The 57671-nt window shown below is 42.2% G+C and carries 58 protein-coding genes and 1 other RNA gene (2 of these 59 only partly in view); 14 read left to right on the top strand and 45 right to left on the bottom strand.

The annotated features are described in order from the left end of the window. The 4 genes from A391_RS0108555 to ppk2 all read left to right on the top strand — a co-directional run. Nucleotides 1-149, top strand: partial view of a CHASE2 domain-containing protein gene (locus tag A391_RS0108555; RefSeq protein ID WP_019898733.1) — the 3' portion only. The gene continues 1549 nt to the left of window position 1, outside the view; the window shows 149 of its 1698 coding nt (coding positions 1550-1698); the start codon falls outside the window, past its left edge; it ends in the stop codon at nt 147-149. Then, nucleotides 146-664, top strand: coding sequence for an SH3 domain-containing protein (locus tag A391_RS0108560; protein ID WP_019898734.1), 519 nt, complete (start codon nt 146-148; stop codon nt 662-664). The genes A391_RS0108555 and A391_RS0108560 overlap by 4 nt, the downstream gene beginning before the upstream one ends. Continuing rightward, nucleotides 661-1620: a M48 family metallopeptidase gene (locus tag A391_RS0108565; protein ID WP_019898735.1), complete on the top strand. Its 960-nt coding sequence runs from the start codon at nt 661-663 to the stop codon at nt 1618-1620. The genes A391_RS0108560 and A391_RS0108565 overlap by 4 nt, the downstream gene beginning before the upstream one ends. Before the next feature lie 280 nt (nt 1621-1900). Beyond that, nucleotides 1901-3076, top strand: coding sequence for a polyphosphate kinase 2 (gene ppk2 / locus A391_RS0108570; RefSeq protein WP_019898736.1), 1176 nt, complete (start codon nt 1901-1903; stop codon nt 3074-3076). 80 nt (nt 3077-3156) lie between these two features. On the opposite strand, the gene A391_RS0108575 is transcribed toward ppk2, so the two are convergent. The 5 genes from A391_RS0108575 to cysB all read right to left on the bottom strand — a co-directional run bounded on the left by A391_RS0108575 (nt 3157) and on the right by cysB (nt 7859). Then, a complete protein-coding gene (locus tag A391_RS0108575) occupies nt 3157-4191 on the bottom strand; it encodes an AI-2E family transporter (protein ID WP_019898738.1) in 1035 nt (344 codons plus the stop codon). A 55-nt stretch (nt 4192-4246) separates the two neighbouring features. Next, nucleotides 4247-4819 (bottom strand): IMPACT family protein, encoded by a 573-nt coding sequence (locus A391_RS0108580; protein ID WP_019898739.1) that lies wholly within the window; start codon nt 4817-4819, stop codon nt 4247-4249. Next, complete coding sequence (locus tag A391_RS0108585; RefSeq protein ID WP_019898740.1) at nt 4820-6274, bottom strand: helicase HerA-like domain-containing protein; 1455 nt, start codon at nt 6272-6274, stop codon at nt 4820-4822. A gap of 63 nt (nt 6275-6337) precedes the next feature. Next, nucleotides 6338-6913 (bottom strand): DUF302 domain-containing protein, encoded by a 576-nt coding sequence (locus A391_RS0108590; protein ID WP_019898742.1) that lies wholly within the window; start codon nt 6911-6913, stop codon nt 6338-6340. Nucleotides 6914-6932: 19 nt separating this feature from the next. Next, nucleotides 6933-7859 (bottom strand): HTH-type transcriptional regulator CysB, encoded by a 927-nt coding sequence (gene cysB, locus A391_RS0108595; protein ID WP_019898744.1) that lies wholly within the window; start codon nt 7857-7859, stop codon nt 6933-6935. A 187-nt stretch (nt 7860-8046) separates the two neighbouring features. Between cysB and A391_RS0108600 the strand changes: the two genes are divergently transcribed. From A391_RS0108600 to A391_RS0108635, 8 genes are all read left to right on the top strand, one after another. Then, the gene (locus tag A391_RS0108600) at nt 8047-8841 is read left to right on the top strand and encodes a sulfite exporter TauE/SafE family protein (RefSeq protein WP_019898745.1); all 795 of its coding nucleotides are present in this window, start codon (nt 8047-8049) and stop codon (nt 8839-8841) included. Between the two features lie 32 nt (nt 8842-8873). Then, nucleotides 8874-10541 carry a nitrite/sulfite reductase gene (locus A391_RS0108605; RefSeq protein ID WP_019898746.1) on the top strand — a complete coding sequence of 556 codons (1668 nt, stop codon included), beginning with the start codon at nt 8874-8876 and terminating at the stop codon, nt 10539-10541. Then, nucleotides 10538-11155 (top strand): DUF934 domain-containing protein, encoded by a 618-nt coding sequence (locus A391_RS0108610; RefSeq protein WP_019898747.1) that lies wholly within the window; start codon nt 10538-10540, stop codon nt 11153-11155. Before A391_RS0108605 ends, A391_RS0108610 begins: the two co-directional genes overlap by 4 nt. Then, a complete protein-coding gene (locus A391_RS0108615) occupies nt 11156-11935 on the top strand; it encodes a phosphoadenylyl-sulfate reductase (RefSeq protein ID WP_019898748.1) in 780 nt (259 codons plus the stop codon). It abuts the gene before it with no gap. A gap of 57 nt (nt 11936-11992) precedes the next feature. Beyond that, nucleotides 11993-12925 (top strand): sulfate adenylyltransferase subunit CysD, encoded by a 933-nt coding sequence (cysD, locus tag A391_RS0108620; protein WP_019898749.1) that lies wholly within the window; start codon nt 11993-11995, stop codon nt 12923-12925. A gap of 104 nt (nt 12926-13029) precedes the next feature. Beyond that, entirely contained in the window at nt 13030-14307 is a 1278-nt protein-coding gene (cysN, locus tag A391_RS0108625) for a sulfate adenylyltransferase subunit CysN (protein WP_019898751.1), read from the top strand. Nucleotides 14308-14423: 116 nt separating this feature from the next. Continuing rightward, the gene (gene fdxA, locus A391_RS0108630) at nt 14424-14747 is read left to right on the top strand and encodes a ferredoxin FdxA (RefSeq protein ID WP_019898753.1); all 324 of its coding nucleotides are present in this window, start codon (nt 14424-14426) and stop codon (nt 14745-14747) included. Nucleotides 14748-14873: 126 nt separating this feature from the next. Next, nucleotides 14874-15374, top strand: a complete 501-nt coding sequence (locus A391_RS0108635) for a M48 family metallopeptidase (protein ID WP_019898755.1) — start codon at nt 14874-14876, stop codon at nt 15372-15374. A gap of 40 nt (nt 15375-15414) precedes the next feature. Here the strand turns inward: A391_RS0108635 and A391_RS0108640 are convergent, their stop codons facing one another. The 39 genes from A391_RS0108640 to smpB all read right to left on the bottom strand — a co-directional run bounded on the left by A391_RS0108640 (nt 15415) and on the right by smpB (nt 56180). Next, nucleotides 15415-16881 (bottom strand): SPFH domain-containing protein, encoded by a 1467-nt coding sequence (locus A391_RS0108640; RefSeq protein ID WP_019898756.1) that lies wholly within the window; start codon nt 16879-16881, stop codon nt 15415-15417. Between the two features lie 51 nt (nt 16882-16932). Then, complete coding sequence (locus A391_RS0108645) at nt 16933-18114, bottom strand: multidrug effflux MFS transporter (RefSeq protein ID WP_036316736.1); 1182 nt, start codon at nt 18112-18114, stop codon at nt 16933-16935. Nucleotides 18115-18268: 154 nt separating this feature from the next. Then, nucleotides 18269-19504: a pyrroloquinoline quinone biosynthesis protein PqqE gene (pqqE, locus tag A391_RS0108655; protein ID WP_019898760.1), complete on the bottom strand. Its 1236-nt coding sequence runs from the start codon at nt 19502-19504 to the stop codon at nt 18269-18271. A gap of 20 nt (nt 19505-19524) precedes the next feature. Continuing rightward, the gene (pqqD, locus tag A391_RS0108660) at nt 19525-19809 is read right to left on the bottom strand and encodes a pyrroloquinoline quinone biosynthesis peptide chaperone PqqD (RefSeq protein ID WP_019898761.1); all 285 of its coding nucleotides are present in this window, start codon (nt 19807-19809) and stop codon (nt 19525-19527) included. Between the two features lie 8 nt (nt 19810-19817). Beyond that, the gene (gene pqqC, locus A391_RS0108665; RefSeq protein WP_019898762.1) at nt 19818-20582 is read right to left on the bottom strand and encodes a pyrroloquinoline-quinone synthase PqqC; all 765 of its coding nucleotides are present in this window, start codon (nt 20580-20582) and stop codon (nt 19818-19820) included. A 125-nt stretch (nt 20583-20707) separates the two neighbouring features. Then, nucleotides 20708-21625 carry a pyrroloquinoline quinone biosynthesis protein PqqB gene (pqqB, locus tag A391_RS0108670; protein WP_019898763.1) on the bottom strand — a complete coding sequence of 306 codons (918 nt, stop codon included), beginning with the start codon at nt 21623-21625 and terminating at the stop codon, nt 20708-20710. 169 nt (nt 21626-21794) lie between these two features. Continuing rightward, nucleotides 21795-21866, bottom strand: a complete 72-nt coding sequence (gene pqqA, locus A391_RS14705; RefSeq protein ID WP_012777389.1) for a pyrroloquinoline quinone precursor peptide PqqA — start codon at nt 21864-21866, stop codon at nt 21795-21797. A 149-nt stretch (nt 21867-22015) separates the two neighbouring features. After that, nucleotides 22016-23110, bottom strand: coding sequence for a histidinol-phosphate transaminase (gene hisC, locus A391_RS0108675; RefSeq protein ID WP_019898764.1), 1095 nt, complete (start codon nt 23108-23110; stop codon nt 22016-22018). A gap of 179 nt (nt 23111-23289) precedes the next feature. Then, the gene (gene pheA, locus A391_RS0108680; protein WP_019898765.1) at nt 23290-24387 is read right to left on the bottom strand and encodes a prephenate dehydratase; all 1098 of its coding nucleotides are present in this window, start codon (nt 24385-24387) and stop codon (nt 23290-23292) included. A gap of 1 nt (nt 24388) precedes the next feature. Then, on the bottom strand, nt 24389-25465 hold the full coding sequence (gene serC / locus A391_RS0108685; protein WP_019898766.1) for a 3-phosphoserine/phosphohydroxythreonine transaminase: 1077 nt from the start codon (nt 25463-25465) through the stop codon (nt 24389-24391). Nucleotides 25466-25582: 117 nt separating this feature from the next. Then, nucleotides 25583-28201, bottom strand: a complete 2619-nt coding sequence (gyrA, locus tag A391_RS0108690) for a DNA gyrase subunit A (RefSeq protein WP_019898767.1) — start codon at nt 28199-28201, stop codon at nt 25583-25585. A gap of 328 nt (nt 28202-28529) precedes the next feature. After that, entirely contained in the window at nt 28530-29303 is a 774-nt protein-coding gene (locus A391_RS0108695; RefSeq protein ID WP_019898769.1) for an MBL fold metallo-hydrolase, read from the bottom strand. A gap of 155 nt (nt 29304-29458) precedes the next feature. Beyond that, nucleotides 29459-30649, bottom strand: coding sequence for an O-succinylhomoserine sulfhydrylase (locus A391_RS0108700; RefSeq protein ID WP_019898771.1), 1191 nt, complete (start codon nt 30647-30649; stop codon nt 29459-29461). 221 nt (nt 30650-30870) lie between these two features. Next, nucleotides 30871-32415: an amidophosphoribosyltransferase gene (gene purF, locus A391_RS0108705; RefSeq protein ID WP_019898772.1), complete on the bottom strand. Its 1545-nt coding sequence runs from the start codon at nt 32413-32415 to the stop codon at nt 30871-30873. Between the two features lie 41 nt (nt 32416-32456). After that, complete coding sequence (locus tag A391_RS0108710) at nt 32457-32948, bottom strand: CvpA family protein (RefSeq protein WP_019898774.1); 492 nt, start codon at nt 32946-32948, stop codon at nt 32457-32459. 65 nt (nt 32949-33013) lie between these two features. Further along, nucleotides 33014-33775, bottom strand: a complete 762-nt coding sequence (locus tag A391_RS0108715; RefSeq protein WP_019898776.1) for an SPOR domain-containing protein — start codon at nt 33773-33775, stop codon at nt 33014-33016. Continuing rightward, on the bottom strand, nt 33775-35160 hold the full coding sequence (gene folC / locus A391_RS0108720; RefSeq protein WP_019898778.1) for a bifunctional tetrahydrofolate synthase/dihydrofolate synthase: 1386 nt from the start codon (nt 35158-35160) through the stop codon (nt 33775-33777). Before folC ends, A391_RS0108715 begins: the two co-directional genes overlap by 1 nt. A 75-nt stretch (nt 35161-35235) precedes the next feature. Then, nucleotides 35236-36099, bottom strand: coding sequence for an acetyl-CoA carboxylase, carboxyltransferase subunit beta (gene accD / locus A391_RS0108725; protein ID WP_019898780.1), 864 nt, complete (start codon nt 36097-36099; stop codon nt 35236-35238). 20 nt (nt 36100-36119) lie between these two features. Then, nucleotides 36120-36920, bottom strand: coding sequence for a tryptophan synthase subunit alpha (gene trpA / locus A391_RS0108730; protein WP_019898781.1), 801 nt, complete (start codon nt 36918-36920; stop codon nt 36120-36122). 163 nt (nt 36921-37083) lie between these two features. Then, nucleotides 37084-38286, bottom strand: coding sequence for a tryptophan synthase subunit beta (trpB, locus tag A391_RS0108735; RefSeq protein WP_019898782.1), 1203 nt, complete (start codon nt 38284-38286; stop codon nt 37084-37086). A 55-nt stretch (nt 38287-38341) separates the two neighbouring features. After that, on the bottom strand, nt 38342-38956 hold the full coding sequence (locus tag A391_RS0108740; RefSeq protein ID WP_019898783.1) for a phosphoribosylanthranilate isomerase: 615 nt from the start codon (nt 38954-38956) through the stop codon (nt 38342-38344). 76 nt (nt 38957-39032) lie between these two features. Continuing rightward, the gene (truA, locus tag A391_RS0108745; RefSeq protein ID WP_019898784.1) at nt 39033-39818 is read right to left on the bottom strand and encodes a tRNA pseudouridine(38-40) synthase TruA; all 786 of its coding nucleotides are present in this window, start codon (nt 39816-39818) and stop codon (nt 39033-39035) included. After that, the gene (locus A391_RS0108750) at nt 39815-40459 is read right to left on the bottom strand and encodes an energy-coupling factor transporter transmembrane protein EcfT (protein ID WP_232416166.1); all 645 of its coding nucleotides are present in this window, start codon (nt 40457-40459) and stop codon (nt 39815-39817) included. The genes truA and A391_RS0108750 overlap by 4 nt, the downstream gene beginning before the upstream one ends. Nucleotides 40460-40569: 110 nt before the next feature. Then, a complete protein-coding gene (locus A391_RS0108755; RefSeq protein ID WP_029144090.1) occupies nt 40570-43539 on the bottom strand; it encodes a FimV/HubP family polar landmark protein in 2970 nt (989 codons plus the stop codon). A 151-nt stretch (nt 43540-43690) separates the two neighbouring features. Next, nucleotides 43691-44803 carry an aspartate-semialdehyde dehydrogenase gene (asd, locus tag A391_RS0108760; RefSeq protein WP_019898787.1) on the bottom strand — a complete coding sequence of 371 codons (1113 nt, stop codon included), beginning with the start codon at nt 44801-44803 and terminating at the stop codon, nt 43691-43693. Nucleotides 44804-44923: 120 nt separating this feature from the next. Beyond that, complete coding sequence (leuB, locus tag A391_RS0108765) at nt 44924-45979, bottom strand: 3-isopropylmalate dehydrogenase (RefSeq protein ID WP_019898788.1); 1056 nt, start codon at nt 45977-45979, stop codon at nt 44924-44926. A gap of 111 nt (nt 45980-46090) precedes the next feature. Next, the gene (leuD, locus tag A391_RS0108770; protein WP_019898790.1) at nt 46091-46729 is read right to left on the bottom strand and encodes a 3-isopropylmalate dehydratase small subunit; all 639 of its coding nucleotides are present in this window, start codon (nt 46727-46729) and stop codon (nt 46091-46093) included. Nucleotides 46730-46813: 84 nt separating this feature from the next. Continuing rightward, nucleotides 46814-46933, bottom strand: a complete 120-nt coding sequence (locus tag A391_RS0108775) for an entericidin A/B family lipoprotein (protein ID WP_019898792.1) — start codon at nt 46931-46933, stop codon at nt 46814-46816. 20 nt (nt 46934-46953) lie between these two features. Continuing rightward, the gene (gene leuC / locus A391_RS0108780) at nt 46954-48366 is read right to left on the bottom strand and encodes a 3-isopropylmalate dehydratase large subunit (RefSeq protein WP_019898794.1); all 1413 of its coding nucleotides are present in this window, start codon (nt 48364-48366) and stop codon (nt 46954-46956) included. 44 nt (nt 48367-48410) lie between these two features. Continuing rightward, complete coding sequence (locus A391_RS0108785) at nt 48411-48905, bottom strand: YajQ family cyclic di-GMP-binding protein (RefSeq protein ID WP_019898795.1); 495 nt, start codon at nt 48903-48905, stop codon at nt 48411-48413. Nucleotides 48906-49005: 100 nt separating this feature from the next. Next, nucleotides 49006-49317 (bottom strand): pyrimidine/purine nucleoside phosphorylase, encoded by a 312-nt coding sequence (locus A391_RS0108790; protein WP_019898796.1) that lies wholly within the window; start codon nt 49315-49317, stop codon nt 49006-49008. A 134-nt stretch (nt 49318-49451) separates the two neighbouring features. After that, complete coding sequence (locus A391_RS0108795; RefSeq protein WP_019898798.1) at nt 49452-50687, bottom strand: RNA-guided endonuclease InsQ/TnpB family protein; 1236 nt, start codon at nt 50685-50687, stop codon at nt 49452-49454. 159 nt (nt 50688-50846) lie between these two features. After that, nucleotides 50847-51893 carry an ACR3 family arsenite efflux transporter gene (gene arsB / locus A391_RS0108800; protein WP_029144092.1) on the bottom strand — a complete coding sequence of 349 codons (1047 nt, stop codon included), beginning with the start codon at nt 51891-51893 and terminating at the stop codon, nt 50847-50849. A gap of 145 nt (nt 51894-52038) precedes the next feature. Further along, nucleotides 52039-53793: an arsenical pump-driving ATPase gene (gene arsA, locus A391_RS0108805; RefSeq protein WP_019898800.1), complete on the bottom strand. Its 1755-nt coding sequence runs from the start codon at nt 53791-53793 to the stop codon at nt 52039-52041. 40 nt (nt 53794-53833) lie between these two features. Further along, nucleotides 53834-54196 (bottom strand): arsenite efflux transporter metallochaperone ArsD, encoded by a 363-nt coding sequence (gene arsD / locus A391_RS0108810; protein WP_019898801.1) that lies wholly within the window; start codon nt 54194-54196, stop codon nt 53834-53836. Between the two features lie 9 nt (nt 54197-54205). Beyond that, complete coding sequence (locus A391_RS0108815) at nt 54206-54685, bottom strand: arsenate reductase ArsC (protein ID WP_019898802.1); 480 nt, start codon at nt 54683-54685, stop codon at nt 54206-54208. Between the two features lie 3 nt (nt 54686-54688). Then, nucleotides 54689-55060 carry an ArsR/SmtB family transcription factor gene (locus tag A391_RS0108820; RefSeq protein ID WP_019898804.1) on the bottom strand — a complete coding sequence of 124 codons (372 nt, stop codon included), beginning with the start codon at nt 55058-55060 and terminating at the stop codon, nt 54689-54691. A 192-nt stretch (nt 55061-55252) separates the two neighbouring features. Continuing rightward, nucleotides 55253-55618, bottom strand: a transfer-messenger RNA (tmRNA) gene (gene ssrA / locus A391_RS14340). A gap of 112 nt (nt 55619-55730) precedes the next feature. After that, the gene (gene smpB, locus A391_RS0108825; RefSeq protein ID WP_019898806.1) at nt 55731-56180 is read right to left on the bottom strand and encodes an SsrA-binding protein SmpB; all 450 of its coding nucleotides are present in this window, start codon (nt 56178-56180) and stop codon (nt 55731-55733) included. Nucleotides 56181-56336: 156 nt separating this feature from the next. Here smpB and A391_RS0108830 point away from each other — a divergent pair, with 156 nt between their 5' ends. Together A391_RS0108830 and A391_RS0108835 are read left to right on the top strand one after the other, a co-directional pair. Then, nucleotides 56337-56771: a type II toxin-antitoxin system RatA family toxin gene (locus A391_RS0108830; protein WP_019898808.1), complete on the top strand. Its 435-nt coding sequence runs from the start codon at nt 56337-56339 to the stop codon at nt 56769-56771. Between the two features lie 12 nt (nt 56772-56783). Beyond that, complete coding sequence (locus A391_RS0108835; RefSeq protein ID WP_019898810.1) at nt 56784-57107, top strand: RnfH family protein; 324 nt, start codon at nt 56784-56786, stop codon at nt 57105-57107. Between the two features lie 89 nt (nt 57108-57196). On the opposite strand, the gene A391_RS0108840 is transcribed toward A391_RS0108835, so the two are convergent. Next, nucleotides 57197-57671: the 3' portion of a DUF4124 domain-containing protein gene (locus A391_RS0108840; RefSeq protein ID WP_019898811.1), read on the bottom strand. Its footprint extends 68 nt past the window's final position; 475 of the gene's 543 nt are visible here — the last part of the coding sequence; the start codon falls outside the window, past its right edge — the gene reads right to left on this strand; it ends in the stop codon at nt 57197-57199.

Here is a 57671-nt window from a genome sequence, read left to right on the forward strand (position 1 = left end):
AGAGTACAGGTATTCCTGCTAATACAACTGCGCGTTATATTCTGCATACAGGTGCACTCAACACTGAAAAACCGATGGCAAACCAATGGCGAGGACTATTTGCACAAGCCATTATCAAATTAGATATTTTAGAAGGTGAAATCCAATGAAACATTACCTAAAGCAACTACTAATCGCGGGCAGTCTAATCCCTATACTTTACGTAGGCATGAGCTCAGCAGCCGAAAAAGCTAGTGCGCTCAAAAATGACAGCCTACGCACAGAACCATATGCCGATGCAAAAATTAGCGGTAGTTTTGTACGAGGTGAGAGCTTGGAAATCATCAAAAAACAAGGCGCTTGGTTACAAGTAAAAGCAAAAAAAGGCTCAGGCTGGGTACGTTTGCTTTCTGTAAAACGTGGCGTGACAGCAAGCAGTAATCAAGCAGCTGGTGTGTTAGCCGTGGCTAGTGGTCGCGCAGGTACTGGACAAGTCGTATCGACAACAGGTGTCCGCGGCTTAAGTGAACAAGAGTTAAAAGCCGCTAAATTTAATGAAGAAGAAGTAAAAACATTAGAAAGCTACACCTTAAGTGCTGAAAAAGGCCGTGCTTTCGCTAAAGCTGGAAACTTAAACAGCGTTGCTTTTAAAAACTTAAAAGAAGTGAAAGGTGGTGCTCAATGAGCGCGAATCAAACATCCCCAAGCAAGTCGTCTACACAGCAATTTCGTCTAATTTCAATCGTAGTTGCGGGCATGCTAGGTTTTACCAGCTCACAAAGTGTGGCTTTTGATTTTAAAGGTGCGCTAAAAGATGCTGTGGAAAAGGAAATCAGCCAACAATCAGAAGGCTCAACAGCCCCTACTAACGCTGTAAGTACAACTGAAAGTGCTAAATCCAACAATTCAACAGCTAGCTCCGAAGCTACGTTCAACTGGAAAAATCCGAGCACCGCAGAAGAAATTACACTGGGACGTGAAATTGCTGGAAATTTGCTAGGAGCTGCACCGCTGGTAAAAGACGCTGCACTACAAAAATATGTTAACTCTGTGGGACGTTGGGTTGCATCACAGTCTGAGCGCCCAGAGCTACCTTGGCGCTTTGGTGTGATTGAGAGTGAGGATTTAAACGCTTTCGCAGCGCCAGGCGGCTACATCATGCTGACTAAAGGCTTATACCGGAAACTTCAAAATGAAGCTCAACTCGCTGGTGTGTTAGGACATGAAATCGCCCATGTAGTTAAAAAACACCAACTCAAAGTATTACAAAAACAACAATTGTTAAATATTGGTGCTGGTCTCTTAAGTGACAAGTATGCCAAAGACAATGCCATGATTAGCAAAGCAATTGGCAGTGGCGCGGAAATCAGTGCCAGGAGTTTAGATAAATCAGCGGAATACGAAGCTGACCGATTAGGATTAAGTTATGCAACTCGTGCAGGTTACGAGCCATATGGCTTGACTGATGTATTGCAAACATTGGGACAATCAAACACCAGTGATGCTAGCGTTGCATTACTATTTAAAACTCACCCCCACCCAGATGAGAGACTTTCAGCATTAAGTGAATCTGTAGGTGGTCAACTCGATAAGATGACTAATGGCAAAACATTGGAAAAACGATTCTATCTACTCAAGTAATTGAGCTTAATGTAGGCATGCATAAAATGACGTAAAACTTTCTTATTTGATTAGAAATACTGATTAAAAATTTAACTAAATGAGCATTAATAATAAATAGAAATACAAGTTCAGATATCGTTTCTATAGTTAAGAATATCAATAAACAAGCCATATTTAAGTCTATGCAAAAGCGCTTTGTTTGATTATTCTCAAACAAAGCGCTTTTAATTGATTCAGCTGTTTGACATCTCAATGTATAGGGATAAAAATGTCCTTATACATTGTCGGAGATTGTTTTATGGCAACGAAGCAAAAAGAGAATAAACCTAGCCAAGTATTAAAAGAAGCCATTACCAAGCCTGCTAGTAGTACATCAAAAAAGCGTAAAGTGTCATTAGGTGATACTGCGCCAGATAGCACCCTAAACAGTATTGAAAACTTCGCAGTGAATGAAAATATAGCAGCAGCCCAAGAATCTAAATTCGAGGCAGTGCAAGATATTATCCAGCGTATTTCTAATAATGACCTATCAACACTTCCAGATGTATTGCATACGATTCTAAAAGGCGCCTCACCCGATGATGCCGCTGCATTGAGTAAAGCGCTCACTGTCATTAAAGATACAAAAACCATCAAATCGCGGTTACGCAATGATCAAGCATTAGCTAAAGACTGGCGAGAGGGTGGCTACCCTTACCAAAACCTACTTTCAAGAAAATCTTACGAAAAACAAAAATACCATCTACAAGTAGAGTTATTAAAATTACAAGCTTGGGTCAAAGAAACTGGGCAACGTGTTGTGATTTTATTTGAAGGCCGTGATGCAGCTGGTAAAGGCGGCACAATCAGGCGCTTTATGGAACATCTCAATCCACGTGGCGCACGTGTGGTTGCACTTGAAAAACCTAGTGAAGTCGAGCGTGGTCAATGGTACTTTCAACGTTATGTATCTCAGCTACCAACTGCGGGTGAGATTGTGTTGTTTGATCGCTCTTGGTACAACCGTGCAGGTGTAGAACGTGTAATGGGATTTTGCAACAATGATGAATACCTTGAGTTTATGCGCCAAGCGCCAGATTTTGAGCGTAACCTGACACGATGCGGGATACACGTGATTAAGTTCTGGTTTTCAGTCAGTCGCTCTGAACAACGCAGGCGTTTCAAAGAGCGTGAAATGCACCCACTTAAACAATGGAAGCTTAGTCCTATTGACCTAGCATCACTCGACAAATGGGATGACTACACGAAAGCAAAAGAAGCGATGTTTTTTCATACAGATACCGCGGACTCACCTTGGACCGTGATTAAATCTGATTGTAAGAAACGTGCGCGTCTAAATGCGATGCGTTACGTTTTACACAAGCTACCTTATAACAATAAAGAGATTGATGCGATTGGCCATTTAGATCCTCTGTTAGTAGGACGCGCGCATATTGTGTATGAACGTGGCGAGCATAATCATATAATTCTCTAACTCTACTCAGATTTAAAAGCCTTAATTTATCGCAATACAATCAGCGCAGGCGGTGCAAATCAGCACTACCTGCCGTTGTTTCAAATCAGGTCTCGCACCCTCAGTTCAGCCTTAATATAAGCATAATATATTGGTGCTGCTACAATCCCGATCAAACCAAAAGCAGCCTCCATACAGAGCATTGCAATCAATAACTCCCATGCGTTGGCACGTATCTGATTACCAACGATACGTGCATTCAAAAAGTACTCAAACTTATGAATAATCACCAAATAGAGCAATGAACCAAGTGCAACACCAAGAGATTGACTTAAACTCACCACGACAATCACTGCGTTTGAAATCAAATTACCAATCACTGGAATTAAACCAACCACAAAGGTAATCGCAATCATCGTTTTAACTAAAGGCAAATGCACACCCATCAGCGGTAGCACTACTGCCAAATAAATTGCCGTAAAAAATGTATTAATCGCTGAAATGCGTATCTGAGCAAATACCACACGCTTAAAAGCATCACTTAACAAAGCACAGCGCCCATAAAGTGCGCCGGCAAACGGTTTAAAATGTTCTACCGACACAGCCTCGCGCAAAGCCAGCATCCCACCAACAATCATGCCAATCAAAATATGTGCAGTCACTCGTCCTGCCTCCTTACCCACTACCTGCAGTTCATCGGCATGTGAACGCAACCAAGTCGTTAACATTTCTTTAAATGTTAGTGCATCAGCAGGTAGGTGCTCTAAGAGTGAGCTTGGCAATATCTTTCTTGAATCCTCTAATATTTGTGCCATTTTCGCCAACAAGACGGTTAAGCTACCAGCATCGGATCTCAAGAACGCCATTAAACCTGCACCGGCCAATGAAAGTAAGCTCACAATGATAAACACCAAAATACCCACTGCCCAAAGTTTAGAATAGTTGCTTGGGCGCTTACTAGGAAATTTACGTGAAATATACGGCGTAATCATGTGTACCAACTGGTACACCAGTAATCCGGCCATTAATGCGGGCAACAGGCTAAACTTCAGCACACAAAACAAGGCAAGCCCAGTCAATACCCATGCAGATATTTCATAACTACTTACCGCCTGCACCTGCTCTAATTTGGCCATATTTACCTTAATAATTCATGATAATTTGAAGCTGAACATCAGCAACGATAAGTAATTAATAATTTTTGAGTGAAAATCTATTGATGAAATCACCGGCATCATTTGCTGGTAACGAAACAATCAAATCTATATGCTCATTGAACGCTTTATCAACAATCGCACCATTACACTTTGCTAGCGCTCTCGTCACAAAATCCATTTGATTGTAAGCAATGGTTAGCTTGATTGTTTTCATCTCTACATAATCTGCGACTTTTGTCTCGTCCAACGCAAGTTTAGCTGTACCGCCATAAGCACGCGCCAAACCACCTGTGCCTAGGTTAATACCACCGTAATATCTAATCACACCAACACAGACATTAATCAGGTTGCGACCCTCCAACAGCTTTAACACTGGCATACCGGCAGTACCAGAAGGCTCCCCAGCGTCTGAAAAGCGCTGAACAATCCCTTCTTCTGTTTTTAGCCTAAAAGCATAAGCCAGATGATGTGCACTTTGGTGCTTGGCAGCAAAAGCACGCAACGCCTGCCCTACCTCTCGCTCAGAAGCACATGAAACAGCCATGGCAATAAAACGTGATTTTGTGATGGTTTGCTCAGCAAACCCTGCTTGTACAATAATCTGCAACTACTTACGCCCACCTAAAATACTACCTAATATGCCACGGATAATTTGCCTACCCAATTGCGAACCAATTGCACGTGCGGCACTTTTCGCAGCGGCCTCCAATATGCCATCAGAGCGGCTAGCGGGTTCTTTTTTACCTGAAGACTCAGCAAGCTCCGCATCTTCAGCTGCCGTAGCTGCAACTTGCGCCTTTAGAATCTCATAAGCTGACTCACGATCAACCTGTTTCTCATATACGTTATTTAGAATTGAAGTCCTGATAGACTCTGCCCGTTCTGCATCAGTAGCTGGACCAATACGACTGCCTGGTGGACAAACAAACGTGCGTTCCACAGGTGTTGGAATCCCTTTTTCATCCAAAAATGAAACAAGTGCCTCACCTACCCCTAGCTCTGTAATCACGCTTTCTACATCTAATTTAGGATTTACCCTAAAGGTCGTTGCGGCAGATTTAACCGCTTTCTGGTCCCGTGGCGTAAATGCACGCAAAGCATGTTGAACTCGATTACCTAATTGCCCCAAAACCGCATCAGGAATATCAAGCGGATTTTGGCTCACAAAATACACACCAACCCCTTTAGAGCGAATCAGGCGCACGACTTGCTCAATTTTTTCAAGTAACACAGCTGGGGCATCATTAAATAGCAAATGGGCTTCGTCAAAAAAGAACACTAATTTCGGTTTCTCTAAATCCCCTGCTTCTGGAAGCTTTTCAAATAACTCAGATAGTAGCCACAATAATAAGGTGGCATAGATACGCGGTGAGTTGAACAGCTTGTCACTCATCAAAATATTAACGACACCTCGCCCCTGCTCATCAGTCTGCATTAAATCATCTAAATTAAGGGCGGGCTCACCAAACAACATATCAGCGCCTTGCGTTTCAAGCTGTAACAATGCACGTTGCACTGCACCCACACTTGCCGCAGAAATATTGCCATACTCAGCTTGATACTGTGTTGAGTTCTCTGAAGCGTGCTGCATCATTGCACGCAAATCCTTCAAATCTAACAGCAACCAACCCTTATCATCAGCAATTTTAAAGATTGCGTTCAAAACACCAGCCTGCACATCATTCAAATTCAACAAACGTGCTAATAACAATGGCCCCATTTCTGCGATTGTTGTACGAACGGGATGCCCCTTCTCGCCAAACATATCCCAAAATGTAACGGGGCATTTAGCGTAGCTAAAATCAGAAATCGCTAACTGCTGAACTCTAGCTTCCACTCGTGCATTACCACCGCCCTGCTGTGACATACCAGACAAATCGCCTTTAACATCCGCCATAAATACTGGCACGCCATTTTTTGAGAACCCCTCAGCCAGCGTCTGTAGCGTAACGGTTTTACCTGTACCCGTTGCGCCAGCAATCAAGCCATGACGGTTCGCCATTCTAGGCAGAATCACACTAGATATTTCGTTATTTTTTGCAATTAAAATGGGGTTAGCCATGAAGTGATTACCTATCAATTAGTCATAAACATTAATAAATACTAGTACAAATACATTTAACGCTTAGAAATCACCTTTTCTTGCTCTGTCCATGATTTCTAGAAGCTTAGTTTCTAATTCCTGTGCGGATTTTTTTGCACGCACCGTTGGAGATTTAATGCTTTGCAAATCAAACGTTGGGCGGTCCATTGCAATATAAAGTTTGAGCTGCTTATGTTCATCTTGCTTTTCGTAAATCGCAATTCTACAAGGTGCAAATACCAAAAACTCAGGATGATCTAAAATGATTTCTGTCCCCATGCTCAAATTACAAAACGAGTGCACCTCTTTCACTCCTTGTGGGTCTAGTCCGCGCAATTTCATGTGCTCTCCAATAGGAAAGTTCGCTGGATTCACGAAGTTTAATCCTTCTGAAATGCTTTTCAGACTCTCAACGACATCTTGGTAACTTACCCCGGAATTAACTGGTAACTCATAAATCGCAGTATTAGGATCAATAGCAGGCATGCCTGGCCTGATTTGTCCAACAAGCATCTGCTCTTTTGAAGCTAAGATTGGTTTCGTCACGCTACAAGCCGCCATCGAAAATACGATTACGCATAAAAAAACAAGGTCAAATCTAATTTTCATCACATGCATAGCATTCACCCATTTAAATCTAGTCAGTGATTTTAAGTGCCTGATTCACAGCCTCACGATTGAAATGCGGTGCGATAAGCTCAATAAAACCATACATATAGCCACGTAAAAACGCATCTTTACGCACCCCTAAATAAGTCGTGCTATCCGCAAATAGATGATCGACATCAACTTTTGCCAAATGCGCGTCACGCTCAGGATCATAAGCCATATTTGCCAGCAAACCTACCCCCAAGCCCAATGTCACATAGGTTTTAATCACATCAGCATCAATCGCAGTAAGCACGACATTAGGCGTTAGGCCTGCATCGGAAAAAGTCTTAGAGACGAGCGTGCCTCCAGTAAATGCGAAGTCATAGGTAATGAGCGGGTAATTAGCTAGTTTTTCTAGCGTCAAAGGCAAATCGCTAAGCAAAGGATGATCGTGCGGCACAACAACACAGCGATTCCAATGATAACAAGGTAAGCATAACAAGCTTTCCCTATCACTGATAGACTCAGTGGCGATTCCAATATCAGCCTCTCCATTTTCAACCTGCTCAGCTACCTGGCTTGGATTACCCTGATGGATATTGAGCTTAACTCGCGGGTATTCTGTCATAAAGGCTTTAACAGCAGCAGGTAGCTTATAACGTGCTTGCGTATGCGTTGTAGCAATCGTTAACGTGCCAGCCTCTACATCACTAAACTCCTCCCCTACGCGCTTGATATTCTCAATATCACGCATGACTTTATCAGCCAAAGTAATAATTTGCTGGCCTGGCTCAGTCAAACCTGTCAAGCGCTTACCGTTACGTTTAAATATTTGTAATCCAAGCTCTTCTTCTATCAGCTGAATCTGCTTACTAACACCTGGTTGTGAAGTGTATAAAGCGTCAGCTGCATTGGTAATATTTAACCCTTGCTTCACTACTTCGTGTAAATAACGTAACTGATGTAATTTCATTAGGAATAATTTCTTTAATAGGATTTCTTAAATAAACTGCAAGTTAATGCTAATATTTTTTATGCTAAGGCATTAGCGCTTATATAACCAAATGATATATCCATAGAATAACATATTCTTAAAAAAATTAACTATTCACTGCTATAGTGCGCGACTAAATTAAGTTAGTGAATAACGGATACTCCACATGGAATTTGGTTATATTATTTCGGGCTTTGCAGTTGGCCTTCTTGTTGGCGTTACTGGCGTTGGCGGCGGCTCGCTCATGACACCTTTACTTGTGTTTTTATTTGGATTTAAAGCATCCGTAGCCGTAGGAACAGACTTGCTTTATGCAGCGATTACCAAGACTGGCGGGGTGTTTGTTCATCACAATACGCACAAATCAGTAGATTGGCGTGTTGTAGCATGGATGTCATTAGGTAGCTTACCATCTGCCGTAATTACTATCTTTGTGATTAAACATCTCATTCAAATCGAAAAAGATGTTTCAGGCATTATCACCTTCACATTAGGTGTCGCACTCATCCTAACATCCATTGCATTGATTATTCGTAGCTATATCACCAGAAAAAAAATACGCGAAATCGAAGATAGTGTGATTAGTAGTGGTCGTTTTAATAAAATTCAAATCCCAGCAACCATATTTACTGGCATAATACTGGGTGCGCTAGTGACAATCTCTTCAGTAGGCGCAGGTGCACTTGGCACACTAGCGATACTCTTCCTTTACCCTAAGATGAGCACGCTAAAGGTAGTTGGTACTGATTTAGCACATGCAATCCCGCTAACCGCGGTTGCTGGGTTTGGTCACTGGACGCTTGGACATGTCAACTTTGAACTGTTAGGCACACTGCTCATCGGATCCTTACCTGGAATATGGGTCGGTAGCCACTTAAGCGTAAAAATTCCAGAAAAAATATTACGTCTAGTTTTAGCCACGCTCTTATTGGTGATTGGTTTGAAATTCGTTTTAGTTTAATTTAAAAGTTAGTTTAAAAAGCACTATATATTATGTATAAATATGATGAAATAGATCAACAAATTGTTGATGAACGCGTTGCCCAATATCGAGATCAGACTCGCCGCTATTTGGCTGGTGAACTGTCTGAAGACGAATTCCGTCCGCTACGTCTTCAAAATGGCTTGTATATCCAACGTCAGGCACCAATGCTTCGCATTGCGGTGCCTTATGGCATGTTATCTAGCGCACAATTGCGCAAACTTGGTGATATTTCAAAAAAATACGACAAAGGCTACGGTCACTTCAGTACACGTCAGAACTTGCAATTAAACTGGCCAAAACTGGAAGATGTGCCTGAAATTTTGGCGGATTTAGCCACGGTTGAAATGCATGCGATTCAAACGTCAGGTAACTGCATTCGTAATATCACGACTGACCAATTTGTAGGCGTTGCGCCTGATGAAGTGATCGACCCACGTGCTATCGCTGAAATCATGCGTCAATGGAGCACATTTCACCCTGAGTTCGCTTTATTACCACGTAAATTTAAAATTGCAGTGTCTGGTACTAAAAATGACCGTGCATTAGTGCAAGCGCACGATATTGGTATGGAGTTTTACCGCGACAGCAACAATCAAGTTGCTATCAAAGTATGGGTTGGCGGTGGCTTAGGCCGCACACCAATTTTGGGTACCGTGATTCGCGAGCATTTAGAGTGGCAACACGCCCTCACTTACTGCGAAGCGATTATACGTGTCTATAACTTACATGGCCGTCGTGACAACATCTACAAAGCACGCATTAAGATTTTAGTAAAAGCTTTAGGTATAGATGAGTTCCGCAAACAAGTGGACGCTGAATGGGCGCACCTTAAAGATACAGACAACACGATTACCGAAGCTGAGCTAGCGCGCGTTGCACAACATTTTGACGCAATGCCTTATGAAAACGTACAAGCTCATGACGCAGGCTTTGATGCGGCAGTTGCTAGCAACCCAGCATTTGCTGCATGGGTGAGGCGTTGCGTACACCCTCACAAACAAGCAGGTTACCGCGCAGTTACGCTTTCACTTAAACCACATGGTCAAGCACCTGGTGACATTTCATCAGAGCAAATGTGGACAGTAGCAGACCTAGCCGATGAATATAGCTTTGGCGAACTACGCTCATCTCATGAGCAAAACCTAATATTAGCTGATGTTAAATTAAGCGATTTATTTGCGTTATGGGAAAAAGCGCGCGCCAATGGTTTAGCAAGCCCTAACATTGGCTTGCTCACAGATATCATTTGCTGCCCAGGTGGCGACTTCTGCTCACTTGCAAATGCAAAGAGCATTCCTATCGCTAAAGCGATTCAAATGCAGTTTGATAACTTGGATTATCTGCACGACATTGGTGAGATAGAACTGAATATTTCAGGTTGCATGAACGCCTGTGGCCACCATCATGTTGGTCACATTGGTATTCTTGGTGTGGATAAAGATGGCTCTGAATGGTATCAAGTCAGTATCGGTGGCAAACAAGGTAACGATGCAAGCCTTGGCACTGTGATTGGGCCTTCATTCTCTGCAGATGAAATGCCTGGTGTCGTGCAAAAGTTAATTGAGGTTTACATTCAAGAACGTACGCCTGAAGAAAGATTTATTGATACTGTGCGTCGCTTGGGCGTTGCCCCATTCAAAGCACATGTCTATGCAAAGAATGAGGTTGCAGCATGAGTAATTTAATTAAACTAAACAATGGCGTTGCTAGCTTAGTAGAAGATGATTGGGCACTCGTTCAGTTACCAGCCACACAAGTAGAAGAGCGTAAACAAGCTGGTAAAGTTGTTTTATTTAAACTGACTGGTGAAGCGACTGTAACTGAGGCTCAAATTGCCGATACAGTGATTCCAGCAACTGGCAAAATCATTCTGCCTTTAAGCGTATTTATTGCACGCAACAGCGAAATTAAAGATCGCATTGCACAAGGTGAAATCGGTGTTTGGTTAGCCACACACGAGCTTTTAGAGAATCTGACGCAGCAACAAACAGACTTAAATGCCCTACCTATTATCGCAATTTTTGTTGAGCGTTTTGCTGATGGCCGTATTTTCTCTTTAGGTAACTTGCTACGTACGCGTTTTGGCTTTAAAAATGAATTACGTGCATTTGGTGATGTATTACGGGATCAATTATATTTCTTGAAACGTAGTGGCTTTACTAGCTATTTAGTGCGTGCAGACCGCTCAGCACAAGAAGCAATTGCCAGCTTAGGTGACTTTACTAAACCATACCAAGGTGCGGTTGATGAGCCACGCCCTGTATTTAAGCGTTATAACAGAGGCGTATAAATGACTACGGATGTAGATTTAGGCCAAGTAGTCATGCTAAAGCCTAGCGCCAATAACCCGGCGACTAAACCTACGCTGACAGACGAACTGGTTGCCAGTGTAAATCAGAAAGCTGCAGAAGTACTCACATTGCTGAGCAATGCTGCGAAAGAGTTTGGCGCAAATGAAGTCACTTTTGCTAATAGTTTTGGTGCTGAAGATATGGTGTTAACAGACATCATTCAGCGTCAAAAAATTGCGATTGAGATTTTCTCACTGGACACTGGCCGTTTACCTGTTGAAACTTACGACTTAATTGCTAAAACAGAGCAAACTTACAATACAAAACTTAAAATCTTTTTCCCGCAATCAGATGCGGTAGAAAGCTATGTAAGAACCAATGGTATCAATGCATTCTACGAATCTATTGACTTGCGTAAAGCCTGCTGCTTTATGCGCAAGGTAGAGCCTTTACAACGTGCTTTAAAAGGTAAAAAAGCATGGGTCACAGGTATGCGTGCTGAGCAATCTACCACACGCGTTAACTTGCCATTCCGTGAGTTTGACAGTGGCAACCAGTTAGAAAAATTCAACCCGCTTAGTAATTGGACTGAAAAAGAAGTTTGGGCATATATTCGCATGTTTGATGTGCCGTACAACAAACTTCATGACCAGTTCTACCCAAGCATCGGTTGCGCACCATGCACACGTGCGATTGCGATGGGCGAAGATGTACGAGCTGGTCGCTGGTGGTGGGAAGACCCCAACAGTAAAGAGTGCGGATTACATGTAAAGAAATGATTTTATAGAATTCTGCTACGTATCAAGTAGTAATTTTGATTTTTGAAACCTAAGAATATGACAACGACTAAACAACCCTTATCTCATTTAGACTGGCTAGAGTCTGAGGCCATTTACATTCTGCGCGAGGTCGCGGGGCAATGTAGCAATCCTGTACTATTATTCTCAGGTGGTAAAGATTCTCTATGTATTTTGCGTTTAGCTGAAAAAGCTTTTCGCCCAGGTAAATTTCCATTTCCACTCATGCATATTGATACCGGCCACAACTATCAAGAAGTACTGGATTTCCGTGACCAACGTGCAGCAGAGTTAGGTGAGCGCTTAATCGTACGTTCAGTTGAAGATTCAATGAAACGTGGCACAGTGGTATTGAAATCACCTGATGAGCCGCGCAATAAGCATCAATCTGTGACACTGCTAGAGGCCATTGAAGAGTTTGGATTTGACTGCTGTATTGGTGGCGCACGCCGTGATGAAGAAAAAGCACGTGCAAAAGAACGCATTATGAGTTTCCGTGATGAGTTTGGTCAATGGGATCCGAAAAACCAACGCCCTGAATTATGGAACTTGTATAACGCACGTTCACATAAAGGTGAAAACATCCGTGCCTTCCCTATTTCTAACTGGACAGAAATGGACGTATGGCAATATATCGAGCGTGAAAAATTAGGTTTACCAAGCATCTATTTCTCTCACAATCGCGACATTATTATGCGCGGTGGAGCCATGATGCCAGCAAATGTTCCACTGGCTAACGGCGAAGTGATTAACCAACCTAAAGCAGGTGAAGAAGTCATTAATATGCAAGTTCGTTTTAGAACTGTAGGTGACATCACCTGCACTGCACCAGTATTGTCTGATGCAGATAACGTAAGCAAAATTGTCATTGAAACTGCGACTACCACCATTACAGAACGTGGTGCTACCCGCTTAGATGACCAAACCTCAGATGCTTCAATGGAACAACGCAAAAAAGAGGGATATTTCTAAAAAATACTATCAAGATATGCAGATTAAAGCGGTTGCTAGACGTTTCATCCAATCGCTTAATCAAACATCTTATCTAGCATTTTTGATATTTTGAAAATTTAATTATGACAAATACAACGCAAAACGACTCACTATTACGCTTTATGACATGCGGTAGCGTAGATGACGGCAAAAGTACCCTGATTGGCCGCTTACTTTACGATACCAAAACTATTCTGGCTGATACGCTGACGCAAATTTCAAATACCTCTAAAAAACGTGGCATGGAAGCTGTGGATTTATCACTGCTGACCGACGGTTTACAAGCTGAGCGTGAGCAAGGCATTACTATTGACGTTGCTTACCGCTATTTCAGCACTGGTACACGTAAATACATTATTGCCGATGCACCAGGTCATGAGCAATACACACGCAATATGGTAACCGCAGCGTCAACAGCAAACCTTGCGATTATTTTGATTGATGCACGTAGAGGCGTACTCACGCAAACACGCCGCCATAGCTATTTAGCACACCTTGTGGGAATTCCACACATTGTGGTAGCTGTTAACAAAATGGACTTGGTTAATTATGACCAAGCTGTTTATGACAAGATTTGTGCAGATTATGCAACCTTCGCGGCAGAAATTGGCCTAGCTGCAGCGAGAGATATTCGTTTTATTCCAATGTCTGCATTGAACGGCGACATGTTAGTTGATCGTCTGGAAAACATGCCTTGGTACACTGGCGAGACATTGCTTGAAATGTTAGAAAAAGCGCCAGCTGCGCATACAGAACAATCTGAGGCATTCCGCTTCCCTGTTCAATTTGTATGCCGTCCACACGCGTCTGACGACCCTGAGTTACATGATTTCCGCGGATTTATGGGGCGTATCGAGTCTGGTGAAATTGCCGTAGGTGACGCAGTCACTGTTTTGCCAAATGGTTACCAATCAAAAGTTAAAGCTATTCAACTCGGTGCTGAGCAATTGCAGTCTGCATCAACAGAACAAAGCGTTACTTTGCTATTAGATGATGAAATCGACACATCTCGTGGCGATATGATTGTGAAAAGTGCTGAAGCAATTGAACCTGTAAAACAAGTAGAAGCGTTCGTGTGCTGGCTATCAGAAACTCCTTTGTCTACAGCCAGAACTTACATCATTCGTCACACCACGCGCGAGTCTAAAGCTAAAGTAGGCACGATCAGCTATAAAGTAGATGTCAACACATTAGAGCAACAAGCGACTAGCGACTTGAAAATGAATGACATTGCACGTATTAGCTTTAAGCTTGCGCAACCGCTGATGATAGACAGCTATAAAAATAACCGAGCTACTGGTGCCTTCATCATTATTGATGAATCAACAAATAACACGGTTGGTGCAGGGATGATTGTGTAAATTCCAACAAAGTTACTATGTACATATACGGTAACTTTATAGAATTATTCATCGCAAACTAATAGAATTTCTAATAAAATAACGTTTTAGCTTTTAAGCTGTAAAGGACTTTAAAAATGACTTATGTCGTTACCGAAAATTGTATTCAATGTAAATACACTGACTGCGTAGATGTTTGCCCTGTTGATTGTTTTGTAGAAGGTCCTAACTTCCTTGCAATTAATCCAGATGAATGTATTGATTGCACATTATGCGTTGCAGAGTGCCCCGCTGAAGCAATTTTTGCCGAAGATGATGTCCCTGCAGACCAACAAGAATATATTGCATTAAATGCTAGACTTGCTCAATTGTGGCCGGTCATTACTTCTCGTAAAGAAGCACTTGAAGATGCTGATGCTATGAACGGCGTACCTGGCAAACGTGATTTATTGATTGAATAGTCTTAATAATCATTATAGGTATCAATCAATAACAAAGGGGGCATGTGCCTCCTTTTGTATATTTACTAATTGTATATACACTAAGACATTTAATTATTTGTCTGTCAAACATACCAACTTGTTGTTATGACTAAGCCGCTAAGATTTCTTCAACACTACTCTCCTACCCTGCAAGATAAAATCAGGCAATTACAGGCACAAGACTTGTTGGGCGACTATATTACACAGCGCTATCCCCAGTATCACAGTATTCAAACAGACAAAGCACTTTACCAATACAGTAACGAGATTAAACAAGCATTCTTACGAAATGCTCCTGTGCTAGACAGAGTGCAATATGACAATAAATTAGGCATAGAGCATCATGCGCTCGGCCTGAACACTGCCATTTCACGTGTTCAAGGTGGAAAGCTTAAAGCAAAAAAAGAAATCCGAATTTCTTCATTCTTTAAAGAGTCACCTATTGAGTTCTTACGCATGATTGTAGTTCATGAGCTGGCTCATTTAAAAGAACGCGATCATGACAAAGCCTTCTATCAACTCTGCCAACACATGGAACCACATTATCATCAGCTAGAATTCGATTGCCGTGTTTATTTAACTTGGAAAAGTGAAGCTAAGATTTAAGCTCTAAAATTAATGATTCAACATTAGCTTCATCCTTTAACTAGCTATCTTTCTTATCTCTGCTAGTAGTTGAAGTAACTTTATCTATAATTGCTTTACCAGTATCAGTTTGAACCAAACCTTCTAACATTGCACCAAGTTGCGTACCACCATTAGCACTAAATAAATCTGTCAGATTATTAAGCCCAGCGTTAACACTTGCGCCATTAGCAATTACTTTGACATTAGCTTTTTCTAACGCTTTAGCTTGCTCCACACCAACAGAACCCATCACCTCTACTTGCTTAAGTGAAACTAAATATTTTTGGTAAGATTCATTATTACCAATTTTCTCGGCCAACGTAATTTCGGCTTCTACTGAGGCTAGTTGCATCAATTTTTCAGCATTTGCTTTTGCAGCTCCCTCTGCATCAATACCTTTAGCTTCAAATGTTTTAGATTGGAAATTACCATCAGCGATCATCACCGTTGAAGCTTTCTCACCTTCGGCTTTAATGAGGGCTGATTGCTTTTGTGCCTCCGCATCAATCACCGTAGTTTGTTTTTTGGCTTCGGCATTAATTACAGTTGTTGCTTTCTCTTTCTCTGCTTCAACAATTTTGACTTGTTTATCAATTTCAGCCTGATTTACTTGAGCTACTTGAAGAATACTCATTTCTTTTTCTTTTGTGATTTTTTGTTGTTCAGCAATCACTTGTGTCGCCTGTTCATTGGCAATACCAACTTCACGCTCTTTCTCGGCAGTTCTTAGCCCAACCTGCTGCAAGGCTTCTTGTTTCTTCACATCTGTTTCACGCTGCGCCTCGATCTCTGCAATCTGCGCCTTTTTGTTGTTCTGAGCGACCTCAGTACGACTTTCCATCTCAATTTGAGATTTCTTTTTGTCCATAATATTTTTGATGACATGCGAGTCTCTAGCATCTCGAATATCCATCAGCTCAACACTCTTTACTGTACTAACACCCCAAGACCTTAAATTATCATCAACTTCCTTTGTAAATGCTTCACCAAATTTAGCACGGTCTTGCATAATTGATTCAATGCTATTTGTTGCCAAAATACTACGAATACACCCCTGAAGAATTGCATTCAACTGGCTACGCATCTCACTAAATGATGAAACTCTTCTAGCCGCTATCTCACTATCACTAATACGAAAAAATGCTTTCACATCAATAACAAATGGTAACCGTCCTTGGTCATAAGCTTCGTAATCAATAAGCTCTTCAGCAAATACAGACACTGGGTATTTTGATACCAACACACCAATCACAGGGATCCATGAAGGAAATTCATAGTAAGTATTCCCATTTAAACCTTTAGCACTAATCTGGTCGCCATTTTCTTTGATATTACTTGATTCGATACCAACTCCATAAGAAATTGAGCGCTTACCTGATTGCACAATATGCACTTCATTAGTGGGTACCACGCGACGTAGTAAGACAATCCAAAAAGTGAACAATGCAACAAGAGCAACTAAAACAGAAACATAAATAACGTCCATAAATACCCCTTATTAATTTTTTTATTATTTACAGCCAATACAAATAACATTTCATTTGAGAATCTTACTTCTCAATATCATAACCCAACTAATTATTAAATATACAGCCATAGCAATCGCCAAACCTGATGGCGCATACCAAACAAGTGGCACCACCAGACCTGCTGATACCGTAGATAACAACATTTGGATAAAAGCCTGTCCAGAAGCCGCCGTGCCACGAATTTTAGGGTGGCGGTCCAAAGCAGCTAATGAAAGTATCGGCATTGCTAAAGCCATGCCAATATTAAACAGCGCGATTGGCACAATGTTGTAAATAATACTTGTAGGAAGATATACGCAAACGGCGATATTCAGCACGACCATTGCTGACATCCATACATACGCAACTTTGATTACTTTTCTTTGTGTATATCGACCAGCTGCACGTTTCGCTAAGTAAGAGCCCAGCACCATGCCGCAAACCGTAGGCACAAACATGTAAGCAAACTGATGTTCTGTTAGACCTAAATGCTTAACTAAAAACACAGGGCTTGCCAACACATAGAGAAAGAATCCCGCAAAGTTTGCACCTAACGCAAACACCACATAATTAAACTCTTTATCACTAAAAATCATGCGGTAGTCTTTGATGACCTGCTTTGCTGACAGCGGTAAACGCTTTTCTTTGGGCATAGTTTCAGGTAAGTACTTCACTGCTGCCCATAAGCTTAATGCTGCGTATAGGGCTAAAAAGATGAATATCGCTTGCCAATGAATACCAAGGAGTAAACCGCCTATAATAGGTGCAACTGCTGGCGCAATGCCAAACAACATTTGCACGGTTGCCATCACTCGTTGCGCTTGCGGACCTTCAAACAGGTCACGTACCATTGCACGTGCTACAACGTTTCCAGCGCCCCCGGATAGGCCCTGTAAAACACGAAAGAACCATAATGTTTCTACATTAGGTGCGAATGCACAGCCGATTGATGCCAATACAAAAACACTTAAGCCCCACTTAATGGTGGTGATACGTCCAATTGAGTCAGATATCGCACCATGCCAAAGTGTCATGAGGGCATAAGGTAATAAATAAAATGTAAGGCTTTGTTGAAGCTCTAATGAAGTGCCGTGTAGGTCACGCTCTAGTGACGGGAATGCTGGCAAGTATGTATCAATTGCAAATGGTGCAAGTGCTGCTAGACCTGCAAGTACAATGGACAATACCAATGGAGATGATGGATGCTTCAAATGAAAACTTTCATAAATGTACTACCCGCAATAAAAAGCGCGCTACTGATGATCACAGTAGCGCGCTAGATTAAATCACAATAACGCTATTAATGCATCTTTGAAAGATACAAAGCCAATCAAATATAAGACCAGCTAGTTGTCTGAATAGAATTTATGGCAGCGCATGAAATTCATCTACACGATCTTTAAGCTCACCAGCGATAATTTTCTTAGAATTCTTATCATTTCTAAATACGATAGGCTGTGCAGCAATAGTCGGGTTTCTTGAATCTAATATCGCCTGCTCTATCAAATGATGATGCGGTGACTTACTGCAAACTGGGTCAGCCGCTTCAGCATCGCCAGTGAGCAAAAATGTCTGGCAACGGCAACCACCTAAATCATTTTCTTTTTCACTACATGTGCGGCATGGCTCTTTCATCCAACTATCACCACGATATTTGTTAAATGCTGGAGAGTCTTTCCAGCTCCAACCTAAATCTGTATCTTTCACGTTTGGGAACTGCATATTAGGTAATACGCGTGCTGAATGACAAGGCAATACATCACCATTAGCTGTCACAATCATGAACACCTCACCCCAACCGTTCATACATTTTTTAGGACGATCTGAGAAGTAATCTGGCACTACAAAGAAAATCTTCATTTTACTGCCAGACTTTTCTCTGAATTCGTTAGTAATTCGCTCCGCTTCATCTACCTGCTCTTTGGTAGGCATTAATTGGCTGCGATTTACTAAAGACCAGCCGTAGTATTGCGTGTTAGCAAGCTCAATGTACTCTGCACCAAGTGCATCGGCCATCTCTAAAATTTCTTTCATATGGCCAATGTTATAGCGATGAATCACAACATTGAGCACCATTGGATAGCCATGACCTTTAATCATGGCGGCAACTTTTTTCTTGAGCTCAAAAGTTTTGGTATTGGTAATGAAGTTGTTAATTTCCTCAGTAATGTCATGCATCGATAACTGAATATGGTCTAAACCACCATCTTTGAACGCCTGAATGCGTTTTTCTGTTAAACCAACACCCGAGGTAATTAAATTACTGTAATAACCTAGCTTTTTAGCTTCAACAACAATATCTTCAATATCATCACGCAACAGTGGCTCACCACCAGAAATACCCAACTGAATAGCGCCTAATTTACGTGCATCACGAAGCGCTTGTATCCACTGCTCAGTTGTTAATTCATTTTGCGTATGTTTGTCATAGTCTGTAGGGTTATAGCAAAATGCACAATGCAATGGGCAGCGATATGTTACCTCTGCTAACAACCATAAAGGCTGTGTCTGTGTCACATTGGCTGCAACACCATTATTTTGTGCTTGAGTGGCATGGATGGTCTTTTGAACCACTGACTCACCTAAGGATGCTTGTGTCATTTTGCTACTCCTAAATTAAACTAAACTTTACGTATCCAAGCTTTGCTTAGTGCAAGCTCATACATACCAATAATATCTTTTTCGATGTTTTCAGCATCTGGAAATGTGACTTTTAAATCTGCGACCACATCGCTTACTGTCGCTTTACCATCTAAACGTTTAATCACCTCTCCAGCACCACCATGTAGTTTGACCATGCCTTCTGGAAAAAGTATCACATAGCTACTCTGCGCCTCTTCCCACTGAAAACGGTGGTGAGGTGCAAGTGTATAAATGTCTTCATTTTGTATCTGATTATCCATCATCTGCTTTCTTAACTTACATTCATCACTGGTTGACGCAGATAATCGCGATCTTCAACCTTAATGTCTGCTGATTGCAACATAATCGCATCCGCCATTACCCACAAGACATCTAGTTTAAATTGTAATATATCCAGTGCTCGCATCTGCATTTCACGAGTTTGGCTAAAATAGTCTAATGTGACTTCTAAACCCTGCTCTACGTCACGACGTGCTTGAGTCAATCTATTTTTAAAATATTGCATGCCTTCTGCATTAATCCACGGGTACATCTCAGGCCATGAGTCTATACGTTGTTGGTGAATATGCGGTGCAAATAGCTCAGTTAAACTTGAGCAAACAGACTCTTGCCATGGGCGTTGTTTTGCAAAGTTGATGTAGGCATCTACTGCGAACTTAGTACCAGGTGCAACAAGTTTCAATGAAGTCACCTCTTCGCGACTTAATCCTACTGCTGCACCTAAGTGAATCCAAGCCTCGATACCGCCTTCACCACCCTCTGCAATTTGGCCGCTACCATCATGATCGAAAATACGTTGAATCCAACCACGGCGCAATTCACGATCTGGGCAGTTTGATAAAATTGCTGCGTCTTTCATTGGAATCGCAATTTGGTAGTAATAGCGATTAGCCACCCATGCCTGCATTTGTTGCTGCGTAAGTTTACCCTCATACATCAACACGTGAATTGGATGATAGATATGATAGCCTTTACCTTTTTCACGTAATTTAGCTTCAAACTCTTCTTTAGACCAGGGTGCCAATTTTTCAGCCATTTTTTTCTCCAAATATTTAAAGTGATTAAACCAGTAGAGATACTTTTATTTTAAGTTTCTATCTTCAAAGGTTACTGTCAATAGCATTTACTTAATAGATAAAAGCATCTAAGCACTTTGTATTCTTACAAAATAATATCCATGCCATCATAAGCCACTTCAATTTTGTGTTCATTCAATACAGCGCGCTCGGCGGAATCTTCACGCAAAATTGGGTTAGTGTTGTTGATATGAATCAACACTTTTCTTACATCACCAAATTTATCTAGTTCTTCAATCATGCCATTAGGACCAGATTGTGGATTATGACCAATGCTACGTGCAGTTTTAGTCATTAAACCCAAATCCAACATCTCCGTATCAGTCCAGAACGTACCATCGACCATAATGCAATCTGCTTGATTCATTAATGCTGGTAAATGTGGCTCAATTTCTGCCAAACCAGGTGAGTACCAACATTTTTTACCTGAACTAATCTCTTCAATCAAAACACCAATCGTGTCCCCTGGATGCGGGTCATTGCGGTGAGGTGAATAAGGTGGTGCGGCGCTCTTCAGCGCAACTGCTGTAAATTTTAAGTTAGGTACATTCGGCATGGTAAAACTGGTTTTACCATCAATCGGGATATTGTGATGATTAATGCCACAGTAATGGCCAAGAATATTTAAAATCTGATTACCAGAAGTTAAATCACCATACACCATGTCTGTACAGTAAATCTCACGCTTAACAGAGCCCTCACGCAACATAAACAGACCTGTAGTGTGATCAATTTGTGCATCAATCAACACAATCGCTTGAATACCAGAATCCCTCACGGCACGGCCTGGTTGCAATGGTGCAAAGTCTTGGATTTGTTGCAACACATCAGGTGAGGCATTAAACAGGACCCAGTTCACCCCGTCTCCACTGACGCAAATTGATGACTGTGTGCGCTTAGTCGCCTTAATTGTGCCTTTACGTAAACCGTCACAATTAAAGCAATTACAATTCCACTGTGGAAAACCACCCCCAGCACCAGCCCCTAATACATGTATATGCATGAATATCTACATTTCTATTTAAATTAAATTTCAATCATTAAAAAATGTGCTTTATAAAAACACCACAATTTTTTTGTAAAAAAATGATGACATTGCTTTCAACAATCATTCTTTTACAAAAAAAGGCTGTCTCTCGGCAGCCTTTTTTTAATAATACGTAAACAACTAATTATTTGTTCATTACGTACATTGTTACTTCAAAGCCAAAACGCATTTCTGTCGCTGCTGGTGTTGTCCACATGATCAATTTCCTTTTTTAAATTTAGTTGATATCGCTACTCGCTTTGTGCTGTAACGTGAGATGCATTCTGCGCCCTTAATCAGATGCGTAACACTGCAAACTTACCCAATATCTACTAAGTAAATTCATGATGCGAGGGCTTGAAAGCATTATCCCTTGATTATTCCAGCTAACACTTCTAGAAATTTTGCATTTTCAGAAAACAAACCAATACTCACCCTAAGATACTCAGGCATTTCATAGTTAGCAACTGGTCTGACGATGACACCCTGCTGTAGCAACTTCTGATTAATGCCTGCAGCATCCCCCACTTTGACGCTAATGAAGTTTGCAAATGATGGGATGTAAGTCAAACCCAATTGATCAAACCCGTGTTTTAACTGAGCCATACCAGCTTGGTTTAAGGCGTAGCTACGCGCCACAAAGTCATCATCCGCTAATGAAGCAACGGCTGCCGCTTGCGCAACACTATTGACATTAAAAGGCTGGCGCACACGATTCATCATATCTGCCACTTGAGCATGACATAAACCAAAACCAATGCGTAAACCAGCTAAACCATATGCTTTTGAGAAAGTACGCGAAATCACCAGATTTTCAAATTCTTTTAGCCAGCCGATTGCTTCAGATTTATATTCTGCTGACAAATATTCGTCATATGCTTCATCTAGTACGACTAACACATGTTGTGGCACTTGCTTTAAGAGTCTATATAAAGCTGCCTTTCCTAATAATGTACCTGTCGGGTTATTCGGATTAGCAATGAAAATCAAGCGGGTTTTATCAGTCACTGCTGCTAGCATTGCAGATAAATCATGACCGAAATCTTTCGCTGGTACGACAACACCCTTTGCACCCATCGCTTGTGTCACCAATGGGTAAACCGCAAAAGCATGTTGTGAGTAAATAGTCTCACTATCGCTACTTAAATAAGCACGCGCAACCAGCTCTAAAATATCGTTTGATCCATTACCAAACACAATCTGGTCATGTGCAACGCCGAACTTATTGCTCACAGCTTCCCGTAAAGCAAAACTATTACCATCTGGATACCTTGCAATATCGAGAATTGCCTCTTGAATCGCGTAATCCGCCTTAGGACTAATACCTAATGGATTCTCATTCGAAGCAAGTTTAACAATCTCTTCAACTTTTAGATTCATTTCCCGTGCGAGCTCTGTAATCGGTTTTCCACCTTGATATGGTGCAATTTTTTGAATATGTTGAGGTGCTTGGATGGTCATAATATGATGTTATTTAGAAAATTAAGAAGATAAGAAAGATAAATTCGTAAAAAAGTTGCATTGGTGGCACATACAACTAGCATGCTAGTAATTGCTAATTTATTAAATTACTCACCATTTTTATCGTTTATGGAACACAAAAACAAATCAATTTAAATGGCATGAAACTACTGATAACGCTAAATAACAGCGAGAGGATAAGATCCTAAAAGTTTAAGATAAGACGCTCTAGATGTAATTTCATTGATTGCAGAACCAACGTTTGCATCTTGCACATGCCCTTCTATATCGACATAAAACACATATTCCCACATACCACCTTTTGCCGGCCTTGACTCCAGCTTAGTCATACTGACATTATGCTTAGCTAAAGGCTCTAGCAAACCTAGAATTGCACCAGGTTGATTCTTGGTCGCAGTCACAAAAGAAGTTTTATCCTCACCAGATGGCGCAACATCATGCGCAGATAACACTAGAAAGCGCGTGGTGTTTTTAGGATCATCTTCGATATTTTCAGCAAGAATATTCAAGTTAAATAGCTCAGCTGCACGCTTACTTGCAATTGCCGCAGCGAAAGTACCATCAGCAACAATCAAGTCATGAATCATTTGTGCAGCACGCGCGTTACTTGTCACTGGTTCACGCTCTGCCTTGGGCAACATTTTATTCAGCCACTCGTGGCACTGAGCTAAAGACTGTGAGTGTGAAAATACGTGCGATATTTGATGTATATCAGTCTGTTTCGACAGCAAACAATGGTGAATTGGTATTGTGACTTCACCACATATTTTAAGCGGGCTAGTTAATAGCAAGTCTAAGGTTAAACCCACAGCGCCCTCATTTGAGTTTTCTACTGGCACGACACCGTAATCAGCTTGCCCAGATTCAACGGTGCGAAAAACCTCATCAATGGAGCCACAGACAACTGCATGCTTACCTTCGCCAAATTGCTTCAGCGCAGCCTCTTCACTATAAGTCCCAAGTGGACCCAAAAAGGCAACTGTCATTTCTTTTTCTAATGCACGACAATTAGACATAATGCTGCGGAATATATTGGTCACAGCCTCAGCGGGCAACGGCCCAGGATTTAACGCTGTTAGCCGCCTCAAGACTTGTGCCTCACGTTCAGGGCGATAAATCACACCATCATCTTTAAGCTCACCGATATGGCGTGCATGGCTCGCTCGCTCATTGGCAAGTTTAAGGATTTTTTCATCAATCGCATCAATTTGATCACGATGCTGCTTTAATAGGTTAGATAGTTGTTCTTTGGACATATTAGTGCGCTTTTTCAAATTCCTGCATATAACTCACCAATGCCTGAACACCTTCAATCGGCATTGCATTATAAATTGACGCACGCATTCCACCGACCATGCGATGACCTTTCAACTGCAAAAGACCATTAGCTTCTGCGCCCTTTAAAAAGGCATCATTCAACGACTCATCGGACAAAAAGAAAGGAACATTCATACGTGAGCGGTTAGGGATAGCTATGTTGTTAACATAAAAATCAGTGCTATCAATGTAATCGTAAAGCAAATTAGCTTTTTTAATGTTTACTTGCTCTATCGCACTCACACCGCCCTGCGCTAGAAGCCACTCAAAGACTAAGCCAGCAATATATATGCTATAAGTGGGTGGCGTATTAATCATAGATTGATTTTCAGACTGCGTTTTCCAATTAAATACTGCTGGCGTTAAAGGTGATGCGCGATCAAGTAGGTCTTCTCGCACAATGACGATACATAGTCCAGCCGGGCCAATATTTTTTTGTGCACCGCCGTAAATCACGCCATACTTAGTCACATCAATCGGCCGAGAAAGAATATGTGAAGACATATCAGCGACAATAGGCACATCACCGGCATCTGGCAAACCATCAAACTCTACACCATTGATTGTTTCATTAGTACAGATGTGCAGATAGGCCGCATTTTTATTAAGCTTCCAAGTAGAGAACGCCGGTACATTGTTAAAGCCATCCGCTTCACTACTGGCAACCACATTGATTTTTCCATACGCATTAGCATCATCTACACTGCGTTTAGACCACGCACCTGTTACTACATAATCAGCCTCTCCACCATTGAGCAGGTTCATTGGGATAATTGCATTTTCGGCAATGGCTCCACCTTGTAGAAACAACACTTTATAGTTTTGTGGAACATTAAGAAGCTTACGTAAATCTGCTTCAGTTTTAGCCAAAATACTGGTGAATTCTTTACCTCTGTGCGACATTTCCATCACACTCATGCCAGAGCCATGCCAATCTAACATCTCGGCTTGAGCACGCTCAAGTACTGATTTAGGTAAAACTGCTGGGCCTGCTGAAAAGTTATAAATTTTAGTCATTAATTAAGTGATAGATCAAAAATATTATTTAAAATTAAGTATTTACATCTGAAATTTATTGATTGAGTTGCAAGCAATACACGTAACAAGCGCGTGTATTGCTAACCTCTCTATAGGTTATTCGACTTCTTTATCGATTTCGACATCACCGTCAATTTCACCATTGATTTCAATGCCACTATCGATCTCACCATCTTCATCCTCATCGGTTTCTACGATTTTCTCAATTCCAGATAGTTTTTCGCCTTCACCAAGGTTAATCAAAGTGACGCCTTGAGTTGCACGGCCTAACTCACGAATTTCACTCACACGTGTGCGAATCAATACGCCACCTGTGGTAATCAGCATAATTTCATCTTCATCGTTCACTAGTTTTGCTGCAACGACAAGACCATTACGTTCGCTCACTGCAATCGCTTTCACGCCTTGTGTACCACGGCCTGAACGGCGGAAGTCTGCTAGTACAGTACGCTTGCCATAACCGTTCTCAGTCGCCACCATCACAGTTTGTTGGTCATCCGATGCAATCAATAATGATAGAACTTGCTGACCTTCGGCAAGCCTCATGCCTCGAACGCCACGTGTTGCGCGACCCATTTGACGCACTTCATCTTCATCAAACCATACCGCTTTACCACCGTTGGACACTAGCACCACATCGTTACTGCCGTTGGTGATTTCAGCACCAATTAAGTAATCACCATCATCTAGATTAATCGCAATAATGCCTGATTTACGTGGATTAGCGAATTCTGTTAACGCGGTTTTCTTGACGGTACCAAGTGAAGTTGCCATGAAGATAAAGTGATTTTCATCAAAGCTTTTCACCGAAAGAATCGCGTTGATTTTCTCGTTTTCTTCTAACGGGAATAGGTTAACAATAGGTTTACCGCGACTTGTTCGGCTACCTTGCGGAACCTCATACACTTTAAGCCAATAAACACGACCACGATTAGAGAAGCATAAAATGTAATCATGAGTATTCGCCACGAACATTTTATCGATAAAGTCATCTTCTTTTGTTGCTGCAGCTTGTTTACCACGACCACCACGTTTTTGCGCACGATACTCGTCTAGAGGCTGAGATTTAATATAGCCAGTATGAGATAAAGTCACCACTACATCTTGCGGCGCAATCAAATCCTCTAGCGACAAATCTTGTGCGTTTTCAACAATCTCACTGCGACGCTTATCACCAAACTGTCTTCTGATTTCATTCAACTCGTCAGTAATAATAGTCGTCACACGTGAAGCTGTTGCAAGAATATCAAGCAAGTCCGCAATCACATCCATAACTTCTTTGTATTCGTTGACTATCTTATCTTGCTCAAGACCAGTTAAGCGTTGCAGGCGCATTTGCAAGATTTCTTGCGCTTGCACATCGCTCAATTTGTAACCATCTGGCGTCAAACCAAAATTCACTGCGAGTCCATCTGGACGAGCAGCTTCCATCGCAGCGCGTCTCAACATCTCTTCAACCACTGGAGACTGCCAAGATTTTGCCATCAAGTCTTTTTTGGCTTCAGGCGGTGTTGGCGCCGCTTTAATGATAGCAATCATTTCATCTACGTTTGCTAGCGCCACAGCCAAGCCTTCTAACACATGGCCACGCTCGCGCGCTTTTCGCAATTCAAACACAGTGCGGCGCGTGACTACTTCACGGCGGTGACGTAAGAACGCTTCTAGCATCTGCTTCAAGTTTAGCAAACGTGGCTGTCCATCTAACAAGGCCACCATGTTCATACCAAAAGTATCTTGAAGCTGTGTTTGTTTATATAAATTATTTAAAACAACTTCAGGAATCTCACCACGCTTCAGTTCAATCACTACGCGCATGCCTGATTTATCAGACTCGTCACGTAAATCAGAAATCCCTTCGATTTTCTTCTCGTTCACAAGCTCAGCGATTTTCTCAATCAGCGTTTTCTTGTTTACTTGGTAAGGCAGTTCATCAATAATGATTGATTGGCGCCCCCCCTTGTCCATGTCTTCAAAGTGAGTACGTCCACGCATTACAACGCGACCACGACCTGTACGATAGCCCTCTTTAACTCCCACAGTACCGTAAATAATTCCTGCTGTTGGGAAGTCAGGTGCAGGCACTAGTTCGATTAAATCTTCAACCGTGGTCTCTGGATTTTTAAGTAAGGCAAAACAGGCATCGAGCACTTCGTTAATATTGTGTGGTGGGATGTTTGTTGCCATACCTACCGCGATACCTGAGCTACCGTTAATCAGCAGGTTAGGAATACGTGCAGGCATGATGAGTGGCTCATGCTCAGAACCATCATAGTTGGGACCAAAGTCTACAGTTTCTTTATCAATATCGGCTAACAGCTCATGTGCAATTTTCGCCATACGGATTTCCGTATAACGCATTGCAGCCGCATTATCACCATCCACTGAACCAAAGTTACCTTGTCCGTCGACCAGCATATAGCGTAATGAGAAATCCTGCGCCATACGCACGATGGTGTCATAAACAGCTGTATCACCATGGGGATGGTACTTACCGATCACATCACCTACAATACGCGCTGATTTTTTATATGGTTTATTGTAATCGTTAGATAGCTCATGCATCGCGAACAAAACGCGTCTATGCACAGGCTTCAGACCATCACGAACATCGGGTAAAGCACGCCCCACAATTACGCTCATTGCGTAATCGAGGTAAGATCGACGCATCTCGTCTTCTAAACTAATTGGGAGGGTTTCTTTAGCGAATTGATCCATATTTTGACTGTCTTATAATGGTTTTTATATGACACAAATTTTAACATGATTAGCGCGCAAAATAACGCTTACAACCATACTTTTAACATAGTTTTTCAACGTTAAAAATAGGGGCTAAATCTCGTTCAAATTTAATAAGCAAACAAGCTGGAAATTGCTTAAATCTGACTAGTTTCAGGGGTGTTTTATGCGAGGTTTGACAGCACCACAAATTTAGCGACCAATATCAAACCTACATCATGAGTCTTAAGTTAATTTCATTGGATACAGTAGCCTAATACTAGCTGACAATTAACTTCCCATCTTTGTATTCATTAGAGCAATTTTATCAAGGCACCTTGTAATGCTCTTGTGTCATTAAATCTACACCACACTCCAGATTCTCGACCCAATTGATAAATCGATTCACCATGTCCTTACCCACGAATGAACGTCCATGCTGCGGCACAATTGAATCAATCTCAAGATTACGTACCATTGCGGCCCATAAACGGCAAGCCTTGTTGGAGGTCATATATCGACGGTGAAAGGGCAGCATCGTAGGCAAATGCTCATCAAAATTAGTGACGGGCTCAATAGCAAGGTCATGATGTACCAAAGAAGCCCCCAAATCTCCTGAGAACAAAATCTTACTTGTCACATCGTAAAACTGGAAATTACCTTCAGAATGGAGAAAATGTGCAGGTATCGCTTTGATAATTGCACCACCTAACGTGATATTCATACCACAGTCAGGAATGCCAATAATGCGGTTTTTTGTATTTCCCACACTGCAAAAGTGCGGCAAGAATCGCTCCCAAATAGCCGGTGCAAGCACCTTGCACTCAGTACCTACTAGCCACTTATTAATGGATGCGACAATATCAGGATCTTGGTGTGAGGCGAAGATATAATCCAACTTGCGAAAGTGAAAGTACTTACCCATCCCCATCACCAATGCACTATAGGTCATATTACCACCCGGGTCGATAAGCGCCCCATGTCCATCGTTCACAATCAAAAACTGGTTTGATTGAACAGCCTCATCTGATGAATCAGTATCTGATAAATCACTGAATTTTACACAAATGTGTTTCCCATTATTAAATAGTTCCGATGCCACGTTTTGCTAACCCTTTGACGAGAAATCAAAACTGCCCATTACTAAATGATATTGCAATGAGCAGAATGCTGATTGGTTGATGAAGACAACGCTAAGGTTGTCTTTTTACCTCAACCAAACTCTCTAGGACATGATGCACATCAAAGAAGCACGTACTAGCTTACCAATAACGCCAAATCAGCTTTCAAATCTTCAATGTGCTCTAGGCCCACTGCAATACGTACCAAACCATCACTGATACCTGCTGCCAGGCGCGCCTCAGGCGTCACTCGACTGTGTGTGGTGGTTGCTGGATGTGTAATCGTGCTTTTTGCATCACCTAAATTTGCAGTAATGGATATCAGTTGCGTAGAGTCAATGAGTGCCCATGCTGACTCTTGCGCAGTTTTACCTGATGTTGGTTTCACTTCAAAAGTTACAATGCCGCCACCGCTAAGTTGCTGGCTCATGGCTAGCGCATGCTGTGGATGAGACTTCAAACCAGGATAATGTACACGACTAACTTGCGGCTGTGCTTCTAGCCATATTGCCAAAGCCAAGGCATTTTTGGCATGCGCTTCCATACGTACATGCAACGTTTCCAACCCTTTTAAAAACACCCATGCATTAAAAGCACTCATGGTCACACCAGCTGTGCGTAAAAATGCATAAACTGGCTCCATTAAGGTCTTAGAGCCGAGCACTGCACCACCCAAGCATCTGCCCTGCCCATCAATATATTTTGTTGCGGAGTGAATCACAATATCCGCACCCAACGCTAGTGGCCGCTGTATTGCTGGTGTGCAAAAGCAATTATCTACCACCAAATGTGCACCAGCTTGATGTGCAATATCAGCCAACAAACGAATATCACATACTTCAGTTAGCGGGTTAGAAGGCGTTTCTACAAAAAACAGTTTAGTTTTTGCTGTTGCAGCAACAGCCCACTCATCAGGCTCAGTAAGTGATACAAAGGTTACCTCCAAGCCCCAGCGCTTAAGTATATTGCCGAACAACTGCACGCTAGTACCAAATATACTGCGAGAGGCAACAACATGATCACCAGCTGAACACAAGCCCATAACACACGCTAAAATTGCAGACATCCCGCTAGATGTGGCTACACATTGCTCAGCACCTTCCAAAGCAGCCAGCTTATTTTGGAACATTGTGACCGTTGGGTTAGTAAAGCGCGAATAAATATTGCCAGGCTCTGTGCCACCGAATCGAGCAGCAGCTTGTGCTGCACTTTTAAATCTAAAGCTTGAGTTCAGAAACAAAGCTTCAGAGTTTTCTCCGTATTCAGTCGACTCACTACCAGCACGTACACTCAGCGTTTCCGGGTGAAATTGTAAATTATTATTCATCATTTCCTCTAAGTTCTCGGGACATAAAAAAACCCGCTCAAGCATTGCGCTAAAACGGGTTCTTTTTTACTCGCTTTAGCTGTATTTATAATGCGCCCGCAAGCTGAGTGTGGCCTTGATTAATGTTGGCAAACTCAAATCAGCGCAACTTCATGTTAGTCTTAAGTGTAAACACAGTCAAGTATTTAACATGAGCAATTACGTATTTTAAATGACCTAATTTAAGCGCCCTCTTCAACCTCAAGTCCATTGGCGTTGATTAAATTCAAATCCAACTGGGTACTTGAATTTGCTGGTTTAGCGTTCTTTTGTCCATCACCACGTGCAGACTCAATTTTTGACAAATATGCTTCACTGATATCACCAGTCACATACTTACCATCAAAGCAAGAACAGTCAAAATCTTTGATTTTAGGATTGCTTTGCTTGATATCATCGACCAAAGCATCAAGATCTTGATAGATGAGTGCGTCAGCACCGATCTCTTTACAGATTTCCTCATCGCTACGTCCAGTTGCTAACAACTCGTCGCGACTTGGCATATCAATACCATACACATTTGGGAAACGAACTGGAGGCGCTGCTGAAGCAAAATACACTTTAGTCGCGCCTGCATCACGTGCCATCTGCACAATTTGCTGTGAGGTTGTGCCACGCACGATAGAGTCATCCACCAGCAGAACATTCTTGCCTTTAAACTCAATCCCAATTGGATTTAGTTTTTGACGGACTGATTTTTTACGTAATGCTTGACCAGGCATAATAAACGTACGGCCGATATAACGGTTTTTAATAAAACCTTCTCGATAATCTAAACCTAACGCCAACCCTACTTGAAGCGCACTTGGACGACTAGTATCAGGAATAGGAATCACGACATCAATCTTTTTGTCTGCCCATTCACGCTTGATTTTCTCAGCTAAGCTCTTTCCCATATCCAAACGCGTTTGATATACAGAGACACCATCAATCACTGAGTCTGGGCGTGCTAAATATACATACTCAAAAATACATGGATTGAGCTTCGCTTCATCAGAACATTGACGTGAGTAGAAATTACCTTCCATATCAATAAATACCGCCTCACCAGGCTCAACGTCACGTAAAACTTCAAAACCCAAGACATCCAAAGCCACACTCTCAGAAGCGACAATGTATTCTGTGCCTTTATCAGTTTCACTCTTACCAATCACTAGTGGACGAATACCATTCGGGTCACGGAATGCAAGTAAACCAAAGTTAGCAATCATCGCAACAACGGCGTATGCACCTTTACAACGCTTATGAACACCAGCAACTGCATCAAAAGCCATGTCAGTATTTAGTACGGCGTTGCGCGATGTTTTTTCAATCTCATGTGCAAGTACATTTAGCAACACTTCAGAATCTGAACTGGTATTAATGTGACGTAAGTCCTGACGGAACATTTCTGATTTTAATTGCTCAGAATTGGTCAAGTTACCGTTATGTCCTAACACTATGCCAAACGGAGAGTTTACATAAAACGGCTGAGCTTCAGCAGCATTGGAAGATCCGGCTGTTGGATAACGGACGTGAGCAATACCGGCATTACCAACAAGGCTGCGCATATGACGTGTTTGAAACACATCTTTTACCAGTCCGTTATTTTTATGCATAAAGAATGTGTTGCCATCACAGGTCACAATGCCGGCTGCATCCTGCCCCCTGTGCTGAAGTACCAGTAATCCATCATACAACAACTGATTAACTGGATTTTTACCTACAATGCCTATAATTCCACACATGTATCGAGCCTTAACTGATGAGTTCTATTTAAATGATGATTCTAGTCGTATTTAACGTGCTTAGCGATGCCCTCTGGTACCCAAGGCAATAAACTAAGCACTAGCGCTTCAATTGGGGCGCTAAACATAGCATTGCGCCATCTAGAATCTTTAGGTATATCGGTCAAACCTGCGAGAAAAACGATCACACACACAATCAGCAGACCACGGGCCACCCCAAATAAAGCGCCTAAGAAACGATTCAACCAGCCCAATCCAGCTTTTTTAAAAATTGCAGATAGGGCAATGCCCAATAACGTAGCAAGCAATAAAGTTGCTAAAAAAAGTACCAAAAAAGCTGCCAAGACGCGAAGTGCATCGTTAGGGATATCTATCGGCATCATAGGAAGGAGTTGGTTCGTATAAGTAACACCAACATAAAACGCAGCGACTAAACCAACAATCGCTAGCACTTCTCTAATCATGCCACGCATCACGCTTAATATTACAGACAATCCTATTATGATTAATACAATATAGTCAAAAATCGTCATTTTAAATCTTTATCAGTTCCATCAAAAAGCATCGTTGTTTCAGGCTAGCGCGAAGTAGTATCGAACTAATCATTACTAATAACGATACCAGGTAGCCCAATCTCTTTGATCTTCACCAGTGCATTCATCGCATCCTGGCGAGATGTAAACTTACCAGCCTTGAGGCGAAGTCCATCACCCTTAGGGGTCGTCGCTTTTTCGGTAGTGGTTGCAAAACCTGCCTGCTTAAGTTGATCTTGCAAGCGTTTTACATTCGCAGCATCAGAATACACCCCCACCTGAACTGTAAAACTACCTTCAGACTTTGTTGGCACTTTAGCTTCAACAGCTTTAACAACAGCAGTGACTTCGGTCGGTATTTTTTCAACAGGTTTAATGGTTTTGACAGGTTCCGCCTTCTTGACCTCGTCTTTTGGCACAGCCACTGGCTTTGGAATATCTACTGGCTCGGCTTTGGTTTCAGTGACTTTCGCTAAAGACTTTCTGCGCTCAGCCTCCTTTGCTTCTGCTGCTTTTAGCGCTGCAATACTTTCCGCACTTGGTGTATCAACGGACTCAACCTCAGTTGCATATTCAGCCTGAGCCGCGGGCAGCTCATGCTCTGAAGGCACTGGCATTTGTTGATCATTTTGCACATAAGCTTGCTCGTGCTTCACCTCAGGCATTGTAATTTTAATAGAATCTGGCTTTGTCTGCCCTGAACGGTCTTGAAGTATCTGCGGCAAAATAATTAGCATTAAAAGCACAAGCGCAATGGCACCGACTAAGCGCCTACGTGCCCTCTTTTTAAGTATTAATGCTTGATCCACTGGCAAATCTACAGACATTACTGCTTCCTTAAGGATGTGTTGACATGTTCATTTAAATATTGCATCACACCAGACACAGTAAAAAACGAACCGAACGCTACAATTTTATCATTTTCATTCGGTTCTATACAGCTTTCTCTATCGAGATAGGCTTGATAATATGCATCACCCAAATTATTAAAAACTTTTACTGGCGCGTTAGGAGCTGCTTTGTTAATGGCCTCTAACAATACAGCAACGCTCGCACCTCTACTATGCTCAATAGGAGCAACGTACCATGCGTTAACCTCCCCCTTCAATGCATCAACCACACCCTTAATATCTTTATCTGCCAGCATAGAAAAAACTGAAAAAACACGAGGATTCTGATTGGAATGGCTAATAGCTGTTACGCTGTTTTCCTTTAGCACTTTCAGATTTTCTGCTAAAGCTATTGCTGCATGTGGGTTGTGTGCAACATCTAAAATCAACCAAGGAAAGCGGGAGTCGGTATAGAATCTTCCAACCAGCTTAATTTCTTGCATTGCTTTTGCAATCGCCACCTCTGACACAGGCAACGCTGACTGCAACGCTATTACCGCAGTAACTGCACACGCTGCATTATTTAACTGATAACGCCCCTTTAAAGCAGGAATAGGCAAATGGTGTATTCGTTGCTGGTTGCTTAGGTAATACCAACCAGTTTTAGTTAGCTCGTATCCAAATTCATGCTGTATGCATTTGAAATCAGCATTCACTTTTTTAGCATATGCATTTAAGGATTCAGGAGGATCATTATCACCGCATATTGCTGGAATTGCAGGTCTATAAACACCAGCTTTTTCATAAGCAATTAACTCTCTTGTGTGCCCCAAAATATCTTGATGATCTAAATCTATGTTGGTGACAATCGTACAGTCAGGTTCAAAGGCATTCACAGCATCCAATCTGCCACCAAGCCCTATTTCCAAAATCGCGACATCAACCCCAGTTTGAACAAAATGCCAAACAGCTGCCAATGTGCCTATTTCAAAATACGTGAGTGATATTGCATCAGCGTTATGTGAACCACCTTGTCGTGCCTCTTCAACTGCAGCAAATGCAGCGCATAAGGACTCATCACTGGCGTCTTGTCCATTGATGTTAACTCGCTCGTTATAACGTAAAATATGTGGCGATGTATAGCAGCCTACGCGATAACCAGCATGCTTGTAAATTTGTGACAACATCGTGCAGGTTGAGCCCTTACCGTTAGTACCTGCTACCGTAATAATCTTAAACGCTGGCCTTAACCCTAACCGGTCAATCACTACTTTAACTCGACCCAATCCCATTTCAATGGCATTTGGATGTAATTGCTCAATATATTTTAACCAAGTTAACAAGTCTCTAGGTGGCGCTTCATGCTTCAAGCTGTTAGACATGCAAAAAACCTTTATGCATTAATAGTCCACCCCAAGAATTAATCACTAAGTTTAAAATTTAACTAATCTCAAATATTAAGCCACTGCTGGCAAACGCATTAAATTAGCTAATAATGAGGCCAATCGGTTACGCATTTCACGGCGATCAATAATCAAATCAATTGCTCCATGTTCTAATAAAAACTCTGCGCGCTGGAATCCATCCGGCAAAGTCTCACGTACGGTTTGCTCAATCACACGAGGTCCTGCGAAGCCAATCAAAGCTTGAGGCTCTGCCACAATCACATCACCTAACATTGCAAAGCTAGCAGACACCCCGCCCATCGTTGGGTCCGTCAACACAGAAATGTATGGCAAACCAGCTTTGCTTAATTGTGTTAACGCAGCACTGGTTTTTGCCATTTGCATGAGCGATAACAAACCCTCTTGCATACGTGCACCACCACTGGCAGAAATACAGATAAATGCCATTTTGTTGTCAATCGCAGTTTGTACGCCACGCGCAAAACGCTCACCCACAACAGAGCCCATTGAACCACCCATGAATTTGAACTCAAATACCGCAACCACTGCAGGCACTGACTTGATACTGCCTTGCATCACAATCAAGGCGTCTTTTTCATTAACGGCTTTTTGTGACTCTTTAATACGCTCAGCATAGCTTTTGCTATCTTTAAACTTTAATGGGTCAATTGGTTGAACATTTGCACCAATCTCAAATTGTCCTTCCACATCTAGCAACTGTGCCAAACGTGCACGTGCACCTATACGATTATGGTAGCCACATTTTGGACAGACTTCTGCATTATCTTCTAAATCTTTACGATAGAGCACAGACTGGCAAGATGAACACTTACTCCATAGTCCTTCTGGCACTGTTTTCTTATCAGCACCAACAACACGTTGAATTTTTTGCGGTAATTTATTTAACCAACCCATTGCATATCCTTTTTAACAAATTACGCAGCGTCAACTGCGGTTTTTAATTCTTTCATCAATGCAGCGACATTCTCTAATAAATTATCATCATTAGAAGCTTCAATCTCCTGCACCATACGGCTACCTACAACAACCGCATCAGCAATCGCTGCTGTTGCCTTTGCTGTAGCTGCATCCCGTATACCAAAACCTACACCAACAGGTAGATTTGTTTGCTGACGGATAGAAGCTACGCGTGCAGAAACTTCTACAATATCTAAATTCGCAGCACCAGTAACTCCTTTAAGTGACACATAGTATACAAAGCCACTTGCCTGATTAACAATTAACTCAACACGCTTTGGTTCGGTGGTTGGTGACAACAAGAACACAGGATCGATATCACGTGCGCGTAACTCTTTAACAAACTCACCGCACTCTTCTGGCGGATAATCCACAGTAATGACACCATCAACATCTGCAGCTTTTGCTCTGTCAGCAAACACTGTCGGCCCAATCGCTTCAATCGGATTAGCATATCCCATTAATACAATCGGCGTTGTTTGATTGGTTTGACGAAACTCTTTTACCATATCCAACACTGCCGTTAACCCAACCTTATGTACCAAAGCGCGCTCACTAGCACGCTGAATGACTGGGCCATCGGCCATCGGATCTGAAAATGGCACGCCAAGCTCAATCATGTCTGCGCCATTTTTAACTAAAGTGTGCATTAGATTAACAGTATGCTTGGGATGCGGATCACCTGCCGTAATATAAGGGATCAAGGCTGTTTTACCTTGCTGTTTTAAAGTAGCAAAAGTTGTTTGAATTCGTGACATAGGTAGCTTATTGTTGTACTAGTTAATTTATCTAAAGCGAAGTTTTAATCAATTCACGCATGCTGCACAAAAATCATGATTAAGCTGTATTGTTTAAATAGAACTTAATCATGATGGATGTGAAGGTATCTGACTGAAAAAGCTATCACCTTAACGTTAAGGTTTATAAAGTAATATTTGCAAGCTTAGCAACAGTGTTGATATCTTTATCCCCACGGCCAGATAAGTTGACCAACACAATTTGGTCTTTACTCATGGTTTTAGCCATTTTCTGTGCATGCGCAAGCGCATGACTAGATTCCAATGCTGGGATAATACCTTCTGTTCGACATAAATTATGGAATGCAGACATTGCCTCGTCATCAGTGATCGCTACATATTCTGCACGCTTAATGTCTTTCAGCCAAGCATGTTCTGGTCCTACTCCGGGGTAATCTAAACCGGCTGAAACGGAGTGCGTCTCAATAATCTGCCCATCTGCATCTTGCATCAAGTATGTACGGTTACCATGTAAAACACCAACCGGACTATTCGCAGTAAGCGGCGCGGCATGCATTCCTGTCTCAATCCCATGTCCAGCAGCTTCTACACCAATTAATCTAACATTAGGCACGTCAATATAAGGATAAAATATACCCATCGCATTTGAGCCACCACCAACACAGGCAACAACAGCATCTGGCTGACGTCCAGCCATTTCCATCATTTGCTCTTTTGCTTCTACGCCAATCACTGCTTGAAAATCTCGTACCATCATTGGATATGGATGAGGGCCTGCAACGGTGCCAATGATATAAAAAGTATTATGAACGTTAGTCACCCAATCACGCATCGCTTCATTGAGTGCATCTTTAAGTGTTTTAGATCCACTTTCAACAGGCACAACTGTAGCACCTAAGAGTTTCATCCTGAATACATTAGGTGCCTGACGCTTAACGTCTTCACTACCCATATATACCACACACTCTAATCCCAAACGAGCGGCAATAGTAGCTGTAGCAACGCCATGTTGCCCTGCGCCAGTCTCAGCAATTACTCTAGGTTTGCCCATGCGCTTAGCTAGTAAAGCCTGACCAATTGTATTATTGATTTTGTGCGCACCAGTGTGGTTTAAATCCTCACGCTTCAAGAAGATTTGAGCACCACCAATTTGATCAGATAATCGTTTTGCATGGTAAATCGGGCTTGGACGGCCAACAAAGTGCTTTAAATCATACGCGTATTCAGCTAAGAACTCAGGATCATGACGGTACTTTTCGTACATCACACGCAGTTCATCAAGTGCCTCAACCAATGTTTCCGCGACAAACGTTCCACCGAACTGTCCAAAATGCCCACGTGCATCTGGCATATCATAAAGCTGCATATTTAATCTCCACTTAAACTCACCGCACTCTGTTTAAATTACAAATAGGTTTCAATTACAAATAGACTTGTTGCATAAATGCAGCAATTTTTGCCGCATCTTTAATTCCTTTTGACAATTCCACACCACCACTTACATCAACAGCATAAGGCTTGACTTGTTGAATGGCTGAACCAACATTCTCCGCTGTTAACCCGCCAGCTAAAACGACAGGCTTATTCAAATCCGAAGGGATTAAACCCCAATCAAATGTATGCCCTGTTCCTCCAGCAACACCTTCGGTATAGGTATCTAACAACAATGCTCTGGATGCAGAATAATCTTTCGCACATTGTACCAAATTTGTGTCTGACTTAACGCGAATTGCCTTCATAAAAGGTAAGCCATAGCTTGAGCATTCTTCAGGTGCTTCATCTCCATGAAACTGAAGTAAGTCTAACGCAACATTCGAAATTACATCACGAACGAAACGCTCTTCCGCATTTACAAACAAGCCAACGATACTGATAAACGCCGGGATTTGACTAACAATTTTAATAGCCTGCTCGACAGACACTGCTCGAGGGCTTGGCTCATAAAAAACCAAACCTATCGCATCGGCACCGTTTTCGACAGCTACCAAGGCATCTTCTACCCTCGTAATTCCACAGATCTTAACTCTGACTCTCAAATCCATATCCTTTAACACGCGTAACAAAAGTCACTGAACATTAACCACTGCTAATAGAGACGGTGCCATTGTAACGCTAAACTAATATTTTCAAGCCCGGCTGAGTGCTTTTTGGCAATCCCCACCTCTCGTCATACCCAACATCTGTTAAATACAAACCGCTTGGAGAAAAAGTTGGTGGCGATAATGTACGATCCTTATTTTGCAATAGCACTTGCATATAACTGGGTGGGTATTTACCTTTTCCAATATAAATTAACGCGCCAACCATATTACGTACCTGATGCTGTAAAAATGCATTTGCTGAAAAATTGAACAGGAAGTATTGCCCAGCATTTAGAACATCTGCTTTAGATAAGGTTCTAACAGCTGTTTTTGCCTGACATTCAGATGCACGAAAAGCAGTAAAGTCATGCTCGCCAACCAAATACGTGGCAGCTTCTCGCATTGCTGCATAATCTAAAGGCAAATGAAACCAACCTGCTTTACTAGCCATTACCGCTGAAGCTACTGGTGCGTTGTATAGCAAATACTGATAACTCCTACTGAGTGCAGAAAATCTTGCATGGAAGTCTTCACCCACTTCATGCGCCCATTCTACTCGCACAGTTTCAGGCAAATGCGCATTAACTCCACGCACCCACGCAGATAATGGGCGATTTGCATCAGTTTCAAAATGTACAACTTGACCTAACCCATGAACACCCGTATCCGTTCGGCCTGCCGCATGTATTCTAACCTGATGTTGCGCAACCCTTTGAATCGCAGCTTCTAATGCATCTTGCACTCCACAAGCTGACGGCTGACTCTGCCATCCGCAAAACAGCGAACCATCATAAGTTACCCCTAAAGCAACTTTCACAAAAACCTCATCGCAATCATTACTCCTAGAACAAACAACATAAGCACCATCACAACTTTATCTATTGAGTTGAAGTGTTTCTTTTCAAAATACACAATATCAACCATTGGTATTGCTTCTAGCTCACTATGAATATCATTAAAATGCCTAAAACTAAAATTTGCCTTACCACTAACCGCAACTTCATCAACATAATTAAGTGTCAGTAATAAGCGAACTGAAAACCTCTCAACATCAAGACCAACGTACTTTAGCGGCTGTAGTAATATATACAACGCCAACATCAACTCATCTTTCTTTGTAGTGACTAGTAATATATTTAATGCCGCTAACGCAATTAGCAACCTAGATATTTGTAACAGAGCAAGATGCAACCCCTCAAAACTTGGCGCAACACTGACTGGAAAATGAGGAACCAACTCTCCCGGAGTGCCGAATGCATAGATCAAGAAAATTGAAAAGAAAAACCAGCGCGCTCGTCTTAATGTGGTCCAAAAAACCTTGAACTGCATTTTAACTGCCGCGATAAAAAGTATCAGCAGTATTGCTATTAGCAATTGAGAATCAGCAATCCCAGCAGCGATTAATATTAATAAAAACATTAACATCTTAACAAAAGGATGCATATTTAATAAATCCATCGTAAACAAATCATTGGTAGCAACGTATACTTTTAGAGTAACTAAACCTAAATAGCGGTAAAGAACAAAAAGGCCGAGCATTAAGCTCGGCCTTTTTGTGTAAACTAACCCTATAAACCTGCTAACAACTGCTCAGCTTTTAATTTCTGCTGTGGCCCACCCTCTTTTAGCACTTCCTCAAGTAGCTCGCGTGCACCCTCTTTGTCGTCCATATCGATATACGCAGCCACCAAGTCCAGCTTAATATCAACATCTTGATTTTCTGAACTAACAGCTTCAGAAGCTATAGGTGAATCAAGACCACTATCGTCAGCATCTTCAAGCAATGATTGCGTATCATCATCACCTAAATCTAAACTTATGGCAGAAAAGTCAAACTCATTGCTAGCAACATCGCTGACAGCGTCTTTAGTATCGATTGGCGCTGTGTCTGCTTCATCTAATGAAAAATCAAAGTTCACACTTTCATTTGAAGATTGCAAATTTACATTATCAATCTCTGGATGATCAATGAGCGGCAGACTACCATCAAAGCTGGTACCCTCAATTTTATCTGATGGAACATCAAATGATATTTCCATGGGAGTGTCTGGAATTTCAAAAGCCACTGGTTCTGAATCTGAAGTAGAGAAGTCTATTGCAGAATTATCCGCAATACTAAACTCTTCATTGAATGCTATCGGAGTACTACCCTCAGATTCGCTTGAAAACTCAATATTAGGTGCCGTATCAAGAAACGATGGCACTTCAAAAGAATCAGCACCACTTGCTATTGCCTCAGTCTCGGGATTAACAGGCGTTGCTTCAACCAACTCAGCATCAGAAGCGAATGTAAACTCTAAGGTATTATCTTCAACTGTTGCAGTTGACTCATCAGTCGCAGCACTATCAGCGAGCACCACTTCCTCAGCTTGTTTATCGTCTATCTCCGCTGAGGGAACATCTGGCACACCCAAATCAAACTCAAGCCCTTCGTCAACAGCCTGAGCTGAGCTAAAGCTTTCCATCACGACCGAACTTGGGCTAACCTCAGTTGTAGTCTCGCCAGCAAATAGCGCCGGCTTAACTTCTTCAGTAATTTGGAACTCATTCTTTGGTTCAGATGAAGTGTTAGGCTCATCATCTAAAGAGAAATCTAAACTAACGTCGTCTTGGTGTGATAACACCGCACTCGCTACTGCGCCAGCCTGAACAGCCATTACTGATGGCGCTGAGGCAGGAAGACTAGAGATATCATAAAGCGGATTTTCAGGCTCTAACTTTTGACCCATTTCCGCAACTTTTGCCCATGTAGGATCATCCGCACCTAAAGTAGTATACAACTCTCCCGCAACTGCCTCAAATGCAGAGACATCTTTACGGCCAGCATACATTTCCAAGAGTTTCAGATGTAACTCATACCGCTTTGGTTCTTTAACGATAGCATCTTTAAGTATTTCTTCAGCTTGAGCATCACGTCCATAAGCCATATAAACTTCAGCTTCAGCGATTGGATCAACATCATTGGTGTCTATCATGCTGCCATCTGCACTCTGTGCAAAATCAGTCAGGAACGATGTATCTGAGGTGCTTGAGTTACCAGTGGTATTACCAAATACAGTATTTGCACGTAAGCCACCTGAGGTAAGAATACCACGCTCAAAGCTATCTAACTCTTTTCTACGCTTATTACGTAAAAACAACCAGCCAGCAGCTAACACTACTAAGGCAGATGTGCCGCCTAGCAATTTAATATCAAGACCTGACAGAAGGCTTTCAATGAAAGATGGCTCTTGAACAGGCTCAGGTGGAGGAACTTTGGCTGCTTGTTTTTTTGGCTGAGCCTTGACCTCAGGTTTTGTTTCAGCAGGCTTCTCCACTGCCGGCTTTTCAGCAACAGGCTCAGAATTTACTTCTGCGTTTTTCTGCAACTCAGTCATGGTCTGATTTTTCAGCGCCAACAACTTTTGCATATCCTCAATTTGTTTTTCTAATGCTGCAGCACGAGACAAGGACTCCTTAAGCGCGTTCTCACGTGCAGTCGCTTCTTCCTGTAATGCGATAATTTTTGCATCAGCTTCTGCAGTGCCTGATTTTTGGCTAGTAACGGCATTCTTTTCGCCTGCGGAAAGTTTTACAACATCCTGGACGCCTGGCTTAACAGCAGCAGACTTATCTTCTGCTGAAGCAATTTTCCCTGATGCTGATTGCTTAGGCTCACTCTCCTCCGAGGCTAACGCAGTTTTTACATTACCTGCAAGAGCGTTGCGGTAAGCGTTCCAGTTGGATGCATGCACTTTAAGTGCTTGTTTTGCCTGGTTAGGATCAATTGCAGTTAATGCTTCAGTAGAAGGCGCTTTAATAATTTGCCCAACTTTAAGTTGGTTCATATTATTATTAGCAAAAGCTGACTTGTTGTTTTCAAACAATCCCACCAACATTTGGTCAAGACTTACACCATCAACCTGCATTTTTTGCGCTATTGCAGCTAATGTATCTCCACGTTTAGTGGTAAGTTCATCTACGTCAACTTCTTTTTGCGCCAAGTCTTCAGGCTTAGCCGTACTAATTTTTTTCTTTGAAGTTTTGCTTGTATTTGGCGTTAAAGTCTTCTGTGTATTAGAGTCAGCGAGTACACCTGAGGTAGCGCTTGGCTTGATAATTGGCACAAAATCAGAAGCAGCATTAGCCGCCTGCTTGTACTCAGGAGGATCGAGTAAAACCGTATACTCACGTAACAAACGTCCAGATGCCCAGTCTACTTGAATCAACATATCCAAATATGGATCATTGATTGGCGTACTAGAACGAATTCTTAGAATTGGGGCGCCAGTGTCACTTTTAGCGAGGTCAACCTTGATATTATTATGAACGCCAAGGCGGGTAATCCCTTGCACATTATATGCCTCTTCCGAAGCAATCGCAGCTGTCAAGGTGGATAGCTCTTCTGGAGTAACAGAGAGAAGCTCAACGTCTACTTTTAATGGCTCACCCAACCCTGAATTAACATTTAGTTTCCCTAAGCCTGCTGTGTAGCCAACCATTGGCATAAATGCCATGCAGACCGCTAACGAAATTTGCTTTATTTTTGATTTACGCACATCGCTACCTTTAAACGTACTAAATATTTGCAATATGAAAATAACATCAAATAGTTAGGTATGCAAGCTCATAATGCACATTATATTTAGCCATTATCTGGCAGCGGCATTTAATACGATGTTTTTATCATCCAGATTTCTCTGGATTAATTTATTTTTCTATTAGAATCCGCAACATACGACGTAACGGCTCTGCCGCACCCCATAGCAGCTGGTCACCCACTGTAAACGCTGACAAGTAGTCGTTACCCATATTAAGCTTACGCAACCTACCCACTGGGGTGATTAACGTGCCTGTCACGGCGGCTGGCGTTAACTCACGCATGCTCACTTCACGCTCATTGGGAATCACTTTTGCCCATTGATTGGCCTCAGCCAACATTTGGCTGATTTCATCTACTGGCACATCTTTTTTAAGCTTAATTGTTAAAGCTTGGCTATGACAACGCATTGCGCCGATACGCACACACAGACCATCAATCAGCACAGGGTTAGCTTCACGACCTAGAATCTTATTAGTTTCAACGCCGCCTTTCCACTCTTCTTTACTTTGGCCGTTGCCTAAGTCTTTATCAATCCAAGGAATAAGGCTTCCCGCCAAAGGCACGCCAAACTGTGCAGTAGGGAATCGTTCATCACGCAATGTACCAGCCACTTCTCTGTCAATATCTAAGATTGCAGATGCAGGATCTTTCAGGAAATCGCTTGCTACACGGTGCGCCTCACCCATTTGATTAAGCAGTTCACGCATATTCTGTGCACCTGCACCAGAAGCTGCCTGATAGGTCATTGATGTTGCCCACTCGACCAAATCAGCTTTGAACAAGCCATTTAAAGCCATTAGCATTAGCGACACTGTACAGTTACCACCCACCCAGTTTTTATTGCCATGAGCATAAGCGTCTTTTATCACATGCATATTGACTGGATCTAGCACAATCACAGCATCACTCTCCATACGCAATGTTGAGGCCGCATCAATCCAGTGTCCGCTCCAGCCAGCTGCACGTAATTTAGGGAAAATATCAGTGGTATAGTCGCCACCTTGGCAAGACACAATAGCATCCATCGCCTTAAGCGCATTAACGTCTTTAGCATCTAGCAATGCTGGCGTTTCTTTGCCAACATTTGGCCCTTTACCGCCAACTTGAGAGGTTGTGAAAAATTGCGGCTCAATGAGTGCAAAGTCATTTTCTTCTAACATACGTTGCATCAGAACAGAACCAACCATGCCACGCCAGCCTACAAAACCTACTTTAAGCATTTTATTTTCCACTTTTAATAATTAACGATTGCTGATATATATCCAGCAGGGTATCAATAAAAACTCTACCTACACTAACGCCAAGCTAGCAAAGATTAAACTCAAACTCGCCTAGTGAGATTAGAGTGCCGCAACTACCGCATCGCCCATTGCACGACAGCCAACTTTAGTTGAACCTTCTGTCCAGATGTCAGCTGTTCTGTAGCCTTGCGCAAGCGCTTTTTTGACTGCATTTTCTACTCGCTGTGCATTTGCCTCATCGTTAAATGTATAACGTAGCATCATCGCAACTGAAAGAATTGTTGCTAATGGATTTGCAATATCTTTACCTGCAATATCTGGCGCTGAACCATGGCTCGGCTCATACATACCTTTATTATTCTCATCTAAAGAGGCTGAAGGCAACATACCGATTGATCCTGTAAGCATAGATGCTTCGTCAGACAAGATGTCACCAAAAATATTGCCTGTTACCATCACATCAAACTGCTTAGGTGCACGAATTAACTGCATGGCTGCATTATCTACATACATATGGCTCAATTCGACCTCAGGATAGTCAGCCGATAACTCAATCATGACTTGACGCCATAACTCAGTTGCTTCTAGCACGTTAGCCTTATCCACAGAGCACACTTTTTTATTACGCTTCATCGCAATATCAAAAGCCACACGCCCAATACGACGAATCTCAGATTCGTTATAGCGCATTGTATTTACGCCCTCACGCTCGCCATTCTCTAATTTAGAAATACCTCGTGGTTGACCAAAGTAAATGTCACCAGTTAACTCACGAACAATCATGATGTCTAACCCTGAAACCACTTCTGGCTTCAATGTAGATGCAGAAGCTAGCTCTGGGTACAACAATGCGGGACGCAAGTTGGCAAACAAGTTAAGTTCTTTACGAATACGTAATAAACCACGTTCAGGGCGCAAGTGACGCTCAAGTTTATCGTACTTCCAGTCACCAACTGCGCCTAATAAAACAGCATCAGACTCCTTAGCCAACTTCAATGTTGCATCTGGCAAAGGATCGCCTGAAGCTTCATAACCGGCACCGCCAATTGGTGCCTCAGTCATGCTAATGCCCAAATTAAGCGCATTTAAAACTTTAACGGCTTGTGCAACGATTTCTGGACCAATACCATCACCTGGCAATACTGCAATTTTCATGAAATGACTTTCTTAAACTTTTAATTAACTTAACTAAATTTGAATGTGAAAAAGAGCGATGTTTCTGAGCTTTTTTCAACGAAACTTCAATGACTACAATTAGTAATGGCTTTAGTTAAATAGCCATGGCTGTGCTTGTTGGTGCTTAAGCTCAAACGCCTTAATTTTATCCTGTTGTTGCATTGTTAAACCGATATCATCTAATCCGTTTAACAAGCAATGCTTACGGAAAGCATCTACTTCAAATGGATGAACTTCACCTGCAGGCGTTGTAATCGTTTGCGCACTTAAATCAATATTAAGTTTATAGCCCTCAGTCACGCTCACTTGATTAAACAACCCATCCACAACATCTGCTTTTAAGACAATAGGCAACATGCCATTTTTGAAGCAATTGTTAAAGAAAATATCGGCAAAGCTAGGTGCAATAATCACCTTGAAGCCGTAATCTTCCAACGCCCATGGCGCATGCTCTCTGCTAGAGCCGCATCCAAAGTTCTCACGTGTAAGCAATACACTAGCGCCTTGATAGCGCGACTGATTTAACACAAAATCAGGGTTTATCGGACGCTTGCTATTATCCATACCTGGCTCACCTTGGTCTAAATAACGCCACTCATCAAATGCGTTTGGACCGAAGCCACTACGTTTGATTGATTTTAAAAACTGCTTAGGAATAATAGCGTCCGTATCCACATTAGCGCGGTCCAACGGTGCTACCAATCCATTCAATTGCGTAAAAGCTTGCATGTTATTTTCTTAAGTATTAGTTAATAATCTAGTTTAAATCTTTGAGTGTTCCCAAAGGGCTACCTCAAGCTAGCTAGGTTGTATTTAGTTCGCTGACTTCTGGATGGCTTCGCCACCTTTTTCTAAGTCTTTACCAATACCAGCCACAGTATTACAAGCTGACAATGCGACCGCGATCATGATAAGAAACAAGAATTTTTTCATAAACCATCCCTTTATTAAAGTTAACTTAAATCTCTCACATCAACAAAGTGACCAGCAACAGCGGCGGCGGCAGCCATTTCAGGGCTAACTAAATGCGTACGCCCTCCCTGCCCTTGACGACCCTCAAAGTTACGATTACTTGTTGATGCACAGCGTTCACCGGAAGCCAAGCGGTCAGCATTCATTGCCAAGCACATTGAGCAACCTGGCTCACGCCATTCAAAACCAGCTTCTGTGAATATCTTATCCAAGCCCTCTTGTTCAGCTTGCGCCTTCACTAAACCAGAGCCCGGTACAACCAGTGCAAGTTTGACGTTAGGTGCAATATGCTTGCCTTTTGCAATAGCAGCCGCCGCACGTAAGTCTTCGATACGTGAGTTAGTACATGACCCAATAAATACTTTATCGATTTGAATATCACTAATGAGCGTATTGGGTGTTAAGCCCATGTAAGCATAAGCACGCTCCCAATCACCACGCTGCACTTCATTTTTAGCCATCTCCAAACTTGGCACTTTTCCATCAATACCCACCACCATCTCAGGGGATGTTCCCCAAGTCACTTGTGGCTGAATATCTTCAGCATTTAATGTAACGGTTGCATCAAAGGCTGCACCTTCATCGCTATGTAAAGTATTCCAGTAAGCGACAGCTGCTTCCCATTGATCCGCTTTTGGTGAAAATGGGCGGCCTTTTACATAGTTGATGGTCGTATCATCAACGGCAATAATCCCAGCACGTGCACCAGCTTCAATCGCCATATTGCATAAAGTCATACGGCCTTCCATGCTCATATTGCGTATCACAGAACCTGCAAACTCAATTGCATAGCCATTGCCGCCAGCAGTGCCTGTTTTACCGATAATAGCCAGTGCTACATCTTTAGCAGTAACACCTTTGCCTAGGATGCCATTGACAACCACTTGCATCGTTTTTGATTTCTTCTGCACCAAGCACTGCGTCGCCATGACATGCTCAACTTCTGACGTACCAATACCATGTGCCAATGCACCAAATGCACCGTGCGTACTTGTGTGAGAGTCACCGCAGACCACGGTCATACCTGGCAAGGTAGCACCCTGCTCAGGGCCAACCACATGCACAATCCCTTGGCGCGAGTCCATAAATGGAAAGTAAGCTTTTGCACCAAATTCACGGATATTGTCGCTTAAAGTTTCTATCTGTAAGCGAGCCACAGGGTCAGCAATGCCAGATAGCCCTTTATCCCAGCCATTCGTTGGTGTGTTATGGTCTGCCGTTGCCACGATAGATGAAATACGCCAAGGCTTACGCCCAGCTAAGCGCAGACCTTCAAAGGCTTGCGGACTTGTCACCTCGTGCACCAAATGACGGTCAATATAAATCAGCGCGGTGCCGTTTTCCTCGGTCACAACGTGGGAATCAAACAATTTGTCGTATAACGTTTTTGCCATATTTCTCTGCTTTTTAAGTGCGCTTAGTCAAATGCCACGCTTACTTAATCCCTAAAATTACCAAACTGCAACGGAAAATCCGTTACATTCTTTTTTACAAATGCTATTGCATCTTGCAAGATATCTCGTTTAGCACCATTCACGCGAACAGTATCACCTTGAATACTCGCTTGCACCTTCATGCCTGAGTCTTTAATGAGCTTAGTAATTCGTTTAGCTAAATCAGTATCGATACCCGCGCGAATCTTCATCTCTTGTTTTACTTTGTTGCCAGATACTTTTTGGACATCTTTATGATCCAGACGTTTAGACGAGTCAGGCTCTTTCTTTTCCATTGCTGGTAACAAAATATCCTTCACCTGATCAAGCTGAAAGTCATTGTCGCCAAACAAAGTAATCACACTGTCTTTTTCATTGAGCTCAACCTTAGCTGAACTACCTTTAAAATCATAACGATTGGTAATTTGCTTACCAGCAGTATCAATCGCATTCTTCAAAGCGACCATGTCGACTTCTGAAGAAATATCAAATGAAGGCATACATCACCCCTATATTATTTACGAAGAAGATTATCGTCTAAACTAGACTGTTCAATACTTAACGAGGTAGCCAATTAAGTATTGAGCAGCCTAATTATCATTACTCAAAATGACAAACGTAATCTAGTGTTTCTAAAGTTTCGATATCAAATGACGAATTGCCTGGCACAGTAAACTTTTCACCTTCACTATATGTTTTCCATTCAGCTTCACCTTGCAAGCGCACTTTACAAACACCTGCATTAATTTCCATTAACTCAGGCGCTGCTGTGTTAAATGTAAGGGTACTTGGGAAAATAACACCAATCGTACTACGTGTTCCATTAGGGAGCATTACAGTATGGCTAACACACTTACCATCAAAGTAAATATTAGCTTTCTTTTTCACACTGACATTATCAAATTGTGCCATTTACTTTAGCTTTCAGAAAAAATCAAAACCCTATTATCGCAGAAAAGGTTTATCTAACCAATAAATGACGAGCAAATGCTAATGAAATTAGCTGTTCTAATAACTTAACCAAAAAATTTGACATCCTCCCCGCCCTAAAGAGCGGGGATTCCTACGGGTTCACGCGATGACTTGCGCATACCTTCGGCGGGTTCATGCTTCACAGTGCGGTCTTGTTGCACCGTCACTCCACACGCTAAGACGGCATGTCCTGCCGCTAATATATTGATTGCACCGACCAAATCGGCATTTTCTGCATAGCCGCATGCCACACATTCAAACTTGGCTTGTGTTTGGCGGTTTTCTTTGGCGACGTGTTTACAACACGGGCAGGTGCGGCTGGTGTTGCGCGGATTCACAGCTAACACCTGACCGCCTGCCCATGCTTGCTTGTATTCAAGCTGCCGCCTGAATTCAAACCAGCCTTGGTCTAGGATGGAACGATTCAAACCTGATTTCTGCTTAACGTTCCGTCCTTTAGTTTCAATCGTGCCTTTGGCACTCTTGCTCATATGACTAATCTGCAAATCTTCTATCACTATCATGGCGTGGTTTTGGCTGATGGTAGATGTCGTTTTGTGCAGGTAGTCTTTTCTGATATTTGCAATGGTGCTGTGGAGCCGGGTGATTTTGCCTTTCTGCTTTTTCCAATGACTACTGAATTTAACTTTGCGGCTTAACGCACGTTGATACCGCGCCAACCTTGTTTGTTTTTGTTTGAAGCTATTCACGGACTCAAACACTTGTCCATTGCTGAGTGTGGCAAAGCGGGCGATGCCTACGTCCACACCAACGATACTGGTTGCGGCGTGTTCTGGTTGTGCTACTTCTCGTTCGGTTTGTATGGACGCATACCACTTACCGCATTTTTGTGAAACGGTGATGTTTTTCGCTACGCCCAACATTTCACGGCTGTTGCGGTAACGTATCCAGCCTAGCTTGGGTAGAAAGAGACGGTTGTTGTGCTGCTCAATCTTGAAGCCTTGCGGGAATCGAAAACTGTCGCTTACGCCTTTCTTCTTGAACTTGGGAAACTCAGCGCGTCTGGCAAAGAAGTTTCTGAAACTAGATTCAAGGTTCTTGAGAGTTTGTTGCAGTGCTTGACTAGGTGCGTCTTTTAGCCAAGCTAGTTCACTTTTCCAAAGAGGCAATAGATTAGCAATTTTGGTATAGCCAAACTTGAAAGTATTGTCAGCCTGATATTGTTCGTTCTGCCATACCAAAGCCTTGTTATAGACCACACGACAACAGCCAGCATATTGACGCATGGCGCGGGATTGTTCACCATTTGGCATGAGTTCAAATTGGTAGGCTTGCAGGCGTTTCATCATTACAAGTTAGCATGGAATGTTTGGTTGTCAAATTTTTGCTTTTTTAAACCTAAACGTCTTCGCCGTTGCGCTTACATCCTCGCCCTGAAGGACGAGGTTTTACGCGCTAACCGATAAAGTATTCCATTTTGGTTGCACTGAAGAAAAAGATTATCGCCATTACGATTGTTCGTACCAGCTTTTGCTACTATTGACCACCTTGACCACCAACAACATGACGGGCACTTCTATTAGCACACCAACTACCGTTGCCAATGCTGCGCCAGAATTAAATCCGAATATGCCGATTGCTGCGGCTACCGCAAGCTCAAAAAAGTTACTTGCACCTATAAGTGCGGATGGACAAGCAACATTGTGCTTCTCTCCAACCTTCTTGTTGAGCCAATAAGCTAAGGCTGAGTTAAAGAAAACCTGAATTAAAATAGGAACAGCCAACAAGGCAATGACCAGAGGTTGTTTTAAAATAGCTTGTCCTTGGAAAGCAAATAACAAGACCAATGTAATCAAAAGTGCAGTAATTGACCATGGCCCAATTTTCTCCATCATTACATCAAAGTGCTTTTGCCCGCGCTTCAGTAGAGCTTTACGCCATAGTTGAGCTAGCATCACTGGAATAACGATGTAAAGCATTACTGATGTGACCAATGTGGCCCAAGGCACAGTGATGGAAGACATACCCAGCAATAAGGCTACAATTGGCGCAAACGCAAAAATCATAATGGTGTCATTCAACGCCACCTGTGACAACGTGAACAATGGGTCACCATTAGTGAGCCTACTCCAGACGAACACCATCGCAGTACAAGGTGCTGCAGCCAGCAGAATTAAACCAGCAATGTAGCTGTCGATCTGATCTGGAGGTAGCATCGGAGCAAACAAGTTTCGGATAAATAACCACCCAAGAAAAGCCATTGAAAACGGCTTTACAAACCAATTAACGAACAAAGTCACACCAATACCTTTGATATGCATTCTAACTTCATGCAACGCACCAAAATCGACTTTCACTAACATTGGAATAATCATCACCCAAATTAAAAAGCCCACAGGCAGGTTTACTTGCGCAAATTCCATGCCGCCTATCAATTGGAATAGATTGGGAGAAAGTTGACCTAACGCGATTCCTACGACAATACATACCCCAACCCAAAGCGTGAGATAACGTTCAAAAATACTCATGGGTGCTACTGATTGATTTGATTTCATGTTGATATATCTGTGATGAATTGAGAATAATGAGATTACTTCATTTAAATTAATACACTAAATTCGAAGTGCCAACTAACTACAGCAAGATGCAAAAAACTATCATGCATTTTTCACATTAGGCCGAGAACTCAATGACTGCTTATCAACCGCTGGCGAGCTCATGAAGTCGCTCCACACCAACAGGCTCATCCTGAAGCATCGGTACTAATGCGTAGCGTTTTGCAAGTTGTTTGGCCACAGTGTTAATTTCCACCAACTCATTTAGTGCTCTTTGATGTAATAAGGCAGAGGTTGTCTTTGTGGCAGCAATGCTATTATTAATTACCCATGCCCATGGCTCGATACCGGCACGACGTAGGTCCTCTTGCAAATTAGCAGCTTCTAATACGGGTGTCTTTTCTGCGAGTGTAACGATCAGTATTTTAGTTTGCTTTGGATCTTGTAACTGCATCATTGGTGTTGTGTAATGCAAATGAGCCTTATCCATTTGACGAGCTACCTCACGGTGATACGCACCTGTTGCATCGAGCAATAACAAGGTGTGACCAGTTGGTGCTGTATCCATGACAACAAACTTTTTACCCGCTTCACGAATAATCCTTGAGAATGCTTGAAATACTGCGATCTCCTCAGTACATGGAGAGCGCAAATCTTCTTCTAACAGCGCACGTCCATGCGCATCCAATTGCGCGCCTTTGCTATCCAGTACATTTTGACGGTAGCGCTCAGTTTCTTCATGTGGATCAATTCGGCTCACGGTTAAATTATCTAGGCTACCGCTCAACGTGCCTGATAAATGAGCAGCGGGGTCTGATGTAGTGAGATGTACAGGCAAACCGCGACTAGCCAACTCAACAGCAACGGCTGCAGCTATCGTGGTTTTACCAACACCACCTTTGCCCATCGTCATTACTAAGCCATGACCTTCTTTTGCAATCCCATCAACAAGCTGAGATAGGCTTTGCTTGCTTACTTCAACAAGCAAATCGCTCACCTCATGCACTTGATAAGGGCTATCTATTAAAAGCTGTCGCAAGGCATCTAACCCAACCAAATCAAACGCTTTGAGTGCCACTAAATCTCTCGGGAGTTGTTTTAATACTTCTGGAATTGCGTTGAGACTAGACTGTTCGCGCTGATAAATTGCAGCTGCTAACCTATCAGTTTCAGCCTCAATTTTTGGCAAAATGCCATTAATGACTAAGTATTGTTGTTTTAAACCAATACCTGCCAGTTCTTCATGGGTACGCGCAACCTCTCGCAATGTAGACTGCTGCGCTCGCGCAACGAGAATCAACCTAGTACGCTTACCATCGGCAAGTGCATCAACTGCGGCCTTGTATTGTTCGCGTTGTTTTTCTAGGCCAGATAAAGGTCCCAAACATGACGCATCCCCTTTGCCCTCTTCTAAAAAACCACTCCATGCACCAGGCAACTGCAGTAAACGAATCGTATGCCCAGTTGGTGCGGTATCAAATATGATGTGATCATAATCATCCGTCACAGGTGAGTCGATTAAAAGTGCCGTGAATTCATCAAAAGCTGCAATTTCTGTGGTGCATGCGCCAGAGAGCTGCTCTTCAATCCCTCTAACAACATCGTCAGGTAAAATACCACGCACTGGCCCAACAATACGATCACGATAAACCTGTGCGGCAGCTTGCGGATCAATTTCCAGCGCCGCCAAGTTAGGTACGGCTGGCACGGCTGTAATATGATTACCTATGCTAATGCCAAAAACCTGACCAACGTTTGATGCAGGATCAGTACTGACCAGTAAAACGTGCTTACCATTTTCCGCTAGTTGGATTGCCGTTGCGCAGGCAATGGAGGTTTTACCCACACCACCCTTACCAGTAAAGAAAAGAAAACGTGGTGGTTGATCAAGAAATTGCATGAACTATCCTCAGCTGAGCATCAAATAAGCTAACATTAAACTAACAGCATTTACCGCCACTACAGCAACTGGTAAGAGGTTGAATTTCAACTACCGACGTCAGCCCAGCCCAGCGCGCCAGTTCGGTACGGCTTGGGTAACGACCAGCCAACGCAAACTCACCATCCACTAAAATAAGTGGCAAAGCATCTTGACCAGAGCGCTCAAGGAAATCTCTCACCACTTTATTATTAGCAAAATCCATCGGCTGTTGAGCAAGATTAAAACGTTCAATTTGCGCGCCATTAGTTTTCGCCCAATCTGCATCGGCAGAAAAGCTAACTAAACTCTGATCTACTTCTGTCCCACATACGCCACTACTACAGCACATTGCAGGATCAAACACTTGTATTGATTTAGTCATCATAATTCCTTAAATAATAGTCGTTGCGATGTTATCCATTTCAGCTTTGAGTGCTATTTTATCGTTTTTTAGTGTCGTTAATGGCAGCGCCAAAAATGCCTCGATACGCGCACGCAAAATGCTATACGCCTTAACAAAAGCCGCATCAATTTCCTCATCCGTCCCAGTAACATGCGCTGGATCTTCCACCCCCCAATGCGTCCTTACCACAGGACCAAGATAAGCTGGACATGTTTCACCCGCTGCACTACCGCATACGGTAATCACAATATCTGGTGTTGTTGGTAGGTTTTCCCAAGACTTACTATGGTAGCCATCTGTTGCAATACCCTCACGCGCTAACAAAGCTAACGAGCGTGGATGCACATACCCAGTAGGCTTACTCCCTGCACTCATTGCGTGCCAACCACTTGGTGCCAAATGGTTAAAAGTGGCCTCACCTAATATAGAGCGACAAGAGTTACCTGTACATAAAAAGAGAACATTCATTGTTTACACCTTAGATTTATCGGTTGTTATTGAAGGCAGCACACTTGGCAAACAAACAGAAGTCATTCGCATTTCTGCACACTTCTCTGGGTGGCCTGCACAACACTCTTCAGTGAGATAAGCAATCACATCTAACATCAATGGGATATTGGCGCGATAACGCTGATAGCGCCCCTCCTGTTCAACTGACACCATATTGGCATAAGTCATCGCCTTAAGATGAAAAGACAAGTTGTTTGCAGGAATATTTAAAGTGGTTGCTATTTCACCTGCAACCATCCCGTTTAAACCTTGCTTAACCAAGAGTCTAAACACATCCAAACGCACACCAGATGATAAAGACTCGAAAATTGAAGTTGCTGTATTTTTATCCATAATGCAATATTACAACTATTGTTGAAATATTGCATTATATTTTTCAACACTGCTTTTAAGGCAACTTTAGAAGGTCGGATAAGTCGATGCTAAACAGAAAAAACCAAACGGTAGCAATAGTCGTAAAAAAAGCCTAGAAACGTTAATTAACTAGGCTTTTGATACTTTTTGATACTAGGCGAAACACTAAAATGGTGGAGCAGGCGGGAATCGAACCCGCGTCCGCAAGCCCTCCACAGACAGTTCTACATACTTAGCCTTGTTGTTTAATTTAACATGCAACACACCAACAGACAAGCAGTTTGCACGCGAGCTACCTTAAGGTTAATGAAGTGCTAAGTAACCCAACACAACACGTATCCCGTGTATATGACACTACGTATGGGTTACCCCAATCCACCCCACGGGAGAGATGGTGCAGCGTCCAGCCGGGATTAAGCGGCTAGAGAGTAAGTTTCGTCGTTTGCGACTATACTTTTTCTAGTTTATTTACGAGGTGACTAGTCCTCGGTATGCCCTGCACTGCTTTGCAACCCACGTCGAAACCTGGTCAGCCCCATAAGTCTGTGACTAAATAACAGTCACATTCTGACAGATGAAATCTCCAACAGTTCAACCGCTGTCATTCCAAAAGCAGTTTAATTATACGCTTTTAAAGCAATCTACTGAATTATTTATTATGCGCTCGCATAATTCTGCCTTTTTCACGCTCCCAATCACGCGCTTTTTCAGTATCACGCTTATCATGTTGTTTCTTGCCCTTAGCAAGCCCAATCTGCACTTTGACGCGACCTTTGGAAAAATGCATATCCAATGGAACCAAGGTATAACCTGCACGCTCAACTTTTCCAATTAACTTTGATATCTCTTCACTATGTAAGAGCAACTTGCGTGTTCTAATCGCATCTGGACGTATATGCGTAGAGGCTGCCCCCAGAGGGGTCACATGGCAACCTATTAAATAGATTTCGCCACGCTGAATAATGACATACGCCTCTTTAATATTAACGCGATTATCTCGTATGGCTTTTACTTCCCAGCCTTCTAAAACAATACCAGCCTCATATTTATCTTCGATAAAGTAGTCAAAAAAAGCTTTTTTATTTTGTGCAATACTCATAAAACTAAAAATTTCTTGGCGAATAGCTTAAAATCATCATTTTACTCTACTTCTCTTATTTGTTTGGTTGAACGTATTGAGTAATAAAAAGTAATTCATGAAAACTCACTTTTAATTTGCGCAAGGCTGTTTCATCACATCACTCAAAAGGTAAGCATGGCTCATGTAAAAAAAACCGTTCTAGTCAACCACTCTGCAAGTTGCATGTTTCTTTTAGTCGATGACGTAGAACAATATCCCAAGTTTCTACCTTGGTGTGGCGGAGTAGATTTAATTCTGCAAGACGATGTTAGCACTACCGCGACATTGCACATCGACTATCATGGTTTGCGTCAAAACTTCACCACCGAGAACAAGAAGACTTTTCCTGAGTCAATGGAAATTAAATTAAAAAATGGTCCATTTAAACACTTGAATGGTGCATGGCAATTTTTAGCACTCAGTGAAGATGCATGTAAAATTGAATTTTCACTTAATTATGAATTTGAAAATCATTTTTTAGAAAAAATAATTGCTCCTGTGTTTAACCACATAGCAAATACTTTTGTAGATGGGTTTGTGAAGCGCGCCAATACCATTTACGCAAAATAATGAAAGATTACAATGAACACTCCCAATGAAGTAACCGTAGAAGTAGCATATGCTCTAGCAGATGAGCAACTAATCATTCCAATCAAAGTTGAAGACGGCACCACCGCAGAAGAAGCAATCATTGCCTCAGGTATTATGACGAAGTTTCCTGAAATTGATTTAAGCATTAACAAAGTAGGCATTTTTGGCAAGTTGACCAAACTAGACACAAAGCTACGCCATTTAGATCGCGTAGAAATTTATCGTACGCTAATAGCTGATCCAAAAGAAGTAAGAAAACAGAGAGCTGCTGATGGAAAAATTATGAAAAAAGGCGGTGGCGACCTAGCCGTGTAAAATCTACTCTGGCTCTTTTCAGACCAACGCCTTAGCGATACAAAAATGGGCGCATGACGCGCCCATTTTAAATACAGACAACTCAAACTTTAATCACAATAAGCATCTACATCTTTTTGTGCATCAGCTTTACCTGCATCTAAATCTTCATCACCAAGGTACTCCCTCTCTCCCTGATCGTTGATCTTAGATATTCTACCGCCTGTAGAATACGTCACTAGATTTTTTCTGGCAGCTGCACAATTCTCCTGCTTAACTTTCAACTCCGCCTGCTTCTGCTGGTCCGCCGCTTTTTGCACCTCAGCATCTTGAGCACGTTTTTTAGCTGCCTCGTCTTGGCTAGCACTAGTTTCTTTAGCCTTTTCTGTTGTTTTATTTCTATTGACAGAAGTTGCTATATCACCTTCAACTGGGGTAAGTGGTGCCTGCCCTGTTGGTTTAGCTACTTTCTTACCACTGATGGACTCCTGCTTAATGTTGGAAGGTGGCGGAATATCACTATAACGAGTGACACCATCCTTATCTTTCCATTTGTAAATTTCAGCGTTTGCCATCAGAGGCACT

Origin of the sequence: Methylotenera mobilis 13 (genome assembly GCF_000384255.1) — a bacterium.
Taxonomy (GTDB): Bacteria; Pseudomonadota; Gammaproteobacteria; order Burkholderiales; family Methylophilaceae; genus Methylotenera; species Methylotenera mobilis_B.

Excerpts from the sequence above, each read along its gene's own strand:
- A391_RS0108560 (WP_019898734.1), top strand. The coding sequence starts at position 146 with ATGAAACATTACCTAAAGCAACTACTAATCGCGGGCAGTCTAATCCCT.
- A391_RS0108565 (WP_019898735.1), top strand. The coding sequence starts at position 661 with ATGAGCGCGAATCAAACATCCCCAAGCAAGTCGTCTACACAGCAATTT.
- ppk2 (WP_019898736.1), top strand. The coding sequence starts at position 1,901 with ATGGCAACGAAGCAAAAAGAGAATAAACCTAGCCAAGTATTAAAAGAA.
- A391_RS0108575 (WP_019898738.1), bottom strand. The coding sequence starts at position 4,191 with ATGGCCAAATTAGAGCAGGTGCAGGCGGTAAGTAGTTATGAAATATCT.
- A391_RS0108585 (WP_019898740.1), bottom strand. The coding sequence starts at position 6,274 with ATGGCTAACCCCATTTTAATTGCAAAAAATAACGAAATATCTAGTGTG.
- A391_RS0108590 (WP_019898742.1), bottom strand. The coding sequence starts at position 6,913 with ATGCATGTGATGAAAATTAGATTTGACCTTGTTTTTTTATGCGTAATC.
- cysB (WP_019898744.1), bottom strand. The coding sequence starts at position 7,859 with ATGAAATTACATCAGTTACGTTATTTACACGAAGTAGTGAAGCAAGGG.
- A391_RS0108600 (WP_019898745.1), top strand. The coding sequence starts at position 8,047 with ATGGAATTTGGTTATATTATTTCGGGCTTTGCAGTTGGCCTTCTTGTT.
- A391_RS0108605 (WP_019898746.1), top strand. The coding sequence starts at position 8,874 with ATGTATAAATATGATGAAATAGATCAACAAATTGTTGATGAACGCGTT.
- A391_RS0108610 (WP_019898747.1), top strand. The coding sequence starts at position 10,538 with ATGAGTAATTTAATTAAACTAAACAATGGCGTTGCTAGCTTAGTAGAA.
- A391_RS0108615 (WP_019898748.1), top strand. The coding sequence starts at position 11,156 with ATGACTACGGATGTAGATTTAGGCCAAGTAGTCATGCTAAAGCCTAGC.
- cysD (WP_019898749.1), top strand. The coding sequence starts at position 11,993 with ATGACAACGACTAAACAACCCTTATCTCATTTAGACTGGCTAGAGTCT.
- cysN (WP_019898751.1), top strand. The coding sequence starts at position 13,030 with ATGACAAATACAACGCAAAACGACTCACTATTACGCTTTATGACATGC.
- fdxA (WP_019898753.1), top strand. The coding sequence starts at position 14,424 with ATGACTTATGTCGTTACCGAAAATTGTATTCAATGTAAATACACTGAC.
- A391_RS0108635 (WP_019898755.1), top strand. The coding sequence starts at position 14,874 with ATGACTAAGCCGCTAAGATTTCTTCAACACTACTCTCCTACCCTGCAA.
- A391_RS0108640 (WP_019898756.1), bottom strand. The coding sequence starts at position 16,881 with ATGGACGTTATTTATGTTTCTGTTTTAGTTGCTCTTGTTGCATTGTTC.
- pqqE (WP_019898760.1), bottom strand. The coding sequence starts at position 19,504 with ATGACACAAGCATCCTTAGGTGAGTCAGTGGTTCAAAAGACCATCCAT.
- pqqD (WP_019898761.1), bottom strand. The coding sequence starts at position 19,809 with ATGATGGATAATCAGATACAAAATGAAGACATTTATACACTTGCACCT.
- pqqC (WP_019898762.1), bottom strand. The coding sequence starts at position 20,582 with ATGGCTGAAAAATTGGCACCCTGGTCTAAAGAAGAGTTTGAAGCTAAA.
- pqqB (WP_019898763.1), bottom strand. The coding sequence starts at position 21,625 with ATGCATATACATGTATTAGGGGCTGGTGCTGGGGGTGGTTTTCCACAG.
- hisC (WP_019898764.1), bottom strand. The coding sequence starts at position 23,110 with ATGACCATCCAAGCACCTCAACATATTCAAAAAATTGCACCATATCAA.
- pheA (WP_019898765.1), bottom strand. The coding sequence starts at position 24,387 with ATGTCCAAAGAACAACTATCTAACCTATTAAAGCAGCATCGTGATCAA.
- serC (WP_019898766.1), bottom strand. The coding sequence starts at position 25,465 with ATGACTAAAATTTATAACTTTTCAGCAGGCCCAGCAGTTTTACCTAAA.
- gyrA (WP_019898767.1), bottom strand. The coding sequence starts at position 28,201 with ATGGATCAATTCGCTAAAGAAACCCTCCCAATTAGTTTAGAAGACGAG.
- A391_RS0108700 (WP_019898771.1), bottom strand. The coding sequence starts at position 30,649 with ATGAATAATAATTTACAATTTCACCCGGAAACGCTGAGTGTACGTGCT.
- purF (WP_019898772.1), bottom strand. The coding sequence starts at position 32,415 with ATGTGTGGAATTATAGGCATTGTAGGTAAAAATCCAGTTAATCAGTTG.
- A391_RS0108710 (WP_019898774.1), bottom strand. The coding sequence starts at position 32,948 with ATGACGATTTTTGACTATATTGTATTAATCATAATAGGATTGTCTGTA.
- A391_RS0108715 (WP_019898776.1), bottom strand. The coding sequence starts at position 33,775 with ATGTCTGTAGATTTGCCAGTGGATCAAGCATTAATACTTAAAAAGAGG.
- folC (WP_019898778.1), bottom strand. The coding sequence starts at position 35,160 with ATGTCTAACAGCTTGAAGCATGAAGCGCCACCTAGAGACTTGTTAACT.
- accD (WP_019898780.1), bottom strand. The coding sequence starts at position 36,099 with ATGGGTTGGTTAAATAAATTACCGCAAAAAATTCAACGTGTTGTTGGT.
- trpA (WP_019898781.1), bottom strand. The coding sequence starts at position 36,920 with ATGTCACGAATTCAAACAACTTTTGCTACTTTAAAACAGCAAGGTAAA.
- trpB (WP_019898782.1), bottom strand. The coding sequence starts at position 38,286 with ATGCAGCTTTATGATATGCCAGATGCACGTGGGCATTTTGGACAGTTC.
- A391_RS0108750 (WP_232416166.1), bottom strand. The coding sequence starts at position 40,459 with ATGGATTTATTAAATATGCATCCTTTTGTTAAGATGTTAATGTTTTTA.
- asd (WP_019898787.1), bottom strand. The coding sequence starts at position 44,803 with ATGCTTAAAGTAGGTTTTGTAGGCTGGCGTGGCATGGTTGGTTCTGTT.
- leuB (WP_019898788.1), bottom strand. The coding sequence starts at position 45,979 with ATGAAAATTGCAGTATTGCCAGGTGATGGTATTGGTCCAGAAATCGTT.
- leuD (WP_019898790.1), bottom strand. The coding sequence starts at position 46,729 with ATGCAAGCTTTTACGCAATTGAATGGATTGGTAGCACCGTTGGACCGC.
- A391_RS0108775 (WP_019898792.1), bottom strand. The coding sequence starts at position 46,933 with ATGAAAAAATTCTTGTTTCTTATCATGATCGCGGTCGCATTGTCAGCT.
- leuC (WP_019898794.1), bottom strand. The coding sequence starts at position 48,366 with ATGGCAAAAACGTTATACGACAAATTGTTTGATTCCCACGTTGTGACC.
- A391_RS0108785 (WP_019898795.1), bottom strand. The coding sequence starts at position 48,905 with ATGCCTTCATTTGATATTTCTTCAGAAGTCGACATGGTCGCTTTGAAG.
- A391_RS0108790 (WP_019898796.1), bottom strand. The coding sequence starts at position 49,317 with ATGGCACAATTTGATAATGTCAGTGTGAAAAAGAAAGCTAATATTTAC.
- A391_RS0108795 (WP_019898798.1), bottom strand. The coding sequence starts at position 50,687 with ATGATGAAACGCCTGCAAGCCTACCAATTTGAACTCATGCCAAATGGT.
- arsB (WP_029144092.1), bottom strand. The coding sequence starts at position 51,893 with ATGAAATCAAATCAATCAGTAGCACCCATGAGTATTTTTGAACGTTAT.
- arsA (WP_019898800.1), bottom strand. The coding sequence starts at position 53,793 with ATGCAATTTCTTGATCAACCACCACGTTTTCTTTTCTTTACTGGTAAG.
- arsD (WP_019898801.1), bottom strand. The coding sequence starts at position 54,196 with ATGACTAAATCAATACAAGTGTTTGATCCTGCAATGTGCTGTAGTAGT.
- A391_RS0108815 (WP_019898802.1), bottom strand. The coding sequence starts at position 54,685 with ATGAATGTTCTCTTTTTATGTACAGGTAACTCTTGTCGCTCTATATTA.
- A391_RS0108820 (WP_019898804.1), bottom strand. The coding sequence starts at position 55,060 with ATGGATAAAAATACAGCAACTTCAATTTTCGAGTCTTTATCATCTGGT.
- smpB (WP_019898806.1), bottom strand. The coding sequence starts at position 56,180 with ATGAGTATTGCACAAAATAAAAAAGCTTTTTTTGACTACTTTATCGAA.
- A391_RS0108830 (WP_019898808.1), top strand. The coding sequence starts at position 56,337 with ATGGCTCATGTAAAAAAAACCGTTCTAGTCAACCACTCTGCAAGTTGC.
- A391_RS0108835 (WP_019898810.1), top strand. The coding sequence starts at position 56,784 with ATGAACACTCCCAATGAAGTAACCGTAGAAGTAGCATATGCTCTAGCA.